At 40.2% G+C, this 57,671-nt stretch carries 40 protein-coding genes, 1 tRNA gene and 1 pseudogene (2 of these 42 cut by a window edge); 23 read left to right on the top strand and 19 right to left on the bottom strand.

What is annotated here, in order from left to right:
* Together FCR06_RS07730 and FCR06_RS07725 are read right to left on the bottom strand one after the other, a co-directional pair.
* Window positions 1-2,071 carry the 5' portion of a TonB-dependent siderophore receptor gene (locus tag FCR06_RS07730; RefSeq protein ID WP_138498265.1) on the bottom strand. Its footprint begins 506 nt before the window's first position, so the window shows 2,071 of its 2,577 coding nt (coding positions 1-2,071); it begins with the start codon at window positions 2,069-2,071; the stop codon falls past the left edge of the window.
* Window positions 2,072-2,224: 153 nt separating this feature from the next.
* The gene (locus tag FCR06_RS07725; RefSeq protein ID WP_138498263.1) at window positions 2,225-3,214 is read right to left on the bottom strand and encodes a helix-turn-helix transcriptional regulator; all 990 of its coding nucleotides are present in this window, start codon (window positions 3,212-3,214) and stop codon (window positions 2,225-2,227) included.
* 392 nt (window positions 3,215-3,606) lie between these two features.
* Between FCR06_RS07725 and trpS the strand changes: the two genes are divergently transcribed.
* Together trpS and FCR06_RS07715 are read left to right on the top strand one after the other, a co-directional pair.
* Window positions 3,607-4,617, top strand: coding sequence for a tryptophan--tRNA ligase (gene trpS / locus FCR06_RS07720; RefSeq protein WP_138498261.1), 1,011 nt, complete (start codon window positions 3,607-3,609; stop codon window positions 4,615-4,617).
* A 270-nt stretch (window positions 4,618-4,887) separates the two neighbouring features.
* Complete coding sequence (locus tag FCR06_RS07715) at window positions 4,888-5,808, top strand: methylenetetrahydrofolate reductase (RefSeq protein ID WP_138498259.1); 921 nt, start codon at window positions 4,888-4,890, stop codon at window positions 5,806-5,808.
* Between the two features lie 284 nt (window positions 5,809-6,092).
* Here FCR06_RS07715 and FCR06_RS33420 read toward each other — a convergent pair.
* Window positions 6,093-6,332, bottom strand: a pseudogene (locus FCR06_RS33420) (hypothetical protein); the annotation flags it as partial.
* A 161-nt stretch (window positions 6,333-6,493) separates the two neighbouring features.
* Window positions 6,494-6,721 (bottom strand): hypothetical protein, encoded by a 228-nt coding sequence (locus tag FCR06_RS07705; RefSeq protein WP_223280069.1) that lies wholly within the window; start codon window positions 6,719-6,721, stop codon window positions 6,494-6,496.
* 432 nt (window positions 6,722-7,153) lie between these two features.
* On the opposite strand from FCR06_RS07705, the gene topA reads away from it, so the two are divergent.
* The 6 genes from topA to FCR06_RS07680 all read left to right on the top strand — a co-directional run bounded on the left by topA (window position 7,154) and on the right by FCR06_RS07680 (window position 16,830).
* The gene (topA, locus tag FCR06_RS07700) at window positions 7,154-9,805 is read left to right on the top strand and encodes a type I DNA topoisomerase (protein ID WP_138498257.1); all 2,652 of its coding nucleotides are present in this window, start codon (window positions 7,154-7,156) and stop codon (window positions 9,803-9,805) included.
* Window positions 9,806-10,249: 444 nt separating this feature from the next.
* The gene (locus FCR06_RS32445; protein ID WP_189523346.1) at window positions 10,250-10,387 is read left to right on the top strand and encodes a hypothetical protein; all 138 of its coding nucleotides are present in this window, start codon (window positions 10,250-10,252) and stop codon (window positions 10,385-10,387) included.
* Window positions 10,388-10,399: 12 nt separating this feature from the next.
* A complete protein-coding gene (gene aroQ / locus FCR06_RS07695) occupies window positions 10,400-10,861 on the top strand; it encodes a type II 3-dehydroquinate dehydratase (protein ID WP_189523345.1) in 462 nt (153 codons plus the stop codon).
* 104 nt (window positions 10,862-10,965) lie between these two features.
* The gene (locus tag FCR06_RS07690) at window positions 10,966-11,898 is read left to right on the top strand and encodes an ADP-ribosylglycohydrolase family protein (RefSeq protein WP_138498255.1); all 933 of its coding nucleotides are present in this window, start codon (window positions 10,966-10,968) and stop codon (window positions 11,896-11,898) included.
* Between the two features lie 369 nt (window positions 11,899-12,267).
* On the top strand, window positions 12,268-15,042 hold the full coding sequence (locus FCR06_RS07685; RefSeq protein WP_138498253.1) for an HD family phosphohydrolase: 2,775 nt from the start codon (window positions 12,268-12,270) through the stop codon (window positions 15,040-15,042).
* A 51-nt stretch (window positions 15,043-15,093) separates the two neighbouring features.
* Window positions 15,094-16,830, top strand: a complete 1,737-nt coding sequence (locus FCR06_RS07680) for a hypothetical protein (protein ID WP_223280068.1) — start codon at window positions 15,094-15,096, stop codon at window positions 16,828-16,830.
* 21 nt (window positions 16,831-16,851) lie between these two features.
* Here the strand turns inward: FCR06_RS07680 and FCR06_RS07675 are convergent, their stop codons facing one another.
* Complete coding sequence (locus tag FCR06_RS07675) at window positions 16,852-17,508, bottom strand: TetR/AcrR family transcriptional regulator (protein WP_138498249.1); 657 nt, start codon at window positions 17,506-17,508, stop codon at window positions 16,852-16,854.
* Window positions 17,509-17,851: 343 nt separating this feature from the next.
* Between FCR06_RS07675 and FCR06_RS07670 the strand changes: the two genes are divergently transcribed.
* Entirely contained in the window at window positions 17,852-18,805 is a 954-nt protein-coding gene (locus tag FCR06_RS07670; protein ID WP_138498247.1) for a Rieske 2Fe-2S domain-containing protein, read from the top strand.
* Between the two features lie 480 nt (window positions 18,806-19,285).
* On the opposite strand, the gene FCR06_RS07665 is transcribed toward FCR06_RS07670, so the two are convergent.
* Entirely contained in the window at window positions 19,286-20,290 is a 1,005-nt protein-coding gene (locus FCR06_RS07665; RefSeq protein WP_138498246.1) for a 2-hydroxyacid dehydrogenase, read from the bottom strand.
* Between the two features lie 435 nt (window positions 20,291-20,725).
* Here FCR06_RS07665 and FCR06_RS07660 point away from each other — a divergent pair.
* The 4 genes from FCR06_RS07660 (at window position 20,726) to FCR06_RS07640 (ending at window position 24,433) form a co-directional block, all read left to right on the top strand.
* Window positions 20,726-20,810, top strand: a tRNA-Ser gene (locus tag FCR06_RS07660).
* Between the two features lie 334 nt (window positions 20,811-21,144).
* Window positions 21,145-22,332, top strand: coding sequence for a CapA family protein (locus tag FCR06_RS07650; RefSeq protein ID WP_138498242.1), 1,188 nt, complete (start codon window positions 21,145-21,147; stop codon window positions 22,330-22,332).
* On the top strand, window positions 22,325-23,407 hold the full coding sequence (locus FCR06_RS07645) for a molybdopterin-dependent oxidoreductase (RefSeq protein ID WP_138498240.1): 1,083 nt from the start codon (window positions 22,325-22,327) through the stop codon (window positions 23,405-23,407). Before FCR06_RS07650 ends, FCR06_RS07645 begins: the two co-directional genes overlap by 8 nt.
* Window positions 23,408-23,461: 54 nt before the next feature.
* Window positions 23,462-24,433 carry a polyphosphate kinase 2 family protein gene (locus FCR06_RS07640; protein WP_138498238.1) on the top strand — a complete coding sequence of 324 codons (972 nt, stop codon included), beginning with the start codon at window positions 23,462-23,464 and terminating at the stop codon, window positions 24,431-24,433.
* 41 nt (window positions 24,434-24,474) lie between these two features.
* Here FCR06_RS07640 and FCR06_RS07635 read toward each other — a convergent pair whose 3' ends face one another.
* The 3 genes from FCR06_RS07635 to FCR06_RS07625 form a co-directional block, all read right to left on the bottom strand.
* Complete coding sequence (locus FCR06_RS07635; protein WP_138498236.1) at window positions 24,475-25,770, bottom strand: MFS transporter; 1,296 nt, start codon at window positions 25,768-25,770, stop codon at window positions 24,475-24,477.
* 164 nt (window positions 25,771-25,934) lie between these two features.
* A complete protein-coding gene (locus FCR06_RS07630) occupies window positions 25,935-27,023 on the bottom strand; it encodes an aliphatic sulfonate ABC transporter substrate-binding protein (protein WP_138498234.1) in 1,089 nt (362 codons plus the stop codon).
* Between the two features lie 349 nt (window positions 27,024-27,372).
* Window positions 27,373-28,335, bottom strand: coding sequence for a TauD/TfdA dioxygenase family protein (locus FCR06_RS07625; RefSeq protein ID WP_138498232.1), 963 nt, complete (start codon window positions 28,333-28,335; stop codon window positions 27,373-27,375).
* Window positions 28,336-28,876: 541 nt separating this feature from the next.
* Between FCR06_RS07625 and FCR06_RS07620 the strand changes: the two genes are divergently transcribed.
* Both FCR06_RS07620 and FCR06_RS07615 read left to right on the top strand, forming a co-directional pair.
* A complete protein-coding gene (locus FCR06_RS07620; RefSeq protein ID WP_138498230.1) occupies window positions 28,877-30,361 on the top strand; it encodes a CIA30 family protein in 1,485 nt (494 codons plus the stop codon).
* 55 nt (window positions 30,362-30,416) lie between these two features.
* Window positions 30,417-30,764, top strand: a complete 348-nt coding sequence (locus FCR06_RS07615; RefSeq protein ID WP_138498228.1) for a carbohydrate porin — start codon at window positions 30,417-30,419, stop codon at window positions 30,762-30,764.
* A gap of 165 nt (window positions 30,765-30,929) precedes the next feature.
* Here FCR06_RS07615 and FCR06_RS07610 read toward each other — a convergent pair whose 3' ends face one another.
* Window positions 30,930-32,780, bottom strand: coding sequence for an alpha-amylase family glycosyl hydrolase (locus tag FCR06_RS07610; protein ID WP_223280067.1), 1,851 nt, complete (start codon window positions 32,778-32,780; stop codon window positions 30,930-30,932).
* Window positions 32,781-33,275: 495 nt separating this feature from the next.
* On the opposite strand from FCR06_RS07610, the gene FCR06_RS07605 reads away from it, so the two are divergent.
* Both FCR06_RS07605 and FCR06_RS07600 read left to right on the top strand, forming a co-directional pair.
* Window positions 33,276-33,929, top strand: a complete 654-nt coding sequence (locus FCR06_RS07605) for a class I SAM-dependent methyltransferase family protein (RefSeq protein ID WP_138498226.1) — start codon at window positions 33,276-33,278, stop codon at window positions 33,927-33,929.
* Between the two features lie 2 nt (window positions 33,930-33,931).
* Entirely contained in the window at window positions 33,932-35,152 is a 1,221-nt protein-coding gene (locus FCR06_RS07600) for a glutathione S-transferase family protein (protein ID WP_138498224.1), read from the top strand.
* A gap of 325 nt (window positions 35,153-35,477) precedes the next feature.
* Here FCR06_RS07600 and FCR06_RS07595 read toward each other — a convergent pair whose 3' ends face one another.
* Complete coding sequence (locus FCR06_RS07595) at window positions 35,478-36,050, bottom strand: nitrate transporter (RefSeq protein ID WP_138498223.1); 573 nt, start codon at window positions 36,048-36,050, stop codon at window positions 35,478-35,480.
* Between the two features lie 793 nt (window positions 36,051-36,843).
* On the opposite strand from FCR06_RS07595, the gene rfbF reads away from it, so the two are divergent.
* Complete coding sequence (rfbF, locus tag FCR06_RS07590) at window positions 36,844-37,617, top strand: glucose-1-phosphate cytidylyltransferase (protein ID WP_138498221.1); 774 nt, start codon at window positions 36,844-36,846, stop codon at window positions 37,615-37,617.
* Between the two features lie 273 nt (window positions 37,618-37,890).
* Window positions 37,891-39,333, top strand: coding sequence for a polysaccharide biosynthesis protein (locus FCR06_RS07585; protein WP_138498218.1), 1,443 nt, complete (start codon window positions 37,891-37,893; stop codon window positions 39,331-39,333).
* Window positions 39,334-40,053: 720 nt separating this feature from the next.
* On the opposite strand, the gene FCR06_RS07580 is transcribed toward FCR06_RS07585, so the two are convergent.
* From FCR06_RS07580 to FCR06_RS07570, 3 genes are all read right to left on the bottom strand, one after another.
* Window positions 40,054-40,629, bottom strand: coding sequence for a TIGR04376 family protein (locus FCR06_RS07580; RefSeq protein ID WP_138498216.1), 576 nt, complete (start codon window positions 40,627-40,629; stop codon window positions 40,054-40,056).
* A gap of 75 nt (window positions 40,630-40,704) precedes the next feature.
* Entirely contained in the window at window positions 40,705-41,898 is a 1,194-nt protein-coding gene (locus FCR06_RS07575) for an NYN domain-containing protein (RefSeq protein ID WP_138498214.1), read from the bottom strand.
* A 68-nt stretch (window positions 41,899-41,966) separates the two neighbouring features.
* The gene (locus FCR06_RS07570; protein ID WP_138498212.1) at window positions 41,967-42,839 is read right to left on the bottom strand and encodes a D-alanyl-D-alanine carboxypeptidase family protein; all 873 of its coding nucleotides are present in this window, start codon (window positions 42,837-42,839) and stop codon (window positions 41,967-41,969) included.
* 375 nt (window positions 42,840-43,214) lie between these two features.
* Between FCR06_RS07570 and mnmG the strand changes: the two genes are divergently transcribed.
* Complete coding sequence (mnmG, locus tag FCR06_RS07565) at window positions 43,215-45,140, top strand: tRNA uridine-5-carboxymethylaminomethyl(34) synthesis enzyme MnmG (RefSeq protein WP_138498416.1); 1,926 nt, start codon at window positions 43,215-43,217, stop codon at window positions 45,138-45,140.
* A 5-nt stretch (window positions 45,141-45,145) separates the two neighbouring features.
* Here mnmG and FCR06_RS07560 read toward each other — a convergent pair whose 3' ends face one another.
* Window positions 45,146-45,334, bottom strand: coding sequence for a hypothetical protein (locus FCR06_RS07560; protein WP_138498210.1), 189 nt, complete (start codon window positions 45,332-45,334; stop codon window positions 45,146-45,148).
* Window positions 45,335-45,366: 32 nt separating this feature from the next.
* Here FCR06_RS07560 and FCR06_RS07555 point away from each other — a divergent pair, with 32 nt between their 5' ends.
* The gene (locus FCR06_RS07555; protein ID WP_138498208.1) at window positions 45,367-46,746 is read left to right on the top strand and encodes a hypothetical protein; all 1,380 of its coding nucleotides are present in this window, start codon (window positions 45,367-45,369) and stop codon (window positions 46,744-46,746) included.
* Between the two features lie 417 nt (window positions 46,747-47,163).
* On the opposite strand, the gene FCR06_RS07550 is transcribed toward FCR06_RS07555, so the two are convergent.
* A complete protein-coding gene (locus FCR06_RS07550; protein ID WP_138498206.1) occupies window positions 47,164-47,925 on the bottom strand; it encodes an N-acetylmuramoyl-L-alanine amidase in 762 nt (253 codons plus the stop codon).
* Window positions 47,926-48,478: 553 nt separating this feature from the next.
* Between FCR06_RS07550 and FCR06_RS07545 the strand changes: the two genes are divergently transcribed.
* Window positions 48,479-49,048, top strand: a complete 570-nt coding sequence (locus FCR06_RS07545; RefSeq protein ID WP_138498414.1) for a Uma2 family endonuclease — start codon at window positions 48,479-48,481, stop codon at window positions 49,046-49,048.
* A gap of 128 nt (window positions 49,049-49,176) precedes the next feature.
* Here FCR06_RS07545 and FCR06_RS07540 read toward each other — a convergent pair whose 3' ends face one another.
* Complete coding sequence (locus tag FCR06_RS07540) at window positions 49,177-49,563, bottom strand: hypothetical protein (protein WP_138498204.1); 387 nt, start codon at window positions 49,561-49,563, stop codon at window positions 49,177-49,179.
* Between the two features lie 1,047 nt (window positions 49,564-50,610).
* Here FCR06_RS07540 and FCR06_RS07535 point away from each other — a divergent pair.
* Window positions 50,611-52,443 (top strand): iron uptake porin, encoded by a 1,833-nt coding sequence (locus FCR06_RS07535; RefSeq protein WP_138498202.1) that lies wholly within the window; start codon window positions 50,611-50,613, stop codon window positions 52,441-52,443.
* 24 nt (window positions 52,444-52,467) lie between these two features.
* On the opposite strand, the gene pgmB is transcribed toward FCR06_RS07535, so the two are convergent.
* Both pgmB and FCR06_RS07525 read right to left on the bottom strand, forming a co-directional pair.
* Complete coding sequence (gene pgmB, locus FCR06_RS07530; protein ID WP_138498200.1) at window positions 52,468-55,446, bottom strand: beta-phosphoglucomutase; 2,979 nt, start codon at window positions 55,444-55,446, stop codon at window positions 52,468-52,470.
* A gap of 217 nt (window positions 55,447-55,663) precedes the next feature.
* Window positions 55,664-57,671, bottom strand: partial view of a sucrose synthase gene (locus FCR06_RS07525; protein ID WP_138498198.1) — the 3' portion only. The gene runs 401 nt beyond the window's last position; the window shows 2,008 of its 2,409 coding nt (coding positions 402-2,409); the start codon falls outside the window, past its right edge; the stop codon is at window positions 55,664-55,666.

Raw genomic sequence — 57,671 nt, 5'->3', positions numbered from 1 at the left:
CGTTGGATTTTGTGATTTCGTAAGCAGCTAAAAGTGCTGAGAGTTTCCCATTCAGAAAATCGCCCTTGATACCCACTTCATACTGAGTACCGCGTGTCGGAGCAAAAGCTGAATTCGTTCGAGAACGACCAGAGTTAGGCACAAAAGAACGGCTGTAGCTGGCATACAGTGAAAGAGGCTCGATTGGTCGATAGACGATGCCAAGGCGCGGACTAAATGCTTCACCGTAATTGCTATCAAAAGTATCTGCTATAATGTCTCTCGATGTGCTGCTCACCCAATTAAATTGTCCAGCAGCCACTAGGATGAGGTTATCTAGCAACTTTATCTGATCTTGCAGATAAACTCCATAGGATTGAGTGAACTCGAGGAGTTTAGTAGGGGAAGTCTCAGTGGGTAATTCGACATTGTAGTTCGGGTTGAAAATATCCAGTGGCGGTAAGGGTGCAGTCTTAGGGGAAAGGTAATTCGCCCCGTGGTTTACATCAAAACCGAACAGCACCTGATGGGCTACTGAACCGGTATTAAAGTTTGCTATTAACCCGGTTTGCACTGTATAGGATTCATATATAGGTCTATCATCGACATACATGCCTGTAATAAATCGGTCATCAGACAAAGTGCCATATTCACTGTCTATCAACTTTATATGTTGCGAGCTGATAGATAGGGAATTACGCAGCTGAAGATTTTTATTGAACCGATGTTCAAAGGTGTAGCCTCCTTGTATTTGAGTGGTGTGAATATCATTCGCACTAGGATAGCCAAAATAGCGATTAATCGGCAGCACAAAGGAGCCATCACTCAACGCTGGGACTCCAGCATCAAATGCTGTTTCTTGATTAAGGTATTCAAAGTTTAGGGTCAGCTTTGTATCATCGCTGATATCCCAAGCGATGGTAGGTGCAAGAAAGAATCGCTTTGTCCCTACAAAGTCTCGAAAACTATCAGAATCCTGAAGCGCAATGTTCAGGCGATAGCGTAGGCTGCGGTCGGAATTGAGTGGGCCAGAAAGATCAGCCGTTCCCCGGTAGTAATCATAGCTGCCAGCATTGAAGCCAAACTCGTAGAATGGTTCTGATAGAGGTTGTTTAGTAGTAACGTTAATTGTACCTCCGGGTTCGCCTGCACCGAATAATACAGATGCGGGGCCGCGCAGCACTTCAACCTGTTCAACGTTAGAAATATCTGTTGGTGAGCCTAAGCCACCATTGCGTATGACTTGTCCCGAAAAGCCCCGAATTGAATAATCACCAAAGCCAAACCCTTCGCCACCATAGTCTCCACTATTCAGTGCTACACCGCTAACGTTATTTAACACATCTCGCAACCGAGTAACATTACGATCTTTAATTACCTGTTGCGGTATAATTTGAATTGTCTGAGGAATATCTCGCAAGGGCGTATCGGTGCGCGTTCCGACGCTCGTTCGTGAGGGGTTATAGCCTTCATCTCGTTCACCCGTCACCACAAGTTCAATCGGTTCATTACTTTCTGTCGATGGTTGACTTGGCTGTATTTGACTTTCTGGCTGCTGTGGCTGCACAGAAGATGCAGCAGTTGCAACAGAGAAGATAATGCCCTCATCTGGACTGTCAAACAATTCAACAGTTGGTACACTCGCCTCACCTGTCACGCTTACCCGGATAGTATTAGCATTAAAGTTTGTTACCGTTATTTCACTAACCCCTGCAATTGGCTTAGTAGAACGAAATGTGAATGCATCACCACTAGGTAAACGCAGTTGAGCATTAGGAATGTCGGCAACAAAATTATTGCCAGAACTTTGATTAACTACTTGTAACTGTTCTCCTTTTGATGTTTGTAAAATTATCTCCACACCTTTAGATGTGGGATTTGCCTTGACTGAAGTCACTTGTACAACTTCACCCTCCTGATTTTGGGCTGGCAGGTTCTGCTGTTCTATTTGAGCAAACCATTCTTTGACTGTTCTTGCAGAACGGTTGAGTTCCTGTACACTTTGAATTTCAGTTACTTGCTTTGCCTGAATTGGTTGTATGACAACAGCAATAAAAAAACAAGAAATAAATAGCGATCGCGACAGTTTCATAACCCCACACACCCAACCGGATTTCTCAAAACAGAGCTTGCTACTTGCAAGTTACTCTTAATTAACTCTATTGAGGAGAATACGAAAAATTGGGCGATCGCATATATCTGAAACCGGATTTTTTTTATCTGAATCGGGATTTACCTTTTGCTATCAGCGTTTGTGCCGACGATAGTCTCTAGGAGTTATACTAAATTGCCGCTTAAACAGATAGCAAAAATGACTTGTGCTTTCATACCCCACTTGAGCAGCAATTTCTGCAATCGTCAAATTAGTGCCGATGAGTAACTGTTGTGCTTGCTCTAGCCGTAAGGATTGCACATACCCACATACTGTAGTGCCAAAAATTTCTCGAAATCCTCGTTTGAGTTTAAAGTCATTGAGTCCGATTTGTCTGGCGAGATTTAAAAGAGAAGGTGGATGCTGAAGGGTTTGATTGAGGATAGCTTTAGCATGATGTAAACGTTCAATTTCATCAGGACGAAAAAATAGCGATCGCTCTAATAAAAGATTATTTTCACCCCACTGAGCAATCTGAAGCGTCAGTAGTTCCAACACCTTTGCTTCTAAATACATTTGTCTGAGTGTTTCTCGAAATGGACACTGTAATATTTGCTGAAGTACCAATCGCATTGCAGGTGTGATGGCTCCTAATGGCTGGTGAAACCGTTCTATTGTGCTATTTTCAATCAACTGCTGGAGTAGAGTTGGTAATTCCTTAAAGCTACTCTGGAAACTAGAAAGTAAATCAGGATACCAGTAAATACTGACACATTGCTTGGATTGGTTCGCAGAAAAATGCTCAAACTCCCGAATATCAGGTAAGTAAAATAAATAGTTGTAGCCTGCAACTTCTTCGTAATCATCGTTGACTCCAGGCACATTTGGTGTAGTGGTTCTCATACCACCAGAGAGCAAAAATTTAGATGTCAGAAAAGGCAAATCATCGTGTTCGCTCTCAAGAATTACTGCTTGTGAATACTCACTTTGGTGAATTACCAACTCAAGGTTATGGCGCAGCATAGTCCAATGACTGCTACCTTGACCAAACCAGGTAGAAAATTTTACTTTACCCTGGTAGTGATTAAGCTGCACATCATCACATAATTCATTGAAGTCTGTCTCAGTCAAATAAATAGTCATGATAATAGTCTCAACCACTTGTTGAGAATAGTATCTATTGACAGGCAAAGCGATCGCAACTGAAAATTTTATCCAAGAACAGTATAGTCAGATTTTTAAGAAAATTTATGCCATTACTCAGTAGTCAGTTACTAGTAATACAGATTATTAAATGCGTAAGTGGGATGCACTTGTGAAAAAAACTCTGCAAACTACTAAAATTCAGTTCAAATCCGCTGTGGTGAGTAAATCTGTAATTCTGCAACGACGAGTTGACATGGAAAATGTCAAAATTAAATGAGTTTTGCACCAACCGCGTTTGAGTTGATGCAGCCTCTGATAAACAAGAGAAGCCAATTGTCACCAGACGCCATTTGATTAGCGCAGATTTGAGATAACTAAGTTGAGAATTTATGGGCAAGCAACGTGTTCTTTCTGGAGTTCAACCAACCGGCAATTACCATCTAGGCAACTACTTGGGAGCCATTCGCAACTGGGTAGAAGGTCAGAGCGAATACGAAAATTACCTGTTTGTGGCTGATTTGCACGCAATTACAGTACCACATGACCCAACACAGTTGGCAGCTGATACTTACACCCTTGTTGCTTTGTATCTAGCTTGTGGTCTTGATTTAAATCACTCCACAATTTTTGTGCAATCCCACGTTTCAGCCCACAGCGAACTCACCTGGTTGCTCAACTGTATTACACCCCTAAACTGGCTGCAAKATATGATCCAGTTTAAGGAAAAAGCCGTCAAGCAGGGAGAAAATGTGAGTGCAGGCTTATTGGATTACCCAGTGCTGATGGCATCTGACATTTTGCTTTACCAAGCCGATAAAGTACCAGTAGGTGAAGACCAAAAGCAACACTTGGAATTGACACGGGATATTGCAGCTCGGTTAAATCACCAATTTGGCAAACCAGAGCAGCCAGTTCTGAAGTTACCAGATCCTCTGATTCGCAAGGAAGGGGCAAGGGTGATGAGTTTGGCGGACGGTACACGTAAAATGTCGAAGTCCGATCCTTCCGACTTAAGCCGGATTAATTTGCTAGATCCACCAGACCAAATTCAATACAAGATTAAGCGTTGTAAAACCGATCCGATTCGTGGTCTGACTTTTAACGATCCAGCGCGTCCAGAGTGTCATAATTTGTTAACTCTGTATACATTGCTTTCTGGTCAGACGAAAGAAGATGTAGCTGTTGAGTGTCAGGATATGGGTTGGGGACAATTCAAGCCATTATTAACGGATACAATAATTGAGTCCCTCAAACCAATTCAAGAAAAATATCAAGCGATAACGGCGGATAAAACTTATTTAGAGTCTGTGTTGCGGGATGGAGGCGAAAAAGCTAGAGCGATCGCTAATCAAACTTTATCACAAGTAAAAGTCGCTTTAGGCTATTCTCTACCATTATAAGTTTTCCCGATTAAGTGTGATTTGTTATACCATTAAACAAGATAGAATTCAGGAGTCAGTCGCCAAAATTCTCCAATTGAATTGTGTACAGAGGCGACACCAGTCGCTATAACGTGGTAACCCCGCAACGCGCTGGCTGATTAATTGCGTCTCTTGAATTTTGTACCGACGCGATTAATCGCATCTCTTGAATTTTGTACCGACGCGATTAATCGCGTCTCTACTTCTAAATTCTGACTTGTTCTTTAATAAATCGAGATTTCTAATGATATGCATCGTACCCATAGTCCTACTGCCTTTCATAGAGCCGTGCAAGCAGGTGAATTTTTGCTTACCGCCGAGGTAGCGCCTCCGAAAGGGGGAGATCCAGCGCACATGATCGAGATAGCGGCGACCCTTAAGGGGAGGGTTCATGCCGTCAATATTACCGATGGTAGCCGCGCTGTGCTGCGAATGTCTTCGTTAATGGCATCGGTGATTTTATTACAAAACGGTATAGAGCCGATTTGTCAAATTGCTTGCCGCGATCGCAACCGCATTGGTTTACAAGCTGATTTAATGGGTGCTCATGCCTTGGGCATACACAATATATTAGCCTTAACTGGCGACCCCATAAAAGCAGGCGATCATGTTGAAGCCAAAGCTGTTTTTGATTTGGAAGCTGTGCGACTCTTACAACTAATTCGCAAGATGAATCAAGGCGTTGATTGCAACGAAAAACCTTTAACTGATGGGGCGCTAGATTTATTTGCTGGTGCAGCAGTAGATCCGCAATGTAAGAGTTGGTCGGGTTTACAAAGTCGATTTGAACGCAAAATCGAAGCTGGAGCGCAATTTTTTCAAAGTCAGCTGATTACCGATTTCGAGCGCCTAGAAAAATTTATGGACACAATTGCCACTGGTTATAAAAAACCGATTTTGGCAGGAATTTTTCTGTTAAAATCGGCAAAAAATGCTCAGTTTATTAATAAGTGTGTTCCGGGTGTAAATATTCCCCAACATATTATTGATAGATTAGCAAAAGCTAAAAACCCTCTTGAAGAAGGAATGAAAATTGCTGCTGAACAAGTACGGATAGCACGGCAATTGTGTCAAGGTGTCCATATGATGGCGGTAAAGCGGGAAGATTTAATTGTACCAATTTTAGATTTAGCTGGAGTTGCTCCACTTAATCAGTTGGTATCAAGGTAAATGATATTATGTCCGGTTGAATACTTATGATATGTGTGAGGGTTGGTAATGGGTAATAGGTGATGGGTGATAGGAGAGAAAAACATAGCTATTCACCTCTTGCCAATTACCTTTTTCCCAATTACTAAAAAGACCAACCATATTGTAAGTAATTAGCCGAACTTGATATGAAATAATACATTTTGATGAAAGCAGATGGTTATCCCATCTGTTTTTTCATCGTTCAAGATAAGGCAATTTGCACTCTTTGGAAAACTAGGGCGTGTTTTCAAACTCGCTGTCTTCTAAAAAAGAGCCCCCCAGTTTATCCAGTAGATTGCTTCACAGGCTGATTTGATTTTGGATGGAACTTGCAAGGCATGAATAAATTGTGTACTTGGGCAAGTCATTTTTAATAAATAAATTGGTTCTTCATCAACATCAGCATCAATTTTTAATAGCGTGTATTGAGCAAAATTATCTAATTCAATAGCTTGTAATTCTTGGCAAATTAGGGCTTAACCAATACCTTGAATTAATACTTTAAATTTTCGACAAAAAATTTTGTAAATATTCGTAGTTATTAAACTTATCGAAAGTGATGTAACTTTTTAATCAGCGACATACCTTCAACCTTCAGGCTCGTAATTCCCGCTGAATTTTTCTCATCCAGTCACCTTGGAGAATAGAAATAGCTTGATGCTCCTCATAAACTAAATAATACCGACTCTGAAAACACACGTAAGTAGAGTATGGTATCTTTATCGAATAATTCTGCCTTTTCCTCAGTAATTCGATGTTTATGACCAGTAACTTCACCTTTTGCCAAAGTTAAATGAGGTATTTTTTGTCCTTCAACCTGCTGCACAGGCAGTAAGATAACATCACTTTGAGGAATTGATTGTATGGTTTTGCTTTCCTGACATGGGTACAAACCGCACTTCGCTTTTTTTCTCAAATTTGATTTAATTTTGGCACAAGCTTTTAGGCATTGGGAGTGTTGAGTGATGATCGTTGATTGTTTAGTGAGGAGTTATTCTCCCTATGCTGTTGTCTACCCTTGCCTCCCTTGCCCCTGTGCTACCCACTCCCTGATTACACTTGCGGGGTATTTTGAAAACTGTAGTCGCCAATTATGCGCTAGATAAGTTAAAGATTGAAATAGCTGGAAATTCACATCCAGCTTTGACCTCTCCTATACTCTGGGAAGGACTGCGCCCTAACTTAGGACGATTTTCTCCCAAACAAGCAGTTTGTGTGAGGATTAAATCACCGCCCTAAGCCTGACGTTTTATCTTGACAATTTGTAAAAATTACCTCAATTTGACTGTTTAGCTTAGCAGCTATTCTTTTTTTTGAAATTTCCATGTCAACTCTCGTCATCGTCGAATCTCCAACCAAAGCTCGTACCATTCGCAACTACTTGCCATCAGGCTATAAGGTAGAGGCGTCTATGGGTCATGTGCGTGACTTACCGCAGTCGGCTACTGAAATTCCCCCGGCCGTCAAAGGAGAAAAATGGGCGCAGCTAGGGGTGAATGTGGACGCCGACTTTGAACCGGTATATGTTGTCCCGAAAGACAAAAAGAAAATTGTCACCCAACTCAAAGATGCCCTCAAAGATGTAGATGAACTGATTCTGGCAACGGACGAAGACCGGGAAGGTGAAAGCATTAGTTGGCATTTATACCAATTGCTCAAGCCGAAAGTTCCGACTAAGCGGATGGTGTTTCACGAAATTACCCAAGATGCCATTAAAAAAGCGCTGAAAAACTGCCGCAATATTGATGAGCAGTTGGTTCGCGCCCAAGAAACGCGGCGGATTTTAGACCGATTGGTGGGTTATACTTTGTCTCCGCTGTTATGGAAAAAAATTGCCTGGGGATTATCTGCTGGGCGAGTACAGTCTGTAGCGGTGCGACTTTTAGTCAACAAGGAACGCCAGCGCCGCGCTTTCCGTGAAGGTACGTACTGGGATTTAAAGGCTAGTTTATCAAAGGACAAAACCCCCTTTGTTGCCCAGTTGGTGACTCTGGGAGGAACCAAAATAGCCAATGGCGGCGATTTTGACCCCGCAACCGGACAAATTGTTGCTCTTCGCAATGTCTTGTTGCTCAACGAAGACCAAGCCTTAGCCCTAAAGGAACGGCTGACTGGAAAAACTTGGAATGTCGCCGACATCGAAGAACGTCCAGTAACGCGCAAACCCGCACCACCATTCACCACCTCGACGCTACAACAAGAATCTAACCGAAAACTGCGCCTCTCCGCCCGTGATACGATGCGAATTGCCCAGAATTTGTACGAACAGGGGTATATTACCTATATGCGGACAGATTCGGTGCATTTGTCAGATCAAGCGATCGCAGCTGCTAGAAGTTGTGTAGAAAAACTCTACGGTCAACAATATCTCAGCCCCCAACCCCGGCAATACACCACCAAATCCAAAGGCGCACAAGAAGCGCACGAAGCAATTCGTCCAGCAGGTAGCACCTTCCGCACCCCCCAAGAAACTGGTTTGGGCGGTCGCGAACTTGCTGTCTACGATTTGATTTGGAAACGTACCGTCGCCTGCCAAATGGCTGATTCTCGACAAACCCAAATTTCTGTACAATTGCAAGTCGAGGACGCTGGTTTCCGTTCTTCTGGCAAGCGCATTGATTTTCCGGGATATTTACGCGCTTACGTTGAAGGTTCAGATGACCCGGAAGCAGCACTGGAAGACCAAGAAGTAATTTTACCTAGTCTGAAAGTAGGCGATCGYCCCAATTGTACGGAAATCGAAGCCGTTGGTCACGAAACCCAACCCCCAGCCAGGTACACCGAAGCGACTTTAGTCAAAACCTTAGAAAGCGAAGGTATTGGTCGTCCCAGTACTTACGCCAGCATCATTGGCACCATCATCGACAAGGGTTACGCGCAATTAGTGAGTAACGCCCTGATACCCACTTTCACTGCTTTCGCCGTCACCGATTTGCTGGAAAAACATTTTCCGGATATCGTCGATCCCAGCTTTACCTCAAAAATGGAGCAAACCCTCGATGACATCGCCACAGGTGAAGCTAAATGGCTACCTTACCTGCAACAATTCTATTTGGGAGACAAAGGTCTGGAAACCCTAGTTAAAGGACAGGAAAGCCAAATTGATGCCACCAAAGCCAGAACTGTAGAACTGGAAAATTTGGCAGCAAAAGTGCGAATTGGTAAATATGGCCCTTACATTGAAGTTGAAAATGGTGATGGTGTTGTCACTGCCTCAATTCCCAAAGACTTGACCCCAGCTGACCTCGATCCCAAACAAGTAGAAGTATTGCTGCGGCAAAAAACCACTGGTCCCGACCAGGTAGGTCGGCATCCGGAAACTGGCGAACCAATTTATGTGAAAATTGGTGCTTACGGGCCTTATGTCCAATTAGGTGACAAGTCTGAGGAAAACCCCAAACCAAAACAAGCTTCTCTACCCAAAGGCATCACCCCAGAAAACGTTACCTTGGAAATGGCTGTTGGTCTATTGGCACTACCCCGGACTTTAGGAGTTCATCCAGTCACTGGCAGCAAAATTCAAGCCAGTTTAGGACGCTTTGGCCCTTATATCGTTCATGACCAAGGGAAAGAGGGAAAAGATTATCGCTCTCTGAAAGCTGCTGATAATGTATTGACAATTAGCTTAGAACGTGCGCTGGAATTGTTGTCCGAACCAAAAAAGGGACGCAGTTCCACCAACAGCAAGTCCAAAGCAGCCTTACGCGAATTGGGTACGCATCCAGAGGACGACACACCAGTTAACATCTACGATGGCCCCTATGGACCTTACATCAAACATGGCAAAACTAATGCCAGTATCCCAGAAGGTCAATCGGTAGAAGATATAACCCTAGCAGCGGCCTTAGAATTGTTGGCAGCTAAAGCCTCGACAGGAAAATCGACTCGTAAAACCAGTAAATCAACCAGTTCGAGAGCGAAGTCAACTGCTAAGTCATCAACCGCAGCTACGAAAAAAAAGGGCACACAAGGTTAACAAATTTAGATTTTCAATTTGCGATTTTGGATAGCCTACCAAGGCTCAAAGCGTCAGTCTCAATCGGTAGCTTGCTCAACTACCACCTACCCTTGACTGTTGACCCTTAATACCCATCCTTGGTAGGATGCACTTGTATAGGTTGCAAGTGTGATACTGTAAAAAGTAGGATCTCCACTTTTTTTGGAGAAGGCGGCCAGGTCTGTCGTATCAGCTTGTGCACTGGAAAGTGCCGACACTTCCAGATTTGTTACAACGCGAAAATGCCAGCAATTGCCAGCATTTTTGGCTCAAAAAATACGAAACCTGAATTCGTGAAGTGGCTGATGTCCCAAATGTGGGATTTTCTATTAGCTCGGTCAAAAGTTAGAGGTGCAAAAATACGCAACTCACTGCGTACTTGTTAATCGAAAATTGAGGTAGTATCTCAGGAGCGATCGGTTCATGGACTATATAGAAAAGGTGCTAGAAAAGCTTAAGGAATTAACACGTAGGCTAATTGAGAGCCTTTTAGGACCAGAGGCTGAGCCGGAACCGGAACTGATTCCGATTCCCGTGAACGATCGCTCGCGTCGTCGCTAGCAAAAAGCAAAAGTGCTAAATTCGACGTTGGAACCCTTAAGCATTCTGGCACTGCACGGGCCAAACTTAAATTTGCTAGGACAGCGAGAACCTGGAATTTATGGCTGGTTGACATTAGCAGAAATTAACCGCCTGTTAGAACAAGAAGGATCAAAATTACAGGCGAAAGTTTTTCCCATGCAGTCAAATCATGAAGGAATTTTAGTAGATGCTATTCATGGGGCCTGGGGACAACATCAAGGAATTTTGATTAATCCAGGGGCATATACCCATACAAGTGTGGCATTGCGAGATGCGATCGCTGGGGTTAACTTGCCTACAGTAGAGGTACATCTGAGTAATATTTATCGTCGGGAAGATTTCCGCCATCATTCTTATATTGCCCCAGTAGCAATTGGGCAAATCAGTGGTTTTGGCTTTCAAAGTTATATATTAGGCTTACAGGCACTAGTGCATCATTTAAGAAGCATATAGGCGTAAAATATGAATTGATTTGAGAATTGAGATTTATATCTTCAATTTAAAATGTTAGTTCCGCTTCTAGCGCCTTAAAGGTGCAACTAAAATCCAAAATTATAATGCGTTACTCTCTTGTAAGTCGGTTTAGAGGTACTTTACTCGGAGTATTATTGGGGGAAAATTTAGCTTTTGGTAGGGGAATACAGCCTCAAAATTATTCCAATGGCATAATGGCAATGGTTGTGGGTATCGAGAGTTTAATTAGCTTGAGTAGATTAGATTTAAATGATTGGATAGCGCGTCAGCAAAAAGCTTCTCTTGATTCTGCTCCAACAAACATCATTCTTGCCACATTACCAGTGGCACTTTTTTTTCACGAAAATCCAATTAAGCTACGACAAAACTTGCTAGATGTACTGCAAATCTGGGATGATGACCCAGTAGTACGTGATGGAACACTAGCGGTAGGGTATGCGATCGCTCTAGCTTTGACTGAGAAACTCGACCCTTTAACCTTGATTCCGCAAATAATTTCCTTTTTAGGAGAAACGCCGACATCAATACCGAAAAAACTATTAAGAATTCAGAATTTATTAGCACAAGGGGCTGGACTAGAAAGAGTGCAAACCGAGTTTGCTAGCAAAGAAAAGCTTAGTAACACGATTGCGATCGCATTTTACTGCTTTTTGAGTACATTGGAAGATTTTCGCCTTGCAGTTTTACGAGCTACGAAAAATGATGATGCCATCCAAGATGGTACCCGTTTAATGGCACACTCCACAAGTGTAATTACTGCGGCTTTATCAGGCGCGTATAACACTACAGCAGGAATTCCTCTAAATTGGCGATTGTTTTTACAGAGGAATTTACCAGCATCCGAACTGACAAGCTTTGACCAAATGTTAGAATTAGCTGATGCACTTGTGGCTGTGTGGTCAGGATTGTATGATAACGTTCGCTTACATCCAAAGGAGTTAACACAACAGGGATGTACCATGTCTAGGGTAACGCTTTCAGTTTACGCAGCTCCTCGTGTTAYTCGGTTACATTAATGCTATTTTCAGCAAATAACAGTGCGGATGCCAAACTGCCAACATTAACAGTATTCTATACTGAGATTTTTCAGCAAACCCTCGACCCAATTGTGTAGGTAACTTCCGCAACTGTAGTTGCAACAGTAGCCACATATTGGACTTCCCTGATGATTGTTTTGTTTGAGTTGAGCTAATGAACTCAAGTTGCATAAAACTAGGGTTGAAGCCCCCTATATTATGTCGGGTTAAACACTTATTATTAGATCTGAGGCTTAGAGATTCTAATAATTAAGTAATTACCAGGACTTGATGTGACTACAAGGGAACCATCCTGGAAAATTATAATGCTCATTAGCTTATCAAAGTCAGCAATTGCAGGCAGAGATAATGAAAACGACCGAGCAATTTTTGCAGTTCTTCACCCAGGAATTGTCTTACTGGCGGCGATGGTACACATTATTACGCCGTAAGGGAAAGTTACTTGGGAGAATTAAAAGTCCTAAAGGCACAAGCCATAAAAAGGAACTTTTAAGAGCTATCCTCACAAATGTAATCTTGTTTTTATCAAAAACCAATGACAAAAGCGAACGCAAAAAACCAGAAACAGCGCTAAAGTCAATGGCAAAATCAGTCAAAACTCAGAGTARTATTTATACAGTTGGTTGCCACTGGGTACATGGAAAGCGATATTTGGTGATTTTGGCGATCGCTGTAGTCTCGTTAACAGGAGTTATAGGTCATAAATTCTAYAATCAAACGCAACTCCAAATAGGCAATCCCGCACTCCAGACAATTAGAGCGCCCTATACAACTAGCATCGAAGATCAGAAAAAAACAGACGCCAAGCGTAAAGTTGCTAGTAAAAGTTTTATTCCAGTGTTGATGGTTGATGTGCGAATCAATCAACAGATCGACGAAAATCTGCAACAACTTTTAGATGATGGCAACAAAATTCGTACCATTGCTGGAGCTTTTCCTTTTTTTGATACTGTAGTTTTGTCCAGATCTACCCAGCGTTACCTTCGTTCTTGCTCTGATTTAGAATGGCAAACGGTGCTAGCGGCGGTAAAAAATCATCGAAACCAGTACCGAAAAATAACAGGACGAATCACCTCATCCCGTTCATCATCTATAGCTGCACCGAATCAAGTAGGCCAGCCAAGCACTACACCATCCAAATCTAAATCTGATTCCCAGACTACCGAGGTAGCGTCATTTTATCAAAATACTGACTTTACTCAAGCAATAAAAGAATTAGAAGATTATCAACTGAGAATTTCTGAGAAAAGCTTATCCTCATTGATTGCCCAAATTTCCCAAGTACGCCAAAAATACACACTCGCCACTGCCAAACTTCTACAGTTGGAGAGTGCTAGTCCAGAAACAACATACGAGGAATCCCTGCTCCTAGACTTGTCAGATTTGGAGTGGGAAAATACACAAACAGGAATCCATCAAACTGCCCAGCGGATTCTCACCCAAGGCATCCCCCAAGGACTGCCACCAAATATTGTACAAGATGCGGTGAGCTTACAAGTCCACACCTTTGTCCCTGAAGATGCTGAACCCTTAGCAAGCAAACTGTTGTTAGCTGTACTCCAACCAAATCTGCAAATAGATGAACAACAAAGCAGAGAAAAAGCTCAAAAAGCTGCTGCTGGGGTATCACCCGTGATGGTGAATGTACACCGTGGTCAAGCAATTGTCAAAAAAGGAGAGCAGATTAGTGCCTGGGATTTTGAGGTGTTGCAGCATTATCATTTGATTCGCTGGGAAATCAAGTGGTTAGAGTTGGTGAAGTTAGGAAGCATTATTATCGTCGCCATTGGCATTTTTGTTTGGGTAGAACGACACATTAATTACAAACTGCGACAACGCGATCGCCTTTTGGTGTTACTGCTGGCTCTGAGCGTACCAGGAGTAATCGTCATGGGATTGCCCTACACTAGTTGGAGCGCCCTTGGTTTATTGTTGGGAAGCTTTTACGGCGCTACTTTGGGGCTGACAGTTGTCGGACTGCTGTCGCCGATATTAGCAATCACCTTGGATATGGGCAAAGCTGCACTTTTAGCAGGTTTAGCAGGAGGAATATTAGGTAGTTGCATCGCCCAAAGATTGCGATCGCGTGAGGAATTGGCATTATTGGGTGTGGCTATCGCTTTAACTCAAGGCGGTATTTACTTGATTGTGAAAGTGTTAATTGGACAAGTCTTTGGTTCAACTTGGTATATTGTCATCCGAGAAGCAGGGTTATTTGCTTCATCAGGTTTTGTTTGGAGTGTTGTCGCTTTAGGGTTGAGTCCTTATCTAGAAAGACTTTTTGATTTAGTCACTCCCATTCGCTTAGCAGAATTGGCGAACCCTAATCGCCCTTTACTCAAACGATTGGCAACTGAAACTCCCGGAACCTTTCAACATACACTCTTTGTGGCTACCCTTGCCGAAGCTGCTGCCAAACAACTCAAATGTAACGTTGAATTAGTTCGGGCTGGTACACTATACCATGATATTGGAAAAATGCATGACCCCCTTGGGTTTATTGAAAATCAAATGGGGGGGCCAAATAAACACGATACAGAAATTAAAGACCCTTGGAAAAGTGCAGAAATTATCAAAAAGCATGTAAGTGAAGGGCTGGTGATGGCACGTAAACACCTTTTACCCACAGCAATTCAAGCTTTTATTCCAGAGCATCAGGGAACAATGCTAATTGCCTATTTTTACCACCAAGCCCAGCAAATGGCTCAAGAAGATCCAAATTTAACGGTAAATGAAGCAGATTTTCGCTATGAGGGGCCGATTCCCCAATCGCGGGAAACAGGAATTGTCATGTTGGCGGATGCTTGCGAAGCAGCGCTGCGATCGCTCCAAGGAGCAACTTCGGGGAAACGTCCTGTACCCTTAAAGGGAAGTAGCGTCAGCGCAAAGTCTAGTGAGAAAGAAGAGGAGCAATCGCCTAAAGATGTCTCCACCGAACAAGCTTTAACAATGTTGAATAATATTTTACGTGCCAGGTGGCAAGACAATCAACTTGTAGATTCAGGATTAACACGGGAAGAAATGTCACAAATTGCCCAGATATTTGTAGATGTTTGGCAGCAATTTAATCACAAACGCATTGCTTATCCTAAGTTGAAGGCTAGAACATCAATTCAGTCATGAATAAATGAGATAGAGATTTAGCTCATATACAATAAATAGCGAAATCTAATCATGTACATGATAAATAATATCAATAATTTAGTTTTTCAAAAACGTAACTTAGTATTTTTATTGCCATTAACTATATATGGGATATGGATATTGATTATATATTTGTATGGTGTAAACATTCCAATACTAGATCAATGGAAAGTGCCTGGCGAACAAATAGAAAGTTTTTTCAACAATCAATTATCTTTTGCAATACTTGATAAACAACATAATGAAAGTAGAAAATTGATTCCCAATTTAATATTTGTTATTCTTGCCGGAATTTTAAACGAATGGAACGTGAAAGCAGAAATGATCATGGGATTACATTTTGCTTTTTTTATGTCACTTTTAATTTATTTTTTATTATCATTAACAAATAAACGTTTCTTTAAAAATGTATTTCTTCTAATAGTTTATGATTTTTTATTATTATCACCGTCCTCTTTTAGTCGATGGTTGCGAGGTATCACTATACATAGACTTATTCCTGATGCTTGTTTAATAATAAATGCAATAATTTTTAGATTAAATATAAATCAGAAACTCAAAGTATGGCTATATTCCATTTTCTGTGTAATCTCACAGTATTCTTTTTCTGGAGGCATTGTTATATGGGTCATTTCACTGTTATTTATTATTTTTAACAACCAACTTAGCTTAAATGATAAATTTAAATCTTCAGGTTTATTTATCGGATTATTTACAATATCAAGTATTTTTTATTTTATAAATTATATTCAACCGTCTTATCATACAAAACCAAGTGAAATATTTAAATGTTCTTGGCAAGATATCATAAGTTATTTTTTAGCATTTTTGGGGAACATTTTGGGAGAATATTATGAATTAGATATATTTATCGGATTAGTTTTATTGATTACTTTCACTTTGTTACTAATTTTAAATTTAAAATTTATTAAACAAGAAATTATAGTATGGTTTATTATTGGATTTTACACGATTGTATTAGGAATAGTAAATACTATTACTAGATTACCAATGTCTACTCCTGCAAATAGCCATGCAGTAAGAGTTGATTATATTATTCACTTAGCTTATCTACCATTATCAATAATGGTAATTATTTTATATTTACTAGAATATAAAAATAAATATAATCAACATTTTAAGAATTTGAGTCTTTATCTTTTAGGCGTAATAACTGCCTTTTATATTAATAAGAATTATCCAACTAAAATTTTATATGGATTACAAGAATGGCAGTATCACTATAACTATGGCAAAAGTTGTATTCAGTTAGTCAATATTTATCAAAAAGATGATTGTATTATGGCGCTATTTCCCTTTGTTGAGCCTATAGATTCTTCTGGTTTAAATTTAGTAATTACAAGATTTAAAAATCTGAGTCAATTAAATATCTTCCGCCCTGGAATCGTTAAAGATATAAAAATATCTCATCAGGGTGAATGGGGTTATATTGATTCCATACAAGAAGACCAAAATGGTTTTTTTCAAATTAGTGGATGGGCTAAACTACCAACAAGAGTAGCAGATGCCGTAATATTAGCTTACACAAATGAATCTAATGCTTTGACAGTAGTTGATATCCTATCTATAGGACAGGCGAGACCAGATGTTTCCAAGCTTTATGGTTTAAAATATTTAAATTCAGGATGGTCAGGTCTTATAGATTTAAAAAACAAACTCACTAATTTTCAGAAATCTTATCTTCAAGCATATGCATTTAATTCAAAGCAAAATATTTTTTACCCTTTAAAAAGTTTGTATTTATAATCAAAATTCTGGATTCAATCTCTAATCTCCAGTACGTAGTACAGCAGCCAAAATAAAATTCACTGCTGCTTGAGTATGCTGCTCAATCATTTCTGGACTCAGCAATTCTAAATCTGGTCTAGTGTGCTTGATGTTTTCGTAGGCATTGAAGTATAAATTACAAACCCCAATAATATGTAGGGTGGTGAGAAATGGATCGAGTTGACGAAAACAACCTTCTGCCATCCCTCGCTCTAAAATCCTGATCAGATAGGCAAAATTTTCTTGCCAATTCCCCTGTTTGAAATACTTTCCCTGATTTTGGTTTGCCTCTTGGAACCAAAGCATCCCTCGGTGTGGATGAGCTGCTTCGTAGGCGATCGCTTCTTTAACAAGCAGCTTCAACGCCTCCTCTGGTGGGAAATTATCGAAATTTAACTGCTGAAGAACTTCGTGCATTTCTAGCGCTGGGCGTTGCAGCACAGCTTGATATAGTCCTTCCTTGCTCTGGAAGTAGTAGTAAATCATCGCTGTGGTGACACCTGCACCTTTGGCGATCGCCTCCGTTCGCGCCCCGCTAAGTCCATTTCTAGCAAATTCTGCTTCTGCCGCATCAAGAATCTGCTTTTTCGTCGCCTCTGCATCCCGCACCTGGCGAGGTTTTTTATCTGAAAGTTTTGATTGCGTTGAACGACCCACGTTGCTCCATCAGCTTAACGAAAACATCTTAACTAAAAAATTGGTTACTAGTTGACACAAAAGATGAAGTTTATTAAATTGGTATTAATTAACTAAAAAATTAGTTAATAGCTTTTCTTTGTAATCCAGCCATACAGAAGTCGAAGTTAACCGAGCAATGCTCGGTAGTATTATCTTGTCCATTCCTAACTAAACCTTAATTATCCCAATTGATATTTAAAAGAGCAATGGGAGGACAGGCGCTACTTACTCGTTAATCACAAATTTTAACTTTTAAGATTGACAACCGACCTCTGAATTATTTGTTAATAAATCAATCAATTTTTCAAATTTTGGAAGAAAAATGCAAGCAATTTTACCTGGCGCACCTTGGTTAATCGCGCACAAATCTACATTAGGAATAAATAAACCTCATCAAATCACTTTAAATGGGCATGATTATGTAATTTGGCAAAACCAAAAAGGTGAAGTTTTTGCCCTTGATAACATCTGTCCTCACATGCAAGCACCCTTATCATCTGGCTGGATTTGTCAAGAAAGAGATACTATTACTTGTCCTTTTCATGCACTAGAATTTGATGGACAAGGGAGACTTTATCAAGACGATAAAAAAGGTAATCAGCTAATTATCAAACCATTAGAGCTAATTATTAGTAACGATTGCATCTGGACATATTGTGGATTTGAGCCAAGATTACCTATCCCAGATTTACATCAGAGAATTGTAGATAACTACAAATTTCTTGGGGTAACTGGCGAAAAAAGTATTCAGGGAGATTTTTTGAGTAATCTAATGGTTAACTACGACTATAATCACCAAAACGGTACTCATAAAGAACTATTTAAAATCACGTCTTGTGATGTAACTTCTTTTGAAGAAACAGGATATTATGCTGTAGTCAAACAAGATTTGAAAAGAGCCAAAAATACACTAGGAGAAATTATTAAAAATCCAGTTTTAGGAATCTTTCCCAAAATTCTTAGTAACACACTCGAATACGCTTTTCCTTCAACTACAGCTTTCTTTGCTAAAACCCCTATTGGTGATATTGCTCAAATTCACATTCTCTACCCTCAAACACAAAAAACAACTAAGACCTTCATTTTGATGTATGCTCAAGTAAACAATCCTTTGGCAAAATTGTTCTATAAAAATTCCGTTTTACAAGTAGCAGCTAAAGTCATAGAACAGGATACAGGTGCAGTTGAAAGTTTATATCCTCGGCAAAAACCAAAAATTAGACTGCCAAATGAAGAAATTATGTTTTATGCAGAGAAACTATACCATAATTGGTAATTTAGTTTTACCAATTTACAGTAGATTTTACCTTCTCTACCTTGAGTTACGCCAACGTGAGGTAGAAAAGTATCTCATGCTATGGCGCACGCTCCCCAATGCCTGTCAAATCTGATTTTTAAATCGTGAGTGCTAAATTCTGACCAAGTTTGAATAAAAACCCCTGGAAGTTAACCAGGGGTAATGCAAGTCAGTACTTTTTCGCATGGAATGTATCCTACTCAAATACCATAGCAAGCCTCTAATTGGCAGATCTGCCATTTTGCCAAACAAAAAAGCCCCCAGTGGTAAGCTGAGGGTTAATTTTTTTTGGAATAGCGGTAATCTACAAAGCTATTATTCCCAGATAAGTAGACAATAGCAGCAAAATAGAATTAGAAATTTTCAGCTACACGGCTGCGGGTATTCTAAGCTTGTTTCCCGATCTCCTCATCTTTCTCATCCATAATCACGGGTATATCGGTTGGCGAAGTAGCGCCGCTAGTTACCTTTCGGTTCGCGGATTTCATTCGCACAGGGGCGACCTTGTTCAACATCGGTAATATTAGCAAAAGTCGTCTCTGCAATCTTGTAGAGAGCTTCTGCTGTAAAAAACGCTTGGTGTCCGGTAATCAGTACATTGGGAAATGTTGTCAAGCGCTGGAAAATATCATCCTGAATGATTTCGCCAGACAAGTCTTCAAAGAACAATTCTGATTCTTGTTCGTAGACATCAACACCGAGATAGCCAATTTTACCAGACTTTAGTCCTTCAATCACTGCTTGGGTATCAATCAGCGCTCCTCTGCTAGTATTAATTAGCATCACGCCCGACTTGATTTGTTCTATAGCTTCAGCGTCAATCAAATGATGTGTTTCTGGAGTCAGGGGGCAATGCAAAGAGATAATATCAGAGGTGGCAAATAACTCAGGCAATTCTACATACTTTCCACCTAAGGCTTCCAATTCTCGATTGTGATACACATCATAAGCGAGGATATTACAGCCGAATCCCTTCATTATCTGTCCTAAAATTAGACCGATTTTCCCAGTGCCAATAATCCCTACTGTACGCTGATGTAAGTTAAATCCTAAAAGTCCATCTAAAGAAAAATTGCTTTCTCGGACGCGGTTATAAGCACGATGAATTTTGCGATTTAAGCTCAAAATTAATCCCACAGCGTGTTCTGCTACGCCATAGGGTGAATAGGCGGGAACACGCACAACAGTAATCCCTAAGTCTGCTGCTGCTTGTAAGTCTACATTGTTAAATCCAGCACAGCGGAGGACAACTAGGTGAGTTCCTCGTGAAGCTAAAAGCTCTAAAGTTGGCGCATCAACCTGGTCATGGACGAATACGCAAACAGCGGGAAATTCAGCAGCGAGGATAGCGGTATCGCGATTTAAACGAGGTTCAAAAAACACTAACTCATGTTCGGTGGGAGAATTTGCACTTGACAAAAACTGCCGGTCGTAGGCTTTCGTACTGAATACTGCTACTTTCATGCAAAACCTCAGACTGTATGCTGCATAGTGTTCGAGTAGATCCTAGCTTGACATTGAAAGCAGCGATGTCTACCACGGACTAGGCTTCGTGCGGTTGTGAACATTGCTATTTTAAGGATTGCCGACTGTGAGATTAATATAAGTTTAAGTTGAAGACCGATTGTTAAAACTGACGCAAACAGAAGTCACTCAAACTGTTCTGTTGGTAGTAATGGGGCGTTTAGCCTGTGCTGAGTACTAAATAAAAAGTAAAAATTGATCTAACTTCAGAACTAAAGCAAAAATAGAGGATTTCAGCTATGGCGATCGCTCAACTATTAGCCAATAAAATACTCTAGTCACAATGCTATGATAGTGTAGGGGATGCACTAAAATTTCCCTAATTTACCTAGATTTGAACTTAGATCTAAATCTCAAATCTATAAATAAATAGCTGGAGAGGTGTCCGAGCGGTTCATGGTGACGCACTCGAAATGCGTTTTGGGGAAACCCAACGGGGGTTCGAATCCCCCCCTCTCCGTTTTCGTTATCAATAGTAAGGGAACTCCTGAGAATTTAGAACCCGGTCAACGCAAGGGAGAGGGGTCTATGACAACTTCTATTAGCTTTAAATGCACCGAATCAATGAAGCAAGCAGTGAAGGCTAAAGGTGACCCTTCTGAATTCTCTCGTCAAGCTATCCAAGATAAGTTAGATAGAGAGAAGTAGTTAAAAGTTTTTGAAAAAATACTCTAAAAATTATAATAAATATACTTCAGTAATTACTTAGCCAGATATTTGTCAATAATATTAAAATATACACTGCCAGCACAGATTTTTAGGATAAACTAATGCCATCGTGTGAGGAGTGAACGATGGATAATTCCAGTTTAGGGCAAACAGTTTCGTTTGCTTTTATTGGTGTGTTTTTTTATCTATGTATTGGTGCCGGAGTCGTGATTAGAGTGGGGCAATCGCAGCCAACAAATGCTGCGACTACACCCGTTGAACCTAGCTTATTACCATTAGTTGTACCTGAATCTACGCCACCAACATCCAAAAAACAAACCTTTCTCAAGACGATTACTATAAAAGCTGTTGGAGACATTATTCCTGGTACTAATTTTCCTAACTACAGATTACCTCGGTTTCCGGAGCAATTATTACCAAAATTAGTGAAAACTCACTTGCAAGGAGCTGATATATTGTTTGGGAACTTTGAAAGTAGTCTAACTAATTATCCTTACACTACTAAAGATATTAGTCGAGGACAAGTCTTTGCATTTCGCTCTCCACCTATATATGCTCAGCTATTTGCTAAAGCTGGTTTTAATGTCTTCAATATGGCGAATAACCATGCAATGGACTTTGGTCTAGTAGGGTTTAAAGATACAAAGAAGAATCTTGAGGCTGTGGGTATTGCTACATTAGGTCATAAAAATCAAATTCTCTATCTAAAACCTAACAATATTTCTGTGGCAATGATTGGTTTTTCTCCTTATGAAATGTATAATTCCATCCAGAATTTAGCAGTAGCCAAAAAACTCGTAGTAAAAGCTAAAAAGAATGCCAAAATTGTAATAGTATCGATGCACGCTGGATCTGAAGGAACAGAGGCACTACATATTAAGAATCAGACGGAGTTTTTTTATGAAGAAAACCGAGGTAATTCAATCAACTTTGCCCGAAAAATGGTTGATGCGGGAGCCGACTTAGTACTGGGACACGGACCTCATGTACCAAGAGCGATGGAAATTTATCAGAAAAAAATCATAGCTTATTCTTTAGGAAATTTTTTAGGATATCGAACTTTATCTACAAATGCTCAAACAGGTGACTCACTGATTTTAGAAGTCAAACTCAATTCAGTTGGAAATTTGGTATCAAGTAAAATTATTCCGATTCGCATGGATAGACAGGGAATTCCTCAAGTAGATCAGGATTTTCGGACTGTGAAACTTATGCGTTATTTAAATAATCAAGCTTTTCCTAAAAATCCATTAAAGATTAATAAGAAAGGGGAAATTATTCTCAATAAGAAATCATACAAGCACCATGATTAAGCATTCAGACCTAATTATCCGAGAGCAGATACCTTTAAACGCAGAACCACCGTTGAAGCTGCTACGGCAAAACTTTGTCACACCGAAAGAATTATTTTACATCCGCAATCACGGTTCGATTCCTAATATCGATCCAATCAACTATCGTTTGTCTATTAATGGCAGTGTAGGTCAGCCACTCCATTTTTCATTAAATGAAATTCGAGAAAAATTCCCGAAACGTACAGTTATGGCAACGCTTTACTGTGCTGGCAATCRGCGTGATGAGTTGATCGAAGCCAAGCCGATTGAAGGTGAAGAACCTTGGAGTGCAGGAGCAGTTAGCAACGCAGTCTGGGGCGGCGTTCCACTTTTTGAGGTACTGCAAGCAGCCAGAATCGAAGCCGATGCTCAACATGTTGCCTTTAGCAGTTTCGATGAAGTTGAAAAAGAAGGTAAGAAATTCGGCTTTGGGGGTTCTATTCCGATTGAGAAGGCGATGAGTCCAGAGGTTCTCTTAGCCTATGAGATGAACGGTGAGCCTTTAACTTCTGAGCATGGTTTCCCATTAAGGGTTGTAGTACCTGGTTATATTGGCGCTCGTAGCGTTAAATGGTTATCGAGCATTACGCTGCAAACTAGTCCTTCTAGTAACTACTTTCAGCAATATGCTTATAAACTCTTCCCACCAGAAGTACAATCACAGACGGTCGATTGGACTAAAGGACAGATATTAGGAGAGCTAAGCGTTAATTCTGTAATCTGCCATCCATTAGATGGAGAGAAAATACTGACAAACCCTATCTTAATTGAGGGGTATGCGATCGCCCCTGGAGATTGCACTATTAAATGCGTAGAGCTATCCACCGATGGCGGAAAAACTTGGATGCAAGCAGAGCTTGAAGAATCACAGCATCCCTGGGCTTGGCAATTTTGGCGTAGCCAAGTAAATCTCAAAAATAGCAACAACCGAGTTATTGTGCGTGCTTGGGATTGGGCTGGTAATACTCAGCCAGAAGATGTTAGAACGATTTGGAATTTTAAGGGATACATGAATAACTCTTGGCATCAAATTGAGGTGGATACCCTTGAATAAATTGAGCAAACTAAGGATATTGCACGGTAAATCCTATCTAAGTTAAAAGAACCTATGAGCCAGTCAAATAGTTCAAAAAATGATAATTCAACTCCCACCAGTAACGCAACATCAGCAGAATCTTATAAGACAAAACAAGCGGCAGCAAAGATTACAACTGAGTATGCCCAAGAAATGGCACCTGAAAAAATCGTTGTAGATGAGCCACCGCCTAAACCAGACTATCCTCGCTACCGAGTCCACCCCGGACAGCCCATCACCTTAGCCAATTTCGATCCAAATGCTTGCGAGGACTACAAGAAAAAGAAGCACGTTGAGGAAGAACTAGAAAAGCAGCGTCAACGACTGCAAAATTTGCAAGAACGGTTATATGCTCAACACCACCGCAGTTTGCTAATCGTGCTGCAAGCGATGGATACCGGGGGTAAAGATGGTACTATCAAACATGTATTCAGTGGTCTAAATCCACAAGGCTGTCAGGTTTGGTCATTCAAAAAGCCCAGCGATGAAGAAATAAGCCATGATTTTCTCTGGCGCTACCACCAACGGACACCACAACGGGGGATGATTAGCATCTTCAATCGCTCTCATTACGAAGATGTGTTAATTGTACGAGTCAAACAGCTAGTACCAGAGGATATTTGGCGCGATCGCTATCAGTTGATTAACGAGTTTGAGCATATGCTGACACTCAACAACATTGCTGTTATCAAGTTTTTTCTTTATATTTCTAAAGACGAACAAAAACGGCGTTTGGAAAGTCGGCTAGAAGATCCAGATAAGCACTGGAAGTTTTCCAGCAACGACTTAAAAGAGCGGGTGCTCTGGGATGACTACCAAACGGCATTTGAGGACATGATTAACAATTGCTCGACTGCTCATGCTCCCTGGTATGTCATACCTGCAAACAATAAGTGGTATCGTAACTTGGTAGTAGCTCGAACGATCGCAGACACTCTAGAGGCAATCAACCCACAATATCCACCAGCAGAAAAGGGTTTAGAAAATATTGTGGTTCCAGATTAAAACAATAATTTACTGACTATAGATAATTCAGCGATCGCTGGTCATTTAAAAGAGAAGCGACTTTTTTCTCCAGCGATCCAATGGCTCACTCCAGGCAATTGTCTAGAGAACCATAGCGCACCTAAAATAATTAGACTACCACAGACAATCAAGGCATTAGTTGCACCAAAATTATGTGCTAAGGTTCCAGCTAACAGATTCCCAAAGGGCATTGTACCCACCATTGCTAAGGCATAAAAACTCATTACCCGTCCACGCTTATCCTCGGCAACTAAAGTTTGGATAATCATATTACAACTCGTAATCTCAAGGATGCTAAAGCAGCCTACAAACACCAGTATGATTATGGACAGCCCAACTTGACGCGATAGTGAGAAAGAGATCAGACTCATCCCGATTAAAATTTGAGCGATTACAATCAAACGGTCTAAGCCCACAATCCCTCGTCTGACACTCAGATACAAACAAGCAAACAACGAACCAATCGGCGCTGAAGTACTGAGGTGAGCCATCGTAGTTGCATCCCCATTTAAAATCTTAGCTGCGAAGATGGGCATGAGTGCGACATGAGACATCCCGACTGAACCTTGTAATGCCAGTATTAATAAAATTGCTCTAATTGGCTGGAATTTGGAGACATATTCAAAGCCCTCCTGCAATTTCAGCAAAGTATCGCTCAGGTTTGTAAAGGTCTGCGTAGGTCTGGCTTCAAGCCGCATTGCTAGCAGGGTAAAGATAGCAGGAATATAGCTGAGGGTATCGTAAAGAAAACAATACTTTACCCCGAAGGTCGCAATCAAAATCCCGCCCATAGCCGGCCCTAATACCAGAGATGAACTTAACATCACTGAATTCAAGGCGATCGCATTACTCCAATCAGCGTGATCGTCTACGGTTTCGGTGACGATTGTATGGCGCACAGGCATATCTAATCCCTTGAGCAAACCATTGAGAACACTCAGTATCAATAAGATGGGAAACGTAATCCAATTCGTAAACGTAAGAATCGTTAAAGCTAAGGAAACGTTAATTCCCAATATCTGCACTAGCATTAACAAGTCACGACGACTCCAGCGATCAGACAATACGCCGGAAAAGGGAATCAGTAATAACGTAGGTAAAAATTGTACAAACCCTGCAACTCCTAACAACCAAGCCGATTTAGTCAAATCGTATACTAGCCAAGGAATAGTTAGCTGCTGGGTCATAAATGTCCCGGACATTGATAGTAACTGTCCCCCAAAAAACAGGCGAAAATTACGCCAACGAAAGGCGGGTGAATAGCGATAAATGGTCTTACTGATCCGATCGCCTAGTTGTCCATTCCAAATTTTCATGAGGGAAGTTTTTATATGTTTTTCTAATTGTTAGGTTAACTAACAATTATACGGTAATCGCGTAGTTTACTGTTGCAGGCATCACTTATTTGCCTGGGCTAACACATTTGTCCAACTATACTGTGCAGTAGGTGTGTGGTACACCAAGTTTGCTCTCTTAAAGCTTAAGCCTTATTCCTAACAGCATCCGGTGTAATCGCTGCATACTGCTGGGTAGTTAGGGTTGCACCTCGAACATCAACTTGTTTTGGTATAACTTTGAGTTGATACAGAAGATCCGCAACCTTTTGTTGGGCACTGATTACTTCTTTAGTAATCGGTTTCATGTCAAATTTTCTTCTCGTCAACGTCAACTCCATAGTGTCTACATCAGTCTTGACCTTCGGTGCGAGAATTTCAGCTGCTGCGCGCCTATTTTTATTTGCCCACTGCCCAATTTGGTAATACTCTGACAAAATTGTTTTTAATAGCTCAGTATTATTAATTGCAAAATTCCGTGAAGCTAGGTAATAACTCCCTGGCGTACTAATTCCTTGGGCGTTTCGCAAGACTCGAATGCTACCTTCTTGTTGGAGCTTAATCAGATTAGGGTCGCCTTCTACAAAAGCATCAACTGTCTTGTTTAAAAATGCTGCCCTTCCATCCGCAATGGCCAGGTTCACTGATTGAATATCATTGATTTTCAGTCCTACATCTTCCAACGCTTTTACGACAAAATAGGTCTGAGCTGTTCCCCTGGAGTAGGCAACTTTTTTACCTTTAAGCTCTGCCAGTGTTCTAATGGGAGAATCCTTGAGTACGATAATCGCTGAACCTTCGCCAGTACCGGGCGGCATGTTAACTACATAAATCAAATCAGTACCCGCAGCCTGAGCAAAAATAGGTGGCGTTTCGCCTGTAGGTCCTAAGTCGATGCTACCAACATTTAACGCTTCTAATAGCGGCGGGCCAGACACAAATTGAGACCAAGTAACACCTATTCCTTGAGGAGCCAGCCGTTTTTCAATTACGCCTTTTTCGTGGGTCAAATCCCCTGAAACTTGGTAGCCAAGTCGAACGAGCTTGGTAGTGCTTTTACTATTACTAGTAGTATTAGTACTCAAGCTTTTACTGCTGTTATTTGAACTGCTATTGCCCGTACTGCCATTGTTTGATTGACAGCTGACTAACGTAGTAAAAGATACTAAGCCATAGAAAGCGTAAAGTAAATCACGTCTGGATATTGAGTATTTTCCAATTTGCCGTCTGACCATAACTCTCTACCTCATGTTGACGCTGATACCGTTTAGCAAAACCTCTGCAAGCTTGCCGAATTGATTAGAAGGTTCTATTCTTCGGCTTGGTTGTCAACCTGCTGTGTAGGTAGTTATACAGGAGTAAATACCCTTGTATAGCTTTGAAAAAGAACTGAAATGGCGCACCTTCAAGGTGAATAATTTGCTCTTTGGTAGCAAAGAGCTTAAGCGCGATAGTAGGGCGTTTAGTCGGTGCTGAGTGTAAACCTAGTTACTTCAAAGCTTTGAGGAATCAACACTGTCCAAAAGGGTGTGACTGCGGCTATAGTAAGTACTTTTTAATTCACTCAGCACCCAGGACTTAGCTTTACGAAAGCACTGGTTGTGCTGCCTTAGACTCAACTTTCTGCTTGAAGACGCTTGGTACTTCTGCGCTGAACGCCTCACCTTGAACCACTTCTGAACGCAAACCATCAACCCCTACTGGAACATCGCCAGTAATAGTGGTGCGATAAAGGAGACGTTCGACATCTAAATGATCCAAATCTTGAGGAGCTAAATGTACGGTGGCGCGATTGTCCCAGAAGGCAATATCACCGTTATTCCAACGGAAGCGGGTGGTATAAGCAGGCTTGGTGATTTGGTTAAAGAACAACTCCAGCAGTAGCTTACTCTCTTGTGGTGACACATCAACAATGTGCGAGACGAAACCAGGATTAACGAACAACGCACGTTCACCAGTCTCAGGATGAACCCTGACGACTGGGTGAATAGAAACTAGTGGATTAACACCAATGCGCTCGTCGAATTTACCATTGTGGGGCTGATACCCACCGCCATTGAAGCGATGTTCCGCTTTTAATGTATCTGCTAGCGCCCGTAAGGGTGCTGACAGTCCTTCATAAGCGGCAACCAGATTACTCCACTGGGTGTCACCACCGAAACTGGGGACATTAACTGCGCGTAAAACTGACGCTGCTGGTGGGTTAATAGCCGCTGTTACGTCTGTGTGCCAGGGGCCTCCACTACGAAAACCATACTGCTTTTCATAGAGCTTACGGTCTACAGGTTTGAGCTGGGGAAATCCCGGTACAGGTTCAATCTCTCCGAGGGGATGGGCGAAAGTCACTTCGCCAAAACGAGATGTGAACTCAACTTGGGCAGCATGGTCGATGTTTTGACCACGAAAGAACACAACTTTCCATTTCAATAGGGCTTTACGAATTTCTTTGACTTGCTCATCAGAAAGAGGACGGGAAAGGTCTACGCCATTGATTTGGGCACCAATGAAACCAGCTACTTGTTTAACTTCTATATGTTTATAGCCCATATATATTCTCCAGAGTTCGATCTGTAGGGTAGTGTTCGCACTCGCCTGTGCCTTTGGAATGTTGCCGATATTTGATAGCAACATTCCTGTGCTGGGAGTATGACTAAGAATATTATACGGTATCTTGATACAATTACCGTAGTATATAGTTGCTATTTAGCAATTTCCTGTGTTTTTGCAGCTAGAATCTTTGGAATTGAGACATGAATGTGGGAATTGTTAGCTGGCTGTACTTGTAAGTAGGGATTGGGATATCAAAAATGAGCAACCTAGCCAGCATCAACTGCTAAAACTTGATTTATGAAACTGGCACACCTATTTCCATGAAAAACTTTTCTTGCAATAATAGTATAATGCAGCACATAAAAATTACTGATTCTAAACCGATGTTTGTAAACCCGTGAATCTGTCCTTGAAGGCGATTAGGACATCAAAAGATGATAAAACTTAGACACCAAAAGACTTTTCACCTAGTCTCCAGTCCTTTGCTGTAGCTACTCCACAAAATTGCTAGAGTGAAGAAAGTTATGAGGACGCAAATATGAGTGATAAAAATCGTTCTCAATGGGACTTAGGCAGGTTTATCGAAACCCTGACTTACTTTGAGGTAATTCCTTTACTTAACTGGGTACAGCAATTAATCCAAGGCCGTCCTCAGGATGATCGAGATAAACCCAATGGAGGAAGAAATGTGGGTGTAATACTGGTAGCAGGTGCCACAGGTGGTGTAGGTAAACGAGTCGTAAAGCGATCGCTCGAACAGGGTTATAAAGTTCGGGCGCTGGTGAGAGACATAGACAAAGCACGGTCAATTCTTGGTAGTGATGTTGACTTAGTAGTTGCTGATATCACCAAACCGGAAACTTTAACTCCTGTAGTTATGGCTAATATTGAAGCTGTAATTTGTTGCACAGCAGTACGCGTACAACCAGTAGAGGGAGACACAGCAGATAGAGCCAAATACTATCAAGGTGTTAAATTTTACCAACCGGAAATTGTTGACGACACCCCAGAAAATGTGGAATATCTAGGTGTTAAAAACTTAGTCGAAGCCGCAGCAAAATATCTACCCCAAACAAACGAAAAACAAATATTTGACTTTACAAAACCATCAGCAGAATTAAAAGAGATTTGGGGAGCGTTGGATGATGTGGTTATGGGTGGCGTGAGTGCCAGTAATATCCAATTAGTAGAAAATGCAGCTTTGTTTGCTGGCAATGTTTCCACTGCGAACTCTGGCGGATTTGCTTCTGTGAGAACTAAGAATTTCGATCCACCATTTAATTTATCTGGTTATGAAGGTGTAAAATTGCGCGTTAAAGGTGACGGTCAGCGTTATAAAATTTTCCTACGAACAGATACAAAATGGGATGGTATTGGCTATAGCTATTCTTTTGATACTGTAGCTAATACCTGGGTAGATATTCACATTCTCTTCAAAGATTTGATTCCTGTATTTCGAGCAAAAATTGTCAAAGATGCGCCACCAATTGAGCAGAGTACAATTTGTTCATTCCAACTAATGTTAAGCAAATTTGAATATGATGGCGAATTAAATCCCAAATTTTCTCCAGGTGGTTTTGCTTTAGAGTTGGAATCAATTAAAGCTTATAACGGCATAAATTTACCCCAATTTATCCTTGTCAGTTCGGCAGGCGTAACTCGCCCCGGACGCCCTGGGATTAATTTAGATGAAGAACCTCCAGCAGTGAAATTAAATGAGCAATTAGGAGGAATTTTGACTTGGAAATTGAAAGGAGAAGATAGTTTAAGAGCAAGCGGAATTTCTTATACAATTATTCGCCCTTGTGCTTTAACTGAGGAATCAGGAGGCAAAGAATTAATTTTCGAGCAAGGTGATAATATCAAAGGTAAAATCAGCCGTGATGATATTACAGAACTTTGCGTACAAGTGCTAAAAGTAGCAAAAGCATGTAATGTCACATTTGAGGTGAAAGAGGGACACAATACTGTTAAGTCTATCGATTGGCAAAGGCTATTTTCTAATTTAGAACACGATAAATGAGAATTCAGAATTATGACTTGCGATCGTAGTTATTGAGATAGTGCAAGATATTAAGATGAATAAAATTAAGGTGCTAATACTTGCCGGGATTTTAGTAGTGCTTATCTGGGGTGGGTTATTTTCCAATACTGCTTCATCACAGCAAGTTGAATCCCGTCTTAACAACTTAGAAGCAGACTTAAATCGTGTTGAGTCGCGGTTAAACCAGCTAGAATCTCAATTAAATCGAACCGGCAAGTCTCCATCCCCAAGAACAACACTTACTCCACGACAGTCAACAGGTTCCAGACAGAATTTATCACAGCAAGGTTCTATGTTTGATCGGCTTGCAACTTTGGTGATTGAATTGAAACAACAAGTCAATAAATTAGAGGAGCGAGTTTCTAAATTAGAATCGCGTTGAATATTTCAATTCCGTCAAATAGAAGTTTTTGGTGGGGTAGCATGCCTAACTGTGCTACCCCATGATAGTTAACAAATTGATTATTAATCTTTGAGAAGACCACCTAATACTAATTTGTAATATCATGTCCGATCGCCCTCGAAACTCAAACTAATCAGCAAACTTTTACTGTGAAAATATCAGTACTGAATAGGGAGCAATCCCAACGTTACCTCGACAAGGCATATGCTCTGGATCGTTTGGATCTGTAGAACCCGCAGTAGTTGAATAACCGCCAAAATTGCCAAAATCAGGGCTGTAAGTGTCCGAGTCACTATTAAAACGGTTCCACCATATTCCTGGCGTTGGAAAACCCACACTGTAGCTTGGAAAGCTCTTGTGTCCAAAGTTAACAACGACAATCACATCATCTCCTGCTCCACCATTTTCCCAACGATGGTACGCAATCACCTTGTCATTGTCATTCACATGGTGAACATGAACATGCTGCCCTCGTAATCCCCGCGTGTTGTTATACCAGTTGCGTCGTAACTGAATCAAATCTCGATACAGGTTAAAAATCTTTCCACCTATCAAGCTATCCTTTTTATTCCAATCTAGTGCCGTTTTATCCGTCCAAGCCAGCCATTCCAGAAACTCTTGTCCCTGAAAAATCATTGGAATCCCAGGAGTTGTCATCACAATTGCAGCAGCTAACGTTGAGCGCTTGCGGGCAAAATAACTATCCGCATGTCCGCGATCGATAGCATCGGGTAAACGAAGATTTCCTTTATCTGCATGTACCTGATCGTGATTCTCACTGAACAAGATACGGCTGAAAGCATCTGAACCATATCGCTGTTCAATGACATCGCGAACTGCAAACATATTACGACTACTATCAGCAGGGACAACAACTGCATTGTGAATATCCCAATAGAATCGGCTCACCCACTGAGCATCAAAACCTGCACCTCCCCCACCAAAGGATGCAGGTTTAGTCACCCATTCATTCTCTTGTAAATCTTCTGCGATCGTAATTTTGGCTGAAGGTTGGCTCTTAATCAGGCTGTTAAGCTCCTGCAATAACCACCAACCCTCGGAAATGTCATTCTTGGGATCATTATTGTTACCGTATGCATTACGGATACCGATCGTTGAGTCAAACCGAAACCCATCAACGTGGTATTCTTCTAACCACATTCGGATATTATCCCGAATATAATCCCGCACTTGCGAACGTCCATAATCTGGTCGAGGACCAAACCAATCTCTTTGAGGCGATCGGTTATAGAAATAAATGCCATCTCCATCCCCTTCATACCAGCCATCAATTCTGCGGAGTGACGCATCTAAATCTTCGGGTCCAAAATGGTTATATACCACATCCACAATCACTGCCATTCCCTGATTGTGTGTTGCTTTGATAAAGTCTCTGAATTCAGTATCTCCTCCATAACTGCTTTCAATATCAAAAGCAAAAGCCGGGTTGTAACCCAAAGAATGCTCACCTTGGAACCCAATAATTGGTAAAAGCTCGATTGCATTAATACCCAAGCTCTTTAAGTAATCCAGCTTCTCAATTAGGCTGTCAAACGTGCCTGTCTTTCCTTCAGTATTAAAGGTAGCAACATGCAGTTGGTAAATGACGAGTTCATTAAAAGCAGGCATTCCAAAAGAACCAGAATCCCAGAAATAGGTTGGCTCAACCACATAACCATTATTTTTTCGTTTGATAGTGGCTCCCACAGGGTCATCTTCGGAATAAACCCGTCTAGCACGAGGATCGGTTCGCCAAATTGGAGTTCCATCCCCCAAAGGATGAATAACATAGCGATACTGATCTCCTATCTTTGCAGAGGAAACATCTGCCGACCAATTACCATTGCCCTCATACACAAGTGGATTATCTGTATCAGACCATCCATTGAACTCTCCAGCAACAAACACTTTCTGAGCAAACGGTGCCCAAACTCGAAACCCTGTGCCACCACCAGCAATTGGCATAGCACCCATTCCAGTCTGACTAGTACCCATAACACTCCATATGTATAGACTGATAAGGATTATTTAATTACCTGTTACCATAAACTTCTTGCAAAAGTCCGTTAAAGAGAAAGTGGGTATAAAACTCAACTAAACATTACCACGGTTGTGTTGCAAAAATTTACATGGCAAGAGCGATCGCAAAACAGAGCAATGCCAGTCATCTACAAGTTATATTTCTGGTTGTATTTCTAGCCAGTTGCTCTGGCCTGACCAAGTGCTATCTCAATCATGTGTACTGCCAATGACTAATAGCTGGACTTTTATATAAGTGCCTAGAAGCTTTGGTTAATAAGACTTTTCAAACACCTTCTCATCCCGTTTCTTGAGGTGTTGAACCCTCGTAAATTGGCAATGGTATTGATACGAAATAAGACTTGATTTTATATCATTTCTATGATATTTTTTATCTACAAACTACAGTTAATCGATAAGTTAACCGTAGTTTGTAGATACATAGTGTGCATTAAACGAAAATTACTCCTTATGCCAAAAGATTGGTATGAATGGCACGACCTCTACAAGATTGAGCCAAAATTGCAGCAGCGTCTAGAAATCGTGCGCGAATATATTGCTTATAGCTTGAATGCGTCCCCACTTGGAGCTATTCGGATAGTGAGTCTTTGCGCGGGTGATGGACGAGATTTATTAGGAACATTAGAAAATCACCCTCGTGCGAAAGATGTTTCTGCACGACTTGTGGAAATAAATTCAAATTTAGTTGAACGTGGACGAGCAACTATAGAATCTTTAGGTTTAGCTAAGCAAATTGAGTTTATCAATGGTGATGCAACTCTTGCTACTAACTACGTAGGCGCAGTACCAGCAGATATTGTAATTGTTTGCGGTGTGTTTGGCAATCTTACTGATGGAGAACTGAATCGTTTACTAGATAACCTGAGTTTTCTGAGTAAAACAGGTGCTTTTGTCATCTGGACTCGCGGACACTCTAACGGTATTCCCTACTCTGATAATGTGCGGAAAATTTTGAGTGCGTCTGGATTTGAGGAAGTGAATTTTAAACTCACGGCTACAGGAGACATGGGTGTAGGTATTCATCAATACAGAGGCGAGAATTTACCTCAACCCAAAGAGCAAAAGTTATTTGTGTTTTCTGGCATTCCTAGTAAAGCGAGGTAAAAATGTCTATTCAAAACACAGTATCGAGTTGGGAAGAAGTTTTAGAGACTGCTAGAAAAAATACCTCTGCGCGTAGGGTAAAGAGGCCGGGACAATCTCCTTCTACTGTACCAATACCCAGTAGTTTACAGAAACTTCCCCCAAACACAGAACCGCCAGTCTTGCTTTATCGAGATACTAATTCCTGGTGTCCTTTCTGCGAGCGAGTTTGGTTTGCTTTGGAAGAAAAGGAAATTCCTTTTGCAACGGAGTTTATTGATTTAAGTAATAAACCCAAATGGTACACTGACCTAGTTCCCACAACCCTTGTGCCAGCAGCAAAAATTGAGGGTAACTTAGTATATGAATCCAAAGATATTCTCTTGGCTTTAGAAGAAAAGTTTCCTTATCCGTCATTACTACCTGAAAATCCACAGGAAAACGCTGTTGCTAGACAGTTAGTTGAAGAAGCTGAAACTAACGGTTTGAGAGAGATTGCGTACAAATTCCTCAGAGAACCACCTGTAGATACTGATGAGTTAGCATTACAAGCAGCATTTGAGGCTAAGTTAGATGAACTTGAGCAAGCTTTGGCTAAATATCCCGGTCCCTACTTTGTTAGTACATTTAGCTTAGTAGACATTATGTATAGCCCCCATCTAGATAGATTAGCGGCTAATTTACCTGTGTATCGGGGATATCACCTCAAAGGAAATCCTCGCTTTCCTCGCATTAATGCTTGGTTTGACGCACTTAATCAGCGTCCTGCTTATCACAAAGTAAAGTCAGATAATATCACCAATAATTTACTGTTGCGTCGCAGATGGGGTGTAGAACCGATTGGAAATCCCTTAGCTTTGGATGTAGCAGATAGTGAGAAAATTCAATATCGAGCCGAAGCAGCTGAGAGATTGAGCGACAATCGGGAAGTTGCGATCGCAGATGTTATCAAAAACTCTGGAGTCCAAGCAATAGCCGCAGACGGGGATTTTACCACAGTTAAGAACGCTGTTGATTTTTACCTGCGACAACTGGCTGATTATTTAATTAATGGTAATAGTACAACTTTGCCAGGTGGTCGGACTGGTGGTAAAAATAGCAGTGTTGATCCTGTCTTCGCTGCTGTGGGGGCGATTACTTTTGCATATTTGAGAAATCGCATCTGCGCTCCCCGTGATATGAGTGCTGGTGCAGCTACAGCGTTTAGAGCAGCAATAGATCGGGTGTTAACATCAGTTTATTAATTTTGTGGGCGTTGCTGATTGAAAATATGAATTTATCTCACGCAGAAGAGGACAGGTGCATCAAGGGGTTCCCAACTTGCAGTAACTGCTGGAGTCATAATTGGTCGCAGGAAGTTGTACGTTGTCCTGATTATAGTTACGGCTGCTGCCATGAATTTGGTTAGGGTTTGGCAGTGGTGGACGCAAGCTAATAAGTTTGGCAAGAGAATTTCTCACTTCGCAGCACTAGTCATTTAAAAAATATATAATTTTCTTGTTCACAATATCTAATTTGATGTGAAACAACAGTGTTAATCGACTGTAAAAATTAGCTAGATTTTATGTCTTAGGAAGGTTTTTTACCATCTGAAACCATTTGTGAGAGAATATGTGCTGTAAAATCTAGCAACTGATCCAACAAAAAGCCAATAATACCAATGTATAGTATTGCTTCTATTACTGAATCGATATTACCAGTTTTATAACTATCCCAGAGAAGAAAGCCAAGTCCTTTTGGCCCTGTCAACATTTCTGTCGCAATAACTGTAAACCAGGCTACCCAAATACCAACTTTTAGAGCATGAAATATATGAAATATAGCTACTCTAAAGTTCTTATTCTGTCTATGAAAATGTTGCATACCTATTGCTGTATTAATGATTATCGTCCAGAGAGTTCCAAAAAAAATTACAACAATAGCAGCGGCTTCACTTTCTCTAAACACTATTAGGGTAATAGGTAGCAAAGCTATAGGAGGGATACTATGCGGTATCTGAAATATCCGCCTGAGTAGCTGATAAATCATGCTATTCATACTGATGAAATATCCAATGAAACTACCCAATACGGCGGCTGGAATGTAACTAACAAATAATCGTTGCAGGCTAGCTAAAAATTCTAAAAACATATTATTTTCCATGCCTCAGTTCTCAATGAGAACATGTAGGAAATACTGGGCTAACAGCAGGAAGCAGTATATTTAACAAATTATTTACAACTGCTAGAGAAAAGTGATTGCTATTATACTTGCTCTTTTCCCACTACAAAATTTCCTATATCTTCTCCTCCTTAATGGTTACTCAAATAAGTTTAGGTATTCTGACGATGAGATAGGAGTAGTACAAAGAAAAGATAAACTTGGCTTTCCTAGAATTTATCATTAAAATAAATTCTAATTAGTAAATTCAATACAATTTCTCTAATTGATATGATGTCTGACAAATCACTCGTAATATGTCATTGCGAGTAAAACGACGCAATCACAACGTTTTCAGTATTGCTTCCCTACAGTCGCAATGACGGTTATTTGAGCACAGATGATATGACTTGCTCGTCAACAACTAGAAGTCCGATCTCTATAATAAATCGGGCTTCTAAGCTTTACGATTTTTTCAATTCAAATAAGAATACTATGACTAATGGACAAAACCCTTACACCCCCATACCCTTACCTCCTCACACCCAGTCTCAACAGCCAACCTTTGTGCGTAAGTCCTGAATGCTTGAAAAATAAATTTACATATAATTAATATTTTTCAGTAAAAATACTCGTATATAAAGCAACTGAATAGCTTTAAAGTAACTACTTGAAGGTAATGAACACAGATAACTGTGTTCATTACTATTAGGCGGATATGTCATCTCAACTACTTTCCCCCGCCTAAATACTTACTCGTACGCTGTATCCTTTATATCAGTTAGGAGTTTAAAAGATGAAGGCAGTAATACTAGCGGGTGGATTAGGAACAAGAATAGCAGAGGAAACATCTCTAAAGCCTAAACCCATGATAGAAATTGGGGAATATCCAATTCTTTGGCATATTATGAAAATTTATAGCAGCTATAATATCAACGATTTCATAATATGCTGCGGTTACAAAGGTTACTGTATTAAAGACTACTTCATTAACTACTTCTTAAGAACATCAGATGTAACCCTAGATATGAGGAATAATGAAGTAGAAGTACATCACAAATATGCAGAACCTTGGAAAGTCACCTTAGTTGATACTGGTTTGAACACTATGACTGGTGGTAGACTTAAAAGGATTAAAAAATATGTACAAGATTCCACTTTTTGTTTTACCTATGGGGACGGAGTTGGAGATGTACAAATTGATAAGTTACTAAATCATCATAAACAATCAAATAGAAAAGCTACAGTTACTGTTGTTAAGCCTCCAGGCAGATTTGGTGCCATCTCGCTTTGTCAACAAGAAAACAAAGTCACAAGTTTCAAAGAAAAATCTGACAGCGATAATATTTTTGTTAATGGTGGCTTTTTTGTTCTAGAACCAGAAGTTATTAATTTTATTAAAGATGATTTTACTGTATGGGAACAAGAACCTATTGAAGAACTAGCTTCTCTTGGAGAAGTCAACGCATATAAGCATACTGGTTTCTGGAGACCTATGGATACTGTTCAAGATAAAACTTATTTAGAAAACCTTTGGAAATCCGGCAGGGCACCTTGGAAAGTTTGGTAACTTTTCCCAATACACCTTATCTGTAGTAAGAGTTAGAGATTATTTATAAAATAAATCTAAAAATGAATAGTTAGATTGAAGACAGAAGAATAAGATACATATAGATATTACGTCTATTGCAATCGTTTACAGCTGTTATCGTCAGTGGCAAAAGTGAGGCATCTGAGAGCGGATGAATCATACTTGACGTGAATATCTTTGCATACATATGGGTAAGTCAAATTAACCCATTACGATTAAAAATTTATTAGTAAGTTGTTACCCTGTGGAAAAATGAGACCTCACGAAGATGTTATCAATACCATCTGGAAACTATCTAAATCTCCAGAAAAGTACTCCGAAGCTCTGAAAAACTTAACGAGTGATTTAATTGATGGATTGAATCAAAAGAATAGGTTATTAGAAGATCCTTTGAAAGAAACGAGGAATCGAAAAATCCATTTATATGAAGATGAAATAAAAGCCAAGTTACTAGGTAAAATTATTTTGATAACTGGGGAAGGCTGTATAGGCTCTCTTCTAGTTAAAAAGCTTTTAAAATTTGGATGTTGTAAAAGGATAATTATTGTAGACTCTTCAGGAGTTTGCAAATCTGAGGATTTTGAGGTAAAGAGATATTCTTTAGATATAAGGGATTGCAAGATACTTAGAAGTATTTTTCAGAAAGAAATGCCTAATATAGTGTTTCACACAGCTGGACAGAGAAATCCTGGACTAGCCGAGAAGGAGATTCGCAGGACTATTACAACTAATATTTTTGGCTCTCAGAATATCATTAGTTTTTGCCAAGAATTTGGTGTAGAGCAGTGTGTATTTTCTTCTACAGGAAAGGCAAGCCGATATTTTACTAATGAAGTTTATGCTGGAAGCAAGAAGTTTGCCGAATGGTTATTTTATTTAGCAGCCAAGCAAGGAAAAACTACCTATAGTATGGTGAGATTCACTCATATTCTAGATAATAGTTTAATGGAGCAGGAATTGCAGAAAAGCATTGATGAAGATAAGCCTGTAGGTGTCCATAGTCCAGGGAGGTACGTTACTGCTCAGACAGCTGAAGAGGCAGTCTTTTTAATGCTAAATTCTTTGGTCTTTTCTCAAAAGGACGAACTGAGGTTTTTAATTGTCAGAAATTTAGGGTGGCCTACAGAGTCTTTAGAAGTAGCCTTATGGAAAATTAAAGAATCTAAAAAGAAACTACCTTTATATTTTAAGGGAAAGCCTCAAGGATATACTGAGCCTTTTTTTAGGGGGCAGTTAGACTGGAGCGATCCTATGGACATGAATTTTCTAATTAATGCTTTAGAGACTCCTTCCAAATTTATCGATGCTTCGGGGGACATAATTATCTCTGCGCTTACACCAGTGAGAGAGGAACTAGTTGAAAGCAAGTTAAATTTTCTCATCAGTAATATCGATCTATCTGAGGATAATTTAAAGAGCGTTTTAACCGAGTGCATTAAAGAAATTGCTAAGGTATCTTTTATTGATGCCGATCCTTTAAGAATTTTACAGATTCTCAAATGGGGTATAGATCGTAAGTATATGGAGGTAGAGAATATCTCCTTGATTGATTATAGTCCCTTAATTGGAATGCTAACTCAGGCTTTAGTAGGAAAGCCGAATTTTGAGGAGATAATGAAAAATCACGTGTCAGCTTCTGAGTTTAGTCAGATGATTGCGACTTTAAAAAACTCGGAATCATTCTTAACTGTCTAGAAGAATATCTAGCACCCGGCAAGTATATTCGCTACCTGTGCCAGGATAAAACGAGGGTGGGGCTGAAAACTCTTACAGGAAAAGTGATTACAGACGGATGGAGTCAAGCTTACTGTTGAGCTGAAATGGCTGCGGGAAAATTTTTGGATTTATGGTGCAATTGAACCAATGAATGGAAACCACTTCCTTTATGAGTATCCAAAATTAAATAGCAAGTGTTTTCAACAGTTCTTGGACTGGCTATCTCAACAGTTAGGTGGTGATTATGCTATTTTACAGGTACTCCTTTACACCTATTCATACAAGTTCAGCGATTCGTTGGTAAGAATTTATTATTCCTCTGTTTCAACCACCTTCAGCCCTTGAACTCAATTGCATTGAAAGGCTTTGGCAGTTCCTTAAGAAACCACTCAAAATCAACTTTTCTCTTGTCTACAAACTTTACGCGTAGACGCGTTCGTGTAGCGTTTCGTAGAGAAGCGGCTTGTCGGAGACATCGTATCCATGAAATATTCGATCAACTTGCACTTGAGCAGCTAATATCTATCTGTTCTTATAACTTTATTCTAGAAGCTCTTTTCTATGCAGCTTCACATTAAATTGGTATAAACCTGTAATTAGCAATATAAATAATYAATAAAATTAAGAAATATGAAGGATGATATGAAGGATGAAATGATAATGTTTAACTTTCATCCTTAATACTGTATATTCTCGGAATTATTTACTCATATTGCGCTTCATTTGTTCTAATTCGTCTTGTGTTTCCCAACGGCGGAATTTTTCTTCTAAATCGTCAAAATTACTAGAATAATTGGTAGTTTGATTTGACCAACCATTAGTTTCCAAGCGCTGCTGGGTTTGGGCTTTAGCGCGGGCTGTCTGTGCTTCGGCGGCTTTAGCTTGTACTTCCTGTCGTCGCTGCTGAATTTTTTGCAGGAGTTCCTGAGATTGATTAATGCGTTCTTTGAGCCCTTGCATGTGTCCCCAGCGCTGATTTCCTTCTCGCAACAAAGCTGCTTCTCGTTCACTCGCCGCACTTGCCAAATCTTGTCTACCAGCGTCTTTAGCTTTCTGAACGCGGATGTGCCAACGCTGGATTTCTTGAGCGGTGGCTAGAATATCGTCTTGCGATCGCTTCTGTTGTAATTGTAAATCTGCAATCAGCTTTAATGTATCTTCCTCTTGCTCACGCAGCTGTTCTAGCAGCGCCTCTAACTCCAAATGTGGATTGTTACGCAAGAATTCTTCTAAACGGTTTTCTAGAAACCGACTCAAATCATCAAATAAACCCACTGCCAGAACTCCAGAGGTCGGGTGTGTAACTATTTTATTGTAGTAAATTATCGCTCAAGAAAAAAATTGTAATAATTATGTCTTCTTACTAATTATTGGTTTACCCTGATTGATATTTTGATTGACACTTTCTACTTCTGGTTCAGGTATTGAAATAAAATAATCACAAACAGCAGCAAGTATTTTGTTGGTTTGGTTTCTATAAGCACATCCAATTACTGTCTTTCCATACTCATGTAATTTTTTTGCTAAAGAGGCAAATGCCCCATCGCCAGATACAATGACAAAGACTTGCAACCAGGGTCGGCAGTGAATTAATTCAACTGCATCAATTGTTAGTTGAATATCTGCTGCATTTCTTTGAAAGGAAAAACCAAAAATCTGTATTGGTTCAATACCAAGTTTTTGAATTTCATTTTTTATAGTTTTTAGATTACTATTACTCCAATCAGCATAGGCACATTGTATAGCAATTTTATCAACTAATTCTATTTCTTTAATATTTTGGATAATATTTGTTAAAGAAAATTTAAAATTAGGGTTTTTATTACCCATTGTCAAGTTTTCAATATCATATAAAATTACTGTATTAAAATGTTGGCTAGATGTTTTTATATCTTTAAGTGCTGAAAAAATAGGTTCTAAAGTAATTTTGGTTATAGAATTATCTTTTACTTGCTCTAATCTCGCCAAGTTTGTTTTTAGATTATCAATTTCTTGCTTAGTATGTTCTAACTGCTGTATAATTTTTGGTTGTTTGAAATTATCAATGTGCTGTTTTGCTTCTTGTAATCCCTCGTGTAACTGGTCATTTAATACATAAACTTCAGTTTGTGTTTGAACAGTTGTGTTTCTAAACTCTTCAATAAGTTTAATCAGAGTTTGTTCGCGTTGTTGATATGCAGCTACTAAATCTTGCTGTATAACGTCCCACTCTTCTGGAAAAGCCTCGCGGGTAAAAAAGTTTGTAACTGACTCATAACCAGCGATCGCAATTTCTAAATTAATGGCATAATTTCCTTCTTTAAATACCTGAATATGCTTACTAAATTTTATAATTACTTTGGCTAAATTGGAAGATGCGGTAGTTTGATTGCTAAACTGGTCAACAGTCCATTGTCGCAACAGTAAAGCAAATTCATGATTTAATTTGTCTAAATTTTGCTGTAAAAGTGAATATATTTCCTGATTTTGGTATGTTGCTTTTAATAATTCTTTTAAAAAATTAATTAGAAAGTTTTGTGAGTGATGGACAATTTTGCTTGTCATAGCCATATCCCTGATTTAAAATGCAACTCTTTAGTTAAGTTTTGCTAACTTAGCATTACCTATAACACTCAAAGTGGTGTCACCCAATAACTAATACCCCTGACAATTTTATTTTTCAAACCAAATAGGGGTAATTTATCCTCAGATAAACCTATATAAGTCCAATGTGGAACATCATTTTCTACAGTTTGAAACCAGCCATTTTGATTGAGAGCTTTTCTCTGTTCTTGATTGGATACGCGTAAATCAATTGCTAATCCCCAAAGATGTTGTGAAGTTCCAGGAGGTGCAACTAAACCGAGAATTTTTGTTTCTTTCCCCTGTTGAACTTTTGCTAAAGTTTGATTATTCGTATATTTGTGCCAAAATCTTAAATTTGTATCGAAAGTGCGCGTACAATCACCAGAACCATAACCAGATTTCAGGGGAAATTTTTGGAGATTTCGAGCTTTATTTAAAGCGTCTGCGGCTGATTTTTGTAAATAACAATCTTTAGTTTGATCAACGTGACCCATTGTTAGGGTAGATTGAAACTCTTGGGTTTCTTGTTCGTTAGCAAAGATATCTTTTGGCGGCAATTTAATTCTTACATCTGGATTGACAAAGATTGCACCATAACTTCGTAACAAAATATATTCATAACTATTTGGCTGGGGAATTGTCGGTAATTTTCTGGCGATCACGGATAAAAAACGCTGTTGGTCGTTTAATTTTTGATCAGGGATAAATGGTTGTGCTGTTACCTCTTTTGAGCCGTTTGTGCAGGGTAATGAATCAGTACTCAAACATTCGTTTAGTGGTTGAGCAGTTTTACCCACACTATGATGTGTAATTTCATGACTAGCTACCAAAACAAAAATTATTAAAATTACTGTAATAATAAAACTTGTAGTTTTGACAAGTTTATGATTAATATACTTTTTGTTAAGGGTAAGTTTCATTTTTAAAAGTTTGCCTATATATATTTATAACCAGGCTCGCTAACTTCTGGGTAAAAAATCAGCTATTTATAAATTATAATTAGATCTGAATAACGATAAATTATAGCAATTTTATTATGGATGCACAGTTATCCGCCACTACTACATTTGTGGTTGGATATCGAAGTATTCTTGAGCAAGATATTTAATATACATTACAGATAAATTCAAATTGTGTTTGTGACTGACAATCTAAAAAATATTTGTCAAAAATAAAAACGTATTTATTATTGAGCAATAGTAAAGTTGATAACTTATTTATCAGAAAGTTACATCCCTGAAATCACTGGAAACGTTAAAATTGAAAAGAACTTTCAGCTTGCTGTCCCTGTAAGTATGACCATGCACAACGTTGTTGAATTCCAAGACGCTTTTGATGTGATTGTCGTTGGTGCAGGTCACTCCGGTTGCGAAGCAGCTCTGGCCTCTGCCCGCCTCGGTTGTCGTACCTTGCTATTGACACTCAATTTGGATAAAATCGCTTGGCAACCCTGTAACCCAGCAGTGGGTGGCCCAGCGAAATCCCAGTTGACTCACGAGGTAGATGCACTCGGTGGGGAAATTGGGAAAATAGCAGACCGCACCTACTTACAAAAGCGTATCCTCAACTCTTCACGAGGGCCTGCTGTTTGGGCTTTACGCGCCCAAACTGACAAGCGCGAATATGCAGCAGTGATGAAAAATATTGTGGAAAACCAAGAAAACTTGACCATCCGTGAAAGTATGGCAGTTGACTTGGTGTTGGGCGCTAACGATGAAGTCATCGGCGTGGAAACTTATTTTGGTGTAGCGTTCCAATGCAAAGCCGTTATCTTGACAACTGGCACCTTTTTGGGTGGCAAAATTTGGGTAGGTAATAAATCAATGCCAGCAGGACGAGCTGGCGAATTTGCAGCTGAGGGATTGACACAAACCCTAAATCACTTGGGATTTGAAACTGGTAGGCTCAAAACCGGAACCCCAGCTAGGGTAGACAAGCGATCAGTAGATTACAGTAAAATGCAAATCCAGCCAGGGGATGAAGATGTGCGCTGGTTTAGCTTTGACCCGGATATGTGGGTAGAACGCGAACAAATGCCTTGTTATATTACGCGTACAACTACTGATACTCATCGCTTAATTCAGGAAAATTTACACCTGTCGCCAGTTTATGGGGGTTGGGTGGAAGCCAAAGGGCCGCGTTATTGTCCCAGTATTGAAGATAAGATTGTCCGCTTTGCTGATAAAGAAAGTCATCAAATCTTTATTGAGCCGGAAGGAAGAGATATACCCGAACTTTATATTCAAGGGTTTTCTACAGGCTTGCCAGAAAATTTGCAACTACAGATGTTGCGGACTCTGCCTGGTTTAGAAAAATGTGTAATGCTGCGTCCGGCTTATGCTGTGGAATATGACTATTTACCTGCAACTCAGTGTTACCCCACACTGATGACCAAGAAGATTGCCGGGCTGTTTTGTGCTGGGCAGATTAACGGCACCACAGGCTATGAGGAAGCCGCAGCTCAAGGTTTGGTAGCGGGAATTAACGCAGCTCGGTTTGTTCGCTCTCAGGAGATGATTGTCTTCCCCCGCGAGCATAGTTACATTGGGACGCTAGTTGATGACTTGTGTACCAAAGACCTGCGGGAACCTTACCGAATGCTTACTAGTAGGTCAGAGTATCGGTTGATTTTGCGTTCTGACAATGCCGACCAACGCCTGACACCCTTGGGACGAGAAATTGGTTTAATTGACGATCGCCGTTGGAATTTATTTACCCAAAAACAAACCCAGATTACCACAGAAAAATCACGGCTATCCAACACGCGTATCAAAGAAMATGATGAAATTGGTATAGCGATCGCTTCTCATACCCAGCAAGCAATCAAAGGTTCAATTACCTTAAATGACTTACTGCGGCGTCCGGGATTCCATTACGTTGACCTCGACAGGTTCGGACTGGGAAACACCAACCTCAACCGCGCCGAGAAAGAGGGCGCAGAAATTGACATCAAGTATTCTGGATATCTCGCTAGGCAACAAAATCAGATTGACCAAATTGCCCGCCAAGCCCACCGCCAGTTACCTGCGGATTTAGATTATGCAAAAATTGATACTCTTTCCAAAGAAGCGCGGGAAAAACTGACTCACGTAAAACCACTTACTCTCGGTCAAGCTGCACGTATAGGTGGTGTAAACCCAGCCGACATCAATGCTTTATTATTATATTTAGAATTGCGTAAAACCAAGAGCCAGTCAGGGTTTACAGCGTTAATCTCATAAAAACTTCATAAAGGGTGAGTATAGTAGTAAAGAGGGAGATGGGTATGATAGATGACATAAATCTTAGTATTGCCATCATTAACAATCCCCAGATTGAAGTTGATTTTAATACCACCGCTCAATAACTCGTCTTCATCAGACGGGCGATTGAATATTTGATTGATAATCCTGATAAAAGGCAGCAGGAGCGGCATTTCCCTGACCTAGTAATAAAGATAGAACGTCTATGTTACAACAAGCCACCACCCGTCTCATAATTCCAGAATTATCAGAGGACTTAATCCCCAACGAACCTTGGTCGATAGAAATCTATGCTGAGGGCTTGATGGATGAACTCTTTGCGGATATAGACCACATTCTCGATGCTAGTGGTAATCTAGTTTCTCAAACCATTAAGCACAGCACTCCGAAAAAGTCGAGCCAATCCGCGGCTGGGGTTTCTTTTGAAGTTCAAACCAGCCCCAACCGCCGCTCTGATTTTGCAACTGTAGTAACTGGCGTTGGGAACCCACTGCAAACAGTTACCATGCCGCAGATTATCTTACCAACAGCTGATAGCCCAGTAGAGTCAGTTGCTCAAACTAACCACAAGCAATTGAGTACGGTTGTATTTGACCCCGCCACCGTCAAACCAGTTAGTAGAAAGCCTCAGAAAACCAGTTCTAGTTTGGGCAAACTGCTGATTGTGGGAACAACATTAGGTGTGGCGATCGCCAGTATGATTTACCTAGTACAGTCTGGCGTTATCCATCTTTTTAATAGCAAATTGCCCCAATCAGCTCTTTTAGTGCCGCAGCCCCAGTCACAATTGCCAACAAAACCACAAGTTGAGGCAGAGTTAGTTGACTATATGGTAAGTGCCCTAGCAGTTATAGATAAGCAAAGTGTAAAAAATAATCAAAGCTATATCAGACCTGGATTTTCCACTCAGGCAAATACTAACCAAATAACCCTTGCCAACGGGCAACCAACCAATAATTTACCGCCACTGCCACCTTTAGCGGCTAACAATACACCACCAACTCCTAACCGTTCTGGCAACGTTGTTGAACGCATTTACGTACCTGTACCATCGCCAATGCGCTACGCTCTCCCAGCAATTCCTGGCACTCCCACACTTTTACCACAAGTTGCGAGTGCGTTGCGGGGTTCTCAACCTAATATTGTGAAAACTGCCTTGAATACCGTGCGACAAGCTGCCAAGCCTGCCACTGTCAACATGTTAGCGGCTGTGCTACCAGAACTCAAAGCTGTGGCTACGAAAACTGCACCCATTACCGTGCGACAAACACCCAAGCCTCTGCCTGCATTACCAGTTGTGCCATTACGTCCAGCACTCGCACCAGAATCAGAACCAACTATTACCGAGCATCAGGTGTATTTGCCAACTGCGATCGCAGAGGCTCCGAGCAGTACCTTAGAAGGATTACTAGAATTAGGCAACAAATCTGCCGCTTTGTTTAAAATCGAGGGCGTGACTCGTCGCATCAATATGGGTGAAAGCATTGGTTCAAGCGGGTGGACACTTGTTGATGTTAGTAATGGTGAAGCAGTGATTCGGCGTAACGGCGAAGTGCGATCGATTTACGCAGGGCAGAAATTGTAAGAACTTCTAAAAAATAAAGAACTACAATCTATTGGAGATTGAAATTCTCGCTGATTGAAATCATAATTTATCATTCAGGCTTAGAAAATTTCCCCACGACTACTTATCTAGTTGCAAACATTCGTTTTGAATTCCTTTAAAAAGACTCTGTTGGATAAGGGTTTTAGAATTTACCTGTGTTTGCTGTGTTTCCTAACGCCACTTGACAGCGGTTGCTCATGGGTAAACCCCTGTCCCAGCAGTGGCTCCTCCTATTCCCTGCATACCTAAATAAGTTCAAAAATTAAAGTAGATTACTATAGTTAGAATCGGTAGAGTAAATTTTACCCAGTAATATAAAAATCAACAAATTCAGATTTACGACTTATATAATAAACCGTAAATCTAAGTATTAAACTAATATTTAAAGAAAAGTAACTAATCTTTTTCTAGAACTTTGCTATGTCCAGCGAAAACAAAATGTTCGTCTCGGTTTCCTTTACTTTTATCAGGCCACTTAACCCAATAATGATTTTCCTCAAAACGGACATCTAAAACTGGATAATCTTTTGGGTCAATCTCAAATAAAGATTCTTTTGGAAGGTCTGAACCCTGCTCAGTAGAAGGTTTGAGAAGAGTTTTTGTTGTGATTTCTAAAACGTATTTCTTATCATGTTTAACTTCAACTCTATCTGATTCACCAATTAATCCATCTTTAATCGCTTCCGCCATTTTTTCAACATCAAACCGATCCATATCTACTTTAGCGTCACAAAAGCAGCACTCAATTAAAATAGCTGGCATTTGTGTATTCTTGAGAACAAAGAAGCCTGTATTTTTCACTCCTCTGCTGTGAAAACCAAGTTTAACAATCTCTTTGAGAACTGATTGAGCAATACCTTGTGATACATTACTAATGGCATAAACTTCTGTCCCATTGGCTGTGCCAGTGAATTTATTGAAGTGAATCGAGACAAAAATATTAACATTATTGGCATTTGCTTTATTAGTTCGTTGTCTCAAAGAATCGGTGACACTGCTAGCGCTACTGGGAGTGCAATCAATAGCGGTATGACCCGCTGCTTGGAGTTTTTGGATTAATTTTGTACCAACTGCTTTAGTTAAAACATCTTCTTGTTTGATGCCTGTTGCTCCTGTATCAGGAGGGCAATTGTGTCCCATATCAATACCAAATTTCATCGAGTTAATCTCCTTGTGATAAATTTTGAGGTACGCATTATCTGCCTATAGTGTATTAATTATTAAGCCAAATGCCATCGCTGTGTCAGTAAGAAAAAGTGAGTATTGACTGTAAAAATTTGTAACGTCTAGCATAATTATCTCTGGAAAAACAGAAATCTCATAAATCGAACCCATAAACTAAGCAGGCTGACCAATGACCCCAGAAGAAGCGCTGAATCTAATCGATAGTCTTTTATGCTCTACGTTTGGGCAAAGGCTCAATGACGTTCAATCTGTAGTCTTTCTGGAAAGTTGGCTGGGACGCACATATGCGGAAATTGCGGTGCAAATAAGTTATGAACACGACTATATTAAGCAAATCGGTTGCCAGTTGTGGCGATCGCTTTCTCAAGTGTTTGGTCAAGAAGTATGTAAAAAAAATATCCAAGCTGTTTTGCGTTGCTATCAGCAGTCTCCAAACAATAGACATTCAAAAAAAGCTACCAAGATTAACATCTTTGAATTAGATAAAATCAAACAAACAAAGGCAACAACGCAAACAAGAACAATCATGAACCAAGCCATTGATGGAATAGGCTGGACAGTTCACGATTTAGAGATTCTACCCGAAAATGAGTGGACATGCTATGAAATTATTAATGGAGAACTCTTGGTGACTCGCACTCCTCACCGCCGTCATCAACAAGTTTGTGGCAAAATATTCCGACAACTCGATATTTGGTCAGACTTGAGTGCTTTAGGAGAAACAATTCTAACTCCAGGGATAATTTTTTCCCAAGCAGATAGCGTTATCCCAGATTTAGTTTGGGTAAGTCGAGAAAGACTAGTAGAAATTGAAGACGAAGCTGGACATTTAACAGCTGCACCAGAGTTAGTAGTGGAAGTTTTATCTTCTGGTAAACAAAACGAACTTCAAGACAAAGAAGCAAAATTAAAACTATATTCAGTTCAAGGTGTGCGTGAGTATTGGATTGTTGATCGCTTCACTCAAAAAGTTGAAGTTTATCGTCGAGAAAAAGCACAGTTGGTATTAGTTGCAACTTTGTTAAATAATGATAAAATTACATCATCACTGTTACCAGGATTTTATTGTTCTATCCGTTTATTTTTTCCGGAATAAGCTAGTTGTATAGATTTCAATTGGATATAGCAATCTGAAATCATTCGTCACGGACAAAATACCCGACTTCTCAAATAAGTCTAGTACCTGTAACTTTCAATTATCACAAATTAAATATAATTGCTATATTATTGTCCTGAACCTGATGAATCTCGTATCTTAATTTCTATATCTCCTATCATGGATTCTGCTTCTACAAAAGCTTTTGCTAAATCATCTATAGAACTCTTTCCTGCACTAAATCTTATTGTTTCAGCTTTTAAGTGTCTTTGAGCTTGACGAAATCCGTTACCCTTTCGCCCAACACCCGTAGTATTAATAATTCCAATAGAAGCTGCACTAATTGCAGCAAAAATTTTTGTTCTAAATGTTCCAAGTTCGTCAACAAAGGTAGCGACTATCAAGGATGAAAGTATAGAAATTACTCCTAAAGTTATGTAAGTAGAGTGTAATATCACTGCATCTTGATGCCATCTTTTTATTTGCTTTTGAATTTCTTCTGGTATTTCTTGCATTATCTAAATTAACCTCTTTTAAAAATAGTAGAACAGCAATCAAGCTAATATTGCAGGTGCAGATTAAATTAAAAATACTGTTGGACTTGTCAAGTTAATATTGTTATAAATACCAGTGATGCCAGACAAATTAAAAATAAAATCAAAATCTCTGAAGCCTAAACTTGTTGAAATCTATTAGAAAGCTGACAATTTTTAGAATATTTGCTTATTTTTTGAATGTCAGTGAGAAAAAGTGAGTAATTACTCTAAACTTTATGTTTAAATACAATGCTATTTAGGAAACCTTATACCAATTCTCTATGAAGATGCACATAATCAAGACCCCCTGTAGTCCCCCCTTGCTAAGAGGGGACGGCGTAGCTGGGGGGTAAACATATGCAGCTTCATAAAGAAACGGTATTACCCCTCTTTAATCACTACGGGGAAAGAAAAATACTGTTCACAACCTCAACCTTAGACTAAATCAGAAATTGAGCGATCGCGGTCTAGTTTTATCATTTAAGTCTGTTTGTTGAGAAATGCTTTTATAAAAAGGATCATTGATTATTCTCTGCTGAAAGTAACAAAAGAGGGATTACTTATATAAATATCGATGGAAACCGAGTAATGAAAGCGCCCTCTGTTTGCTGGAATTTGGGTAATGGAATTTTGACAGGTGAGATATTCCTCGGCTGCGGCTTTGCTAACGTGACTGCAACGAAAACCACTCTTTTGTAATCTTTCGCCCCTGTGTGACGGACACTTTCCAAAGGCATAGCAACTTTACTATAGATTCTTACAAATTGTAGTTATTGAGACTACAGAAACCATCAAATAATTTTTATATTAAGTTCACTATAGATTTTTCCTAATTGTAATTATTGAAATTACACAAGGTATCAGATAATTTATCGGCAAAATTATCAATTGGTATACAACTTATTAGTATATTTAATAATTTAAAAATACTTTGATATGACACAAATATATTTTAATAAATAAAGAATATTTAATGTTTCAGACAAATTTTTTGAAATATATCTAGCTTAGTTGTGAGGAGACATCGTGAAAGTTAATTTCCTAGCTTCTGTTAGTGGAGTAAGTTTTTTGTGCTTACTTTTCGGATGGTCACCTGTACTAGCGATAGGAGCAATTGAATCAGGTGCAGATAATACTCAAACTCAAAATTTTTCCCAAAAAGCAGCTAATTTGCTAAATGAAGCTAGTTATAAAACAAGTAATGATGATTATAAAAGTGCTGCATTGACACTACCTTCCTCTAGTGATTCTTTGCAAACTACTTCAAAGTCTTCACGTCCCTCTGCTGAAATACGCTTAGCGCAAGTAACATCCGTATCACAATTGTCAGATGTCCAACCTACAGATTGGGCTTTTGCAGCATTACAATCTCTAGTCGAGCGCTATGGTTGTATTGCTGGTTATCCAAACAGCACATATCGGGGGAACCGTGCGCTGACTCGTTATGAATTTGCTGCTGGTTTGAATGCGTGTTTAGATCGGGTTAACGAGCTAATCGCCACCGCAACTAGTGATTTGGTAACAAAGCAAGATTTAGCCACCTTGCAAAAACTGCAAGAAGAATTTTCTGCGGAATTAGCTACACTGCGAGGTCGAGTAGATGCTCTGGAAGCTCGCACCAGTCAGTTAGAAGCAAATCAGTTTTCTACAACTACCAAACTCAATGGTGAAGTAATTATTGCAGCTATTGGTGCAACCGGAGGCGCTCCAGATGTGGATGACCCCAATATCATCTTGACAAACCGAGTCCGGTTAAATCTTACTACCAGTTTCACCGGTAAAGACTCACTGATTACTGGGTTGCAAGCATATAATTTCTTGGGTGGTGTAGATGGAAGTGGTAGCCTTCAAGAGAGTTTGGGATTAGCATCACCAATCCTCAGTTCTAGTAGCGCTCGTACTAGTTTTGAACCTCAATTTCCTGGAGTCGATCCTAAAACACTAACAACAATCGGTGCCAACTCTATTCAGCTTTACAAACTGCTTTACATCTTTCCGGTTGCTGATAAACTCACATTATTTGCTGGCACTGCTGCTGAAGTGTCGGATGCTTTTCCTGCAATTACTCCTTTTTACGGTGAAGGACAAGAGGCGATTTCTCGCTTTGCGAGTTTGAACCCTGTAGTGCGTATTTCTGGTGGTACTTCTGGTTCTGGTTTAGCATCTGCTGCTGGCTTTATTTTTAATATTTCCAAGCAACTCGATTTGAGAGCTTTGTATGGCAGCGTCAACGCCAATTTACCAGCGCAAACAGCAGATACACCATTGGGGGCAGGTGTATTTGGGGGTAGTAGCGTCATCGCAGCTCAATTAACTTTTAGACCAAGCAGTTCTATCGATATTGGTCTCAACTATGCCAACAGCTATCACAGTATAAACATTCTTGCTACAGGATTAACTAGTAGTGATATTGGTGCTTTAGCAGGAGTTGATTTAGCAACACCTCTAAAACTTAACTCTGTTGGTGGAACATTTACTTGGCGATTTTCTCCGAACATTGCTTTATCTGGTTATGGCGCGGCATTTTTTGTTGATGATTCTTCTGAGACAGTTGATGCTTCTACTACCTTCACTAGTTGGATGGCGGGTGTTCATTTCAACGATTTATTCCGAAAAGGGAACAATGCCGGCATCATTTTTGGTCAGCCACTATATCGCACTGATGCCAGTGGTGCGGCTACCCTAGCAGCTGCGGGTGAAAACAGGGCTGTTCCGTACCATTTAGAAGCTTACTACCGCTTTCGGGTCAACGACAATATCAGCATTACTCCGGGTGCATTTGTTCTTTTTAATCCTGAAAGCAATAGCAACAACGATACAACTACCGTAGGTGTACTTCGTACTACCTTCACTTTCTAATGGCGTTGCAGAAAAAAATATGAATTAGTGCCTCACCGATTTTTTGGAGTTCTGTAATTGACTTCGTAGATCTGCCCATTCGACCCCTGCTAAGCTGGGCAAAATAACATGAGCGGCTCCAACTCGTTCAACTGGGCCAATACCTACTGCCCACATCCCAGCAGCTAGAGCCGCCTCAACACCCGCGGCGGCATCTTCTACAACTACAGATTGGGCTGGTTCGATTCCTAGCTCCTTGGCTGCATAGAGAAATAAATCTGGTGCTGGCTTGGGTTGCTGTACGCTATAACCATCAGCGATCGCATCTACTTTATCAGCAATACCCAATCGCTCGATTACTGTGCGGGCATTTTTGCTGGCTGAACCAATGGCTATTTTAATTCCAGCTTGCCGCAGTTCATCCAAAAGGGCGATCGCTCCTGGTAACAAATCCTTAGATGTCATATGTTTGAGCAATTCCATATAGTAGCGGTTCTTGCGCTCCATCATTTCTTGGATTTGTTCTTCTGAATACGGTCTATTTCCAATAATCAACATTAGCGAAGCACGACGGGATACACCCCGCAGTGCTTCATTAGCCATCCGATTAAACGGTATACCCTCTCGATCTGCTAGCTTCTGCCAACCTAGATAATGAAGTTCTGCTGTGTCTGTCAGCACACCATCTAAATCGAAGATGACTCCTTGGATGTTGGGATTGGGAGTACTGACTGTTGATTGTTGATTGTTGATTGTTGGTTGTTGAGTTATTCTCCTTGTCCCTTTGTCTTCCTGATCTCCCCGTGCCTCGTGCCCCATATCCACTCCTCCATGTAAATCAAAGTCGTGCCATAACCCTTGCCAGTGCAGTTTAAACTTCAAGCGTGTCCAGTTAGCAGGTAAATGGGGGTTGGCGATCAGGCGATTTTCGGTGAATTGAATACCACCAAAGCCAAAAATTACAGCTTGCCAAACGCCGCCAGCAGTGGCGCCATGAATTCCATCACTGGTATTTCCCCGGTTATCTTCAAGATCCACCATTGCTCCATGCATAAATAGTTTGTAAGCTTCTGTGGATAGATTCAAATTTGAAGCTAAGATGGCGTGAACTGCGGGGCCGAGGGAGGAACCATAGGTAATATCAGTGCGGGGTGCGTAGTAATCCCAGTTTGTCTGCAATGCTTTTTCGCTATAGGGAAAATCTGTTGATTCTCGCATTAAATAAAGCAGCATTAATACATCTGGCTGTTTGAGTACTTGATATTTGTTGGTTTTCTCAATACCCAAGATGGCTTGCATGGAGCGATCGCGTCCTTCGTAATCTGCTAAATTAATATCTTCTAATTGAAAAAATTCTTCGCACTGCTCGATTAATTCTGTTGATGGGTCGTAAAACAATAAGATTTTGGCGATGATGTCTTGCCAGTAATATTGCTGTTCTGAAGTCAGTTGTAGTTTCTCTTGTAATTCTCTGGCTCGTTGTGGGTATTTATCAGCCAACCAATCACAAACTGCGATCGCTTTTTCTAGATGCCATTGCGCCATGCGGTTTGTAAAAATATTGTTGTGGACGAATTCATGGTATTCATCCGTTCCGATTACTCCTCGAATTTCATACTTTTGGCGCTCAGGATTGAATTCCACGCGGCTACCCCAAAAGATGGCAGCATCTAAAATCATCTCTGCGCCGTATTTTTGCATCCATTCATCATCGCCTGTGGCTTGCCAGTAGTTCCAAACTGCGTAGGGGATATCTGCGTTGATATGTATTTCGCGATCGCGACACCAAATCCGCACGTCTTCACCATAAAAATCAGTCGGCAGTGACCAACGTGGTGTTACTTCATCGCCAGTAGCAGCACTTTCCCAAGAAAACATTGCTCCTTTATACCCGTAATGAGCAGCTTTGCGTCTAGCTCCTGGTAATGTGTGCCAGCGGTAACTCAGTAAATTTCGGGCGATCGCTGGTTGGGTAAACACAAAAAACGGCAGCATAAAAATTTCTGTATCCCAAAAAATATGACCGCGATAGCCAAACCCCGAAAGAGTTTTTGCTGGAATGCTTACCTTGTCATCATGCCGTGGTCCAGCAATCAACAGCTGAAACAGATTGTAGCGAACTGCAAAAGCCGCTGTGGTATCTCCTTCAATCAGGATATCGCTTTGTTGCCAAACCTCATCCCATGCCTGTTCATTCGCTTTTAGTAGTGTTGCGTAGTCTGACAAGTAGGCGAGTTTTTTTTGAGCTGCTGGGACTGGTGTTTCAATCTCCCGCGAAGTGAAAACTGTGACGAGTTTTTCTACTGTTACGGTTTGTTGCGCTTTAGCCAAAAAGGTCGTGCTGAGGGTGGGATAACCAGGTGTAGTACTGACTTGCAAGGATGCTTTTGTCCCCGATATTGTCATCTTCGCTGCCATACCCAGTTCAATTTGGGAGTTGCGGGTGCGACTTTGTAACCAAATTCCTTCGTCAGTCTTGCCTTGATCTAGTCCTTCCCAGTGATTAAAACCCTGATTTTCTGCATACCCGTTGATGCTTCCCTGAACTTCAATTAATCCATCAAAATCTACTGGGGTTAACTGACAGCGTTGTCCTAACACATGCTGGTCAGCAAAACTAGCAAAGCGTTCAAAGTAGATGTCTATGGTTTTCCCACTGGGAGAACGCCAACGCAAATCACGACACACAAGTCCCTGACGTAGGTTAAGCTTTCGCTCATACCGCAATATCTCACCTTGGTTGAGACGAAAGCGATCGCCATCCACAATCACTACTAAAGGTAACCAGTCAGGGCAATTAACTAGTTCAGTGTACATCACGGGCACATCATCATAGACACCGTGAATAAAAGTAGCCGGCAATGCATGAGGATAACCTTCCTCAAAACTGCCCTTTATTCCCAGGTATCCATTGCCGATTGTAAAGACGGTTTCTTTGGAGTGCAATTGGTCAGGATCAAACTGAGTTTCGGTTAATGTCCAGTCTGTATAAATAAAATGGCGAGAACGACCTTTTGTTTCCATTATTCAATCTGTTGAAAGTGGTGATTGGGCAGGGAAGGGGAAGAATAACTTTTAACCTTAGCTAATACCGCTTGACTTTAAGATTGATACAAATAGGAGGCAGGGGGCAGGGAGCAGGGGGAAAGAATTAAAGAGGAATCATTTGTATCAGGCATTTCGTGAAATGGTATAACAAAAATGTTTTTGGCGAGGTTCCTCACTCAGCACTGGGCACTCCCTACTCACCCAGATGTTTTTTTAAAATCTTTTTAGCTCTTGGTTTATAGAGCAAATGAAATAACGCTTCCATGTAACGATCTCTGGCTTCGTTATTTTCTGGAGCAATAAAGTTCCAAAAACTAAATATTTTCGTCAGCAATAACAATTGATTAGTATGTGAATGCCAATTGTATCTGTGATGAATTCGCCCAGTCATCCATTCTGAAACTTCCTGCCAGTATTGAGGATGAGTATCACATTCTTCAAGGAAGTCTAAAATCTTTTTTGCTGTTCCTTCCAAGTCTGTAGGATTAATATTAAATCTGTCTTCTTGGTTTTTAATAATTTCTAATGACCCACCAAATTGAGTGGCAAAAGTTGGTAACCCAGAAATCATGGCTTCCAAAATAGACCTTCCGAAGGATTCAAAACGGGCAAAGTGGACATAAATTCCCTGAGAATCTGCAATTACTCGGTAGGCTTCACCGAGGTCACGGCTAGACAGACGCATTCCTAACCAACGAATCTTACCGTGGAGATGATATTGCTTAATAATGTCGTGGAGTTTTTCGATTTCTCCTGCTTCTTCTGGGTTAATAGCTTCATGTGGATGCAGTTTACTAGTTAAGATAATCAAGTTGCAATGTTCTTGCAACGCTTGATTTTTTCTGAAGCATTCAACCAAACCACTAAGGTTTTTAACTGTGTTGAAAGTTCCAATGGCAAATATTGGTCGCTTTTTGGAGTTATCTAAGCGACCAAAAATTTGGGAGTCTTCACTAATAAAGAGTAGTTCGTGAATTTTTCTACAAAGCTCAGCATCTCGCTCTGATTTTTGGCTGTGGGGGAAGAAGATGTTTTCATTTACTCCTGGCGGCACAAAGTTAAATTTAGGACTAAACAAATCAATTCCGTCAACTACATGATAAAGTTGTGGCATAGTAAACCACTTGTATGACTCATACTGACCTATGGTATCTGGTGTGCCGACAATTTCTTGATAAGACGATGTAATAATAAAGTCAGCCGCATTCATGCTAATTAAATCGGCAGTAAATTGTACGGAAAAGTGGTATTGTTCTTCTAAATCTTGCCAATATAAATTACTAAATAAATATTTAGGTTTTTCTAAAGAATGAGCAATATTGCACTGGGTAACTTTGAGACTACGAGATAGGAGAAAAGCCACTAAGTTCCCGTCACTGTAATTACCAATGATTAAATTAGGTTTACCTTTGAATTGGGCTAGCAATTCTGTTTGAGCATCTAAAGCAAATGTTTCTAAATATGGCCAAATCTCAAATTTAGAAATCCAGTTATTAGTAATTTTTGGATTAAATTCAGCAAAAGGAACCCGTAAAATCCAAGCATTTTCAGTATCTTGAACTTTTTCTAAGCGTAGGTTACAAAATGTCCCTTCACAGTTAGGAATTAGTCGGGTAAGAATAATTACATGGGGTTTAATCCCCAGTAAGTCGAGGCCAGCGAGTTTGATTTCTTCACGAAGTTTGTTTTCTAAACTGCGGGCTTGTTCGAGAACGTAAGCAACTTGGCCGAATGTTTCATCTCTTCCCAAGACATCTTCTTGTCCAACCCAGCCATGTACGGAAATTAGGACTACGCGAAATACAGCAGGGATACGAGCGACAAATGTTTCTAAAATAGCTGGTTGTGGAGAGTAAATGAGTCGCTCGAAAAGTTCTAAAGTTTCGCGGACTCGCGCCGCAGTATTACCCCAACCCGCTTCAAAGCCGAGTTGTTGGAGGTGAGAGCAAAATTTTTCATAGGGTTCCTCAGGGGGTTGCTGACTGAGGAATTGCAAGGCTGGCTTCAGTTGTTTGGCTAGCTGGATACCTGAGGTAATGCGATCGCCAATTAGCAAAGGAATTCCTTCGTAATCAATTTTGCTTAAAGCTAGATACAAAAGTTCTAGCCAGTATTGGGGGTCAGCCAATAATTCATTTGACAAGTAACGGTTGAGGAAAGCTAAACCTTGACCAATATTTCTGGGGTCGTCGATTCTGGGG

This window comes from Nostoc sp. PA-18-2419, assembly GCF_005869855.1.
In the GTDB taxonomy this organism is placed as follows: domain Bacteria; phylum Cyanobacteriota; class Cyanobacteriia; order Cyanobacteriales; family Nostocaceae; genus Nostoc.
Note: the sequence above shows the minus strand (reverse complement) of the source record. Positions and strands in the feature narration are given on the sequence as shown.

What these genes read in the sequence shown, in the direction of transcription:
- FCR06_RS07550 (WP_138498206.1), bottom strand. Translation starts at nt 47,925, where the DNA reads ATGAAATTTGGTATTGATATGGGACACAATTGCCCTCCTGATACAGGA.
- FCR06_RS07560 (WP_138498210.1), bottom strand. Translation starts at nt 45,334, where the DNA reads ATGCCGCTCCTGCTGCCTTTTATCAGGATTATCAATCAAATATTCAAT.
- FCR06_RS07570 (WP_138498212.1), bottom strand. Translation starts at nt 42,839, where the DNA reads ATGAAACTTACCCTTAACAAAAAGTATATTAATCATAAACTTGTCAAA.
- FCR06_RS07635 (WP_138498236.1), bottom strand. Translation starts at nt 25,770, where the DNA reads ATGAAAATTTGGAATGGACAACTAGGCGATCGGATCAGTAAGACCATT.
- FCR06_RS07620 (WP_138498230.1), top strand. Translation starts at nt 28,877, where the DNA reads ATGAGTGATAAAAATCGTTCTCAATGGGACTTAGGCAGGTTTATCGAA.
- FCR06_RS07650 (WP_138498242.1), top strand. Translation starts at nt 21,145, where the DNA reads ATGGATAATTCCAGTTTAGGGCAAACAGTTTCGTTTGCTTTTATTGGT.
- FCR06_RS07615 (WP_138498228.1), top strand. Translation starts at nt 30,417, where the DNA reads ATGAATAAAATTAAGGTGCTAATACTTGCCGGGATTTTAGTAGTGCTT.
- FCR06_RS07545 (WP_138498414.1), top strand. Translation starts at nt 48,479, where the DNA reads ATGAACCAAGCCATTGATGGAATAGGCTGGACAGTTCACGATTTAGAG.
- FCR06_RS07715 (WP_138498259.1), top strand. Translation starts at nt 4,888, where the DNA reads ATGCATCGTACCCATAGTCCTACTGCCTTTCATAGAGCCGTGCAAGCA.
- FCR06_RS07600 (WP_138498224.1), top strand. Translation starts at nt 33,932, where the DNA reads ATGTCTATTCAAAACACAGTATCGAGTTGGGAAGAAGTTTTAGAGACT.
- FCR06_RS07625 (WP_138498232.1), bottom strand. Translation starts at nt 28,335, where the DNA reads ATGGGCTATAAACATATAGAAGTTAAACAAGTAGCTGGTTTCATTGGT.
- FCR06_RS07540 (WP_138498204.1), bottom strand. Translation starts at nt 49,563, where the DNA reads ATGCAAGAAATACCAGAAGAAATTCAAAAGCAAATAAAAAGATGGCAT.
- FCR06_RS07610 (WP_223280067.1), bottom strand. Translation starts at nt 32,780, where the DNA reads ATGGGTACTAGTCAGACTGGAATGGGTGCTATGCCAATTGCTGGTGGT.
- FCR06_RS07595 (WP_138498223.1), bottom strand. Translation starts at nt 36,050, where the DNA reads ATGGAAAATAATATGTTTTTAGAATTTTTAGCTAGCCTGCAACGATTA.
- rfbF (WP_138498221.1), top strand. Translation starts at nt 36,844, where the DNA reads ATGAAGGCAGTAATACTAGCGGGTGGATTAGGAACAAGAATAGCAGAG.
- FCR06_RS07575 (WP_138498214.1), bottom strand. Translation starts at nt 41,898, where the DNA reads ATGACAAGCAAAATTGTCCATCACTCACAAAACTTTCTAATTAATTTT.
- FCR06_RS07670 (WP_138498247.1), top strand. Translation starts at nt 17,852, where the DNA reads ATGCAAGCAATTTTACCTGGCGCACCTTGGTTAATCGCGCACAAATCT.
- FCR06_RS07630 (WP_138498234.1), bottom strand. Translation starts at nt 27,023, where the DNA reads ATGGTCAGACGGCAAATTGGAAAATACTCAATATCCAGACGTGATTTA.
- FCR06_RS32445 (WP_189523346.1), top strand. Translation starts at nt 10,250, where the DNA reads ATGGACTATATAGAAAAGGTGCTAGAAAAGCTTAAGGAATTAACACGT.
- FCR06_RS07725 (WP_138498263.1), bottom strand. Translation starts at nt 3,214, where the DNA reads ATGACTATTTATTTGACTGAGACAGACTTCAATGAATTATGTGATGAT.
- FCR06_RS07640 (WP_138498238.1), top strand. Translation starts at nt 23,462, where the DNA reads ATGAGCCAGTCAAATAGTTCAAAAAATGATAATTCAACTCCCACCAGT.
- FCR06_RS07680 (WP_223280068.1), top strand. Translation starts at nt 15,094, where the DNA reads ATGTACATGATAAATAATATCAATAATTTAGTTTTTCAAAAACGTAAC.
- FCR06_RS07585 (WP_138498218.1), top strand. Translation starts at nt 37,891, where the DNA reads ATGAGACCTCACGAAGATGTTATCAATACCATCTGGAAACTATCTAAA.
- FCR06_RS07665 (WP_138498246.1), bottom strand. Translation starts at nt 20,290, where the DNA reads ATGAAAGTAGCAGTATTCAGTACGAAAGCCTACGACCGGCAGTTTTTG.
- FCR06_RS07555 (WP_138498208.1), top strand. Translation starts at nt 45,367, where the DNA reads ATGTTACAACAAGCCACCACCCGTCTCATAATTCCAGAATTATCAGAG.
- pgmB (WP_138498200.1), bottom strand. Translation starts at nt 55,446, where the DNA reads ATGGAAACAAAAGGTCGTTCTCGCCATTTTATTTATACAGACTGGACA.
- FCR06_RS07605 (WP_138498226.1), top strand. Translation starts at nt 33,276, where the DNA reads ATGCCAAAAGATTGGTATGAATGGCACGACCTCTACAAGATTGAGCCA.